The following is a 55479-nucleotide window of genomic DNA, read 5'->3' as shown; positions in this document are numbered from 1 at the left end:
CGCATCGACCACTTCATGTCCGTCGACTTCTCCGGCTTCAAGGGCATGGTCGACGCCCTGGACGGCATCGAGGTCTGCCCCGAGCAGGCCATCACGTCCGACAAGGCCCGACTGGACCTCGACGCCGGCTGCCAGACCGTCGACGGCGAGACCGCCCTCGGCTACGTCAGGGTCCGCTACGGCGTCGGCGACGGCTCCGACATCGGACGCATCGGCCGCCAGCAGGAGTTCATGAACGCCCTGGTGAAGAAGGCCAAGTCCAAGCTGACCAGCCCCAACGCGCTGTACGGCTTCCTCCGGTCCGCCACCAAGTCGCTGACGACCGACCCGGACCTGGCCGGCATCCAACCGATCTACGCCCTCGCCGACGCACTCAAGGGCATACCCACCGACCGGCTGTCCTTCCTCACCGTGCCCAACTACCCGCGGGAGGCGGACGTCCCGACGGACAAGGCCAACGTCGTCTGGCAGTACCCGCAGGCCGCCGACCTGTTCACCTCCCTGGCCAAGGACGAGGAGACGACGAAGACGCAGTTGCAGACGGCCGTGAAGGACCTCGTGTACGCCTCCGCCGTTCGCGTCCGGGTCCTCAACGGCACCGGGATCGGCGGACGCGCCGCCGCCGTCGCCGAGAAGCTGAGCGCGGCCGGCTTCACCGTCACCGGGACGGGCAACGCGCCCGAGTCGGCGAGCGAGACCACCGTCAGCCACCCGGCGGGCCTGGAGCGGCAGGCCGCCGTCCTCTCCTCGCGCCTGCCGGTCACGGGGGTGCCCTCGTCCGCGTCGGCGGAGGCGGACGAGGGCGTGGTCACGCTCGTCGTGGGTCCCGACCTGGACGTCGACGAACTCGGCTGACCCGTGCGGGGGCTGATGGGGTGACGGGTGGTGTGACCGGTGGTGCGGCGGTGGTTTGCGTGACGGACGGGATGCTGTAAAGTTGATCTCGAGCTGGTCGCCACAACAACGGCGAAACGGTTCTGCGTTGGTGGTCCAAGGAAAGACGTCCCGCTTCCTGCGGGGAGATGCAGGTGCAAGGCCTGCCCGGCGCTCCACTACGAGGCCCATTCCGTGTCACACGGAATGGGCCTCGTTCGTTGTGCGCCGGCTTCCGGCAGCCATCACGTCCGAACCGTCCGGGCCGTGCGGCCCGGACGGTGGAGCGGGTGGGGCGGGGACGGTCAGGTCGTGTTGGCGTTCGAGCGGCCGAAGAACTCGATCTCCGCGATGGCGACCTGCTTGTTCGCCGAGGCGGCATAGGCCGACTCGATGGTGAAGCGGACCTTGATCACCTCACCGACGCGGAAGGCGCGGCGCTGGCCGCCGGCGCTCTGGTCGAGCGTGAGCTCCCGCGTCGTGGTGGTGCCGTCCTTCAGGGTGATCGTCGCCTTGACGCGGTGCGGCAGGGCCGACTCGGTCAGCTGCTCGGCGCGAGTCGAGACGCCCGGGGTGATGATCAGGTCCAGCAGGCGGGTCGGCTCGGAGAAGCGGGCCTCGATCCACTGGCCCTCGCCGGACTGGGCGACACCGGGGCCCCACCAACTGTTGTTGATCTTGTCGAAGGCCAGCTCCGGCTTGTGGCCGGGGTAGGAGCGGGAGGCGGCGATCGTGTCCGGGGCGACCGGGGCCCGCTTGGCGAAGTGGTCGCGGGTGGCCTGGACCCAGTCCGGCGTGTTGACCCCGACCCAGATCAGCAGGCTGAGGACGGCCGCGGTCACCACCCACGTCACGATCCGGTCGAAGGTGCGGCGCAGCCGGGGGCGCTCGCCCGCCCACGGCGTCTCGCGGTTGCGCCAGTCCACCAGGCGGCGCCACCACGGCCGCCGCTCGAAGGAGTGGTCCTCCCGGGTCATCGGCATCGCGCAGCGGGTGCAGTAGTGCCGGTCGGGGCGGTTGGGCGTGGAGCACCAGGGGCACGGGAGCCCGTTCACGTCGCCCAGCTCGGGGCCCACGGCGCGCACCTGCGGCCGCTCCGCGACCGGCCGGCCCGGCAGCACCGGCACGACGGTCGGCGGCGGGGTGGGCCGCGCCTCCGGGTCCGCCACGGGGACGAGGAGGGAACGCGCCCGGGCCGTCATGGTGTCGTCCGGGGCGGACGCGGACGCGGACGCGGAGGAGGAGGTGGAGGCGGCGGCAGCGGCGGGGACCGGCTCGGTGGGGGCCGTGTCGTCGGCGGCCGGGGCCGACGGCCGGCCGGCCTCGCCGTGCGCCGGCGCCCGCTCGTCCGGCGGCAGGGCCGGGAGCGGGTTCTCCGCGGTGTCGTCGTCGTCCGTCGTCGCGGTGACGGCGCGCGCCGGGGAGGCAGCCGCCGTCGTGGGGGCGTCCGGCGTCCCCGCGGACGCGGCCGGTGCGCCGGTGGTGGCCACGGCGGCCGCCGGGCGCGCGGCGGCCGTCTCCGGCTCGGCCGCGGTACGGGCCGGGGAACGGTCCGTCCAGCCCAGTACGGCTCCGCAGCCGTCGCAGAAGGACTGGCCCGGCTCCGCCCGGGTGCCGCATTCGGCGCAGTTCTGGGTGGTCATCTCTCCGGGATCCTTTCGGCGGCGGTCAGGGCAGGGGTCACCTTGACCGTGTAGGGCATGTGGGCGGGCCGGGCGGCGGCCACGAGGGCGTCCAGCCGGTGCTCGTCCGCCGGGCCGGGGTCGGACAGACGGAGCGTGACGTGCAGATGGGGGCGGGGGTCGCCGGGGAACGGGCCCAGGGGGCGGGCACTCCAGGCGGCGCCGCCGCTCTCGGAGATCTCCGGCTCCACCCCGAAGGCCAGGCGGATCGCCTCCGCCAGACCGCGCCGGGTGCCCCGGACCCGGTGCAGGTGGGCGGCGGCCGCGACCGCGGCCCGCAGCCTCGGCTCCGGCTCGGTGCCGTCGGTCTCGGCGCCGACCCAGCCGGCCAGCCACCGGGTGAAGTCGACGGGGGCGAGCGCCGGGTCGAAGTAGGAGGGCAGGCAGTCGAGGACGTTGAGGATCGGCGCGATGACGTCGTCGAGGCCGCCGACGAACCGCTGCGCGAGGTCGTCGTCGGCGAAGACGGCCGGCAGCATCGCCCCGATCGGCGCGGACGAGCCGAGCCCGTCCACCGAGCCCCTCATGCGCCGTCCCCGATCACGCGGACCCGGTGGTCGTAGGAGAACACCAGGGCGGGCGCCGACAGGTCGATGCGGTCGGTGGCGTCGCCCCGCTTGCCGGTCAGCGGGTCGGCGGGGTGCAGGGTGACCTGGTCGACCAGTTCGACGCCGGGCACGCGCTGGAGGACCGCGAAGACCTCGCCGGACTGCACGGGACGGCCGAACGGCCAGCCCTTGCCGTCCGCACCGCCGGTCAGCGGGTCGAGGTGGCGGTAGAGGGCGTCGTGGGCCTGGCGCCGCACCCGGTCGGTGTCGACGCCGCGGAAGGCGTGCACGGTGGCGACGACGGTGACGCCCTGGTAGTAGGGCGGGCCGACCGCCAGCCGGGTCCCGATCAGACGGCGTTCGTCGAGGTGGCGGGTGATCCGGCCGAGCAGGGCGTCGCCGGGCACGAGCTGCTCGAAGCGGAGCCGGCCGCCGGGATCGGGGACGGCCTGCGGGACCACCAGGACCCGTACGGCGTAGGAGCCGTGCTCGTCCGGGCTGCCCTCCAGGCAGGTGATGCGCGCGGTCTCGGGGGCGGCGCGGCGGGCCAGCTCCTCGTAGTCGCGCAGGGTGACGGCCCGCTCCTGGGCGCGCAGCGTGATCGGGGCGCGGGCCTTGGCCTCCTCGACCGTCTCCCCGTCGACCCCGCCGCGCGCGGCCTCCCGGTTGACGACCTCGGAGACGTACGGGATGGAGGTGCGCAGCACCTGGACGGCGCCCCGGGCCACGTTGCCGGCGCGACCGCCGCCGGTGCGGTAGCGGCGGGCGCGCACGACGGCGCCCTTGGGGGCGACGGCGCCGTACTGGCGCAGGGTGCCGTCGGGTTCGCGGACGGACGGCCCGAAGGCTATCTCGCCGGTGGTGGCGTCCAGGGTGATGTGCCGGTCGCCGGGGCCGGAGGCGGCGAAGTGGGGGACGACCCGCCAGTCCACCCAGCCGTCGTGCTCGGCGGTCTGGAGCAGCAACGGCGGGTCGTCGCCGACGACGGGGGTGTGGGCGAGCCGCAGGCGCTGGCCGGGCAGGCCGGTGGACTCGCCGAGGGCCTCGTCGTGCACGGTGTCGGCGTGGACGGCGGGGGCGGTGCCGCCGAGGGTGAAGGCGTCGGCGGAGCGGACGGTCGGGGAGAGGGTGTAGAAGGGCTGGCCGGGCAGGGGCTCGGTGACGCGGCAGCGCAGCCAGCCGGCCTCCTGGCCGCCGGTGCGGGACAGGACGTGACCGCCGGGGACGTGCAGGACGACCTCGCCGGGGCGGTTGAGGCCGCCGGTGCCGTCCCGTTCGATGTCGCACTCCTGCCAGCCGTCCTCCGTCCACGCCTCCCAGACGAGGGGCGGCTGGCGGGGGTCGACACCGACGCCGTCGACGCGGCTGTCCAGTTCCAGCACCGCCGCGCAGTGCGGTACGGCCGCGCTGAGGCCGAGCAGCATGCAGTCCCCGGGTTCGGGGGACTCGGCGAAGCAGATGATGTCCTTGCCCTCGGCGAGGTCGGTGGTGCGGTCGGTGAACGCCTTCCCCTGGTGCTGCACCACGAGGTGGCGCAACGAGCAGGGAACGACCGTGAGTTCGCGCTCGGTGGCGAAGACGACGGCCTCGTCGCTCTCGGTGCGCACGGTGGCGACCTCGGTGCCCGGCGGCAGCACCACGGGCTCCTCCTGGGGGGCGGAGAGCCAGAAGGTGACGTCGGTGCGGGCGGCCGAGGGCGGGAACAGGGTGATGCCGACGAGGTCCAGGAAGGCCAGGTGGTTCTTGTCCGGCACGCGGTTGAGCCGGTAGACGATCTGGTCGGCCATGTGGGCCACGGTCTCGACGAGGGTGACACCGGGGTCGGAGACGTTGTGGTCGGTCCACTCCGGGGCGCGCTGCTGGATGTAGCGCTTGGCGTCGTCGACGAACTGCTGGAAGCGGCGGTCGTCGAGGTTGGGGGAGGGCAGGGCCATCAGTGGTCGCTTTCGGGGGAGGGGCCGGGGCCGGTGCTGTCGGGGACGCCCGGTTCCTCGTGGGAGGGGATGACGTAGAAGGGGAAGACGAGGCTGCGCGGGTTGTTGGTGCCGCGGATGGAGTAGCGGACGTCGATGAAGAGCACGCCCTGCTGGGTACCGGCGGTGACCTCGACGTCCTCGACCTCGATGCGCGGCTCCCAGCGGTCGAGGCTGACGTACACCTCGTGCTGGATGCGGCCGGCGGTGGCCTCGTTGACCGGCGCGAACACCAGGTCGTGGATGGCGCAGCCGAACTCCGGGCGCATCGGCCGCTCACCCGGCGCGGTGGACAGCACCAGCCGGATCGCCTCCTCGATCTCGCGTTCCCCGCTGACCAGGGCGATGCCTCCGGTGGGCCCGATCCGGAGCGGGAACGCCCACCCGGACCCGACGAACTGCTCGGCCATCAGAGGGCCACCTGCCTTCTCCTTCTGCTGACGGACCCGGTCATGCCGGGAGCGGGTACTTGACGTTGTTGACGAACACCAGTCCCTGGAGCCCGATCCTGATGCCGGTGAGGTTCACGTTGGCCACGGAGTTGATCGCCACGGCCCCGGTGGCGGTGAGCGACGCGACACCGGCCGCCTTCATGTCCAGGGCGCCGAGCGCGTTCACGCTGACCGCGCCGCCCAGCGACCTGAGGGTGACCAGGCCCTGCCCCTGGAGGGTGAGCGGTCCACCGCTCTTGATCGTCACCGACCGGCGTCCGTTCAGCGTGAGGTCCGTGCCCGCGTTCACCGACACCGACCGGCTGCCCTTGATGCTGACCGATCCCTTGCTGTCGACGGTGATCTCCGTCTGCACCCGGTCCAGGTTGATGACGAGTTTGCCGTCGCCGCTGGTCACCCGGACGCCCTGCTTGCCGCCGGTGCGCTGGCTGAGCAGGTCGACGCGGTTGCCGGTGCGGTCGGACAGGGTGTGCCGGGAGGCGCGGCCCCGCAGGCCGTCGTGCAGGGGCACGTCCTTGACCGGGGTCGGGCTGTCCTTGCCGTTGTAGAGGCCGGCGATGACGTACGGGTGGTCCAGGGCGCCCCGGTCGAAGGCGACGAGCACCTCGTCCCCGACGTCCATGGGGAAGATCGAGCCGCCGCCCTTGCCGCCCCACTGCGCCACGCGGGTCCAGTCGCTGATGTAGGTGTCGTCCAGCCACGGGAACTGGAGCTTGACCCTGCCCTTCTTGAGCGGGTCCTGTACGTCGGTGACGAGGGCGTTGACGACGCCGGGCAGCCGCAGGCCGTTGCCGCCTCCGTTGCCGCCGCCGGAGGCGAGGCCGTAGAGGGAGCGCCACTGGCGTCCGCTGACGGTGACCCAGGTCTCGTAGTGCTTGCCGTCGCCGAAGACGTGCCGCACGGACGTGGGCGTGTACTTGCCCTCGAAGGGGAAGCCGACGTCGGCCAGGGTGACGGGGATGCCGGGGCGCAGCTTGGGGCCGCCGTGGACGACGACCTCCATCTCGGTGAAGGAGGAGGTGACGTCGGCGGCGAGGGAGTCGGCGGAGAACTTCACCTCGGACTGGCGGTCGTAGGGGATCTGCGGGTCGACGAGTTTCGCGGTCTTGAACTTGCCGGCCGCGTCACCGGGCGTGGTGCCGATGGTGAAGCCGGTGTTGGTCGTCGCCTTCGCCGTGGCGGTCAGGGCCTTCTTGGTGGTGACGTCCCAGCCGCGGGTCTCGACGGTGCCGACCTGTTCGGCGGCGGAGACCGCGGTGCGCAGCCGCAGGATGTCGACGCCGGCCTTCAGCTCGAACGGGTTCTTCCCGGAGGCGCTGGCGGGCGGGGCGCCGGACGCCGGGTCGGGCTTGACGAACTGGAACTTGCCCTTGTTGTCGATGGACATCACCATCTCGTTCTCGTCGGCGAGGCGCGCGAGGAAGTCCCAGTCGGTGACGTTGGCCTGGCTGATGAACTCGTACACCGTCTTCGTCGCCTCCACCCGGCCGATGGGGACGCCGTCCTGGGCGGCCAGTTTGCGGGCGATGTCGGCGGCGGACTGGTTGCGGTAGGCGGCGATGCGACGCTGGCGCATCAGGCGGTGGCCGTGGTCGTAGCCGCGGATGATGGTGAAGGTGCCGGTGCCCTCGTAGTCGCTCTCCAGACCGCACACCTCGCCCGTCAGCAGGGGGTCGCCGGCCCCCTTGCCGTCGGCGATGGGCGTGATCACGACCGGGGTGGCGAACTTCACGTTGAGCTTGCCCAGGATCAGCCGGCCCGGGTCGCGGAAGGTGAGCCGGAACGCGGCCGGGACCCCGAGGCCCTGGTCGACCCAGCCGTCCACGAGCATCGGCTCGATGTCGGGGGGCAGCGGACTGCCGCCGATGGTGACCTTGATGACACTGGAGTAGGCGATCTGCACCATCAGGGACGCACCTCCTCTGCGGCGGGGAGGACGAGTTGGGTGCCGGTCGGCAGGTGGCCGGGGTCGTCGATGCCGTTGGTCTCGGCGATCGCCCGCCAGGCACCGACGTCGCCGTACTCGCGCCAGGCCAGGGACTGGAGGGAGTCACCGGCCACCACCCGGTGCACGCGCTGCGCGGTCAGGGCGCCCGACGTCGGGTTCTGCCCCTTAATCGTGCTGGGGATCTCGTGCAGGCTGACCTGGCAGGTGGCCCGGATGGGCATGCCCGTCGTCCCGAAGAGGGAGTAGCTCACCTCGACACTGCGCACGTAGGCGGTGAAGCGGGCGGTGGAGAAGGAGCCCCACTGGAAGATCACCCAGGGCGGGGAGGGCTGCTTGGCGGCGATGGACTTGGAGGTGACCTCGCAGCATGCGAGCAGCGACTCGACCTGCTTCATCACGTCGTTGCTGTCCGGGTCGTCCGAGCGGTCGAGGAAGATCTCCACGCTCATCTCGCGGGGCTCGGGGCCCATGAACTCCGGGACGACGCCGTCCCGGACCGCCGGTGTCGGCGTCGACTTCCACTGGGACTGGCGGGACAGCGTCAGCTGCGAGGGGTTGAACTCGAGCTCGAACTGTTTGATCAGCCCGCCCGGCGTGGTGCTGGTGCCCAGCGGCGGTTCGTGAATGGCGAGGGTGGCGTGGACCAGGCTCTTGCCGGCGCCGCCCCTGCTGGATTTGGCCATGCTGCTTCCGTCCTCTCCCGTGGTCCGCTGGGGGCCGTCAGTCCGTGAATCCGTGGTGGGTGATCTCCAGGACCTCCGTGGCGACGGCCGGGTTGGCCGGGTCCAGGGTCGGCCCCTGCCAGCTGACCGGCAGGACGTCGATCAGTCCCCACCGGGCGACCTCCGAGCCGTCCGCGCGCAGCGCGGCGATCTGGGCGGTGGGCCGGGTGACGCCCGTGGTGACCGAGGAGATCCACGCGGCGACCTTGCTGGTGTCCGGGGTGAGCGGGCGGGTCAGCCTGATGTTGGAGAAGGTGACGCGGGAGGGGAGCTGCCAGACGAAGCCGTTGTTGCCGCCTTCCTGGCGCTGCTCGATCTCCACCGAGGACGACAGTCCCTCGCACCCGTTGAAGTACCCGAGGCTCTCGCCGTCGATGGTCAGGGTGAAGTAGATGGCGGAGCCCGGATCGAGATCGGACATCGAAAGGGCCTTTCTGGGCGGCCGGTAGGGACGTGCGGAACGGTGGTCCGCGCGGGGCGTGGCTGCGGGTGCTCAGCCGCGGGGGTCGCGGAGTCTGCCGATCCGCTCCCGGTCGAGCCGTAGTTCGGTACGGAGCAGTCGGGTGATCCGGCCGGTCAGCCGGTGGGTCAGCTCGTCGAGCTGGAAGTCGGTGAGCGCCCGGGGATCGAAGGCCCCCTTGGGCACCTCGGTGTAGGCGGGCGGTGGCGCCGACGCGCCGCCGGTTCGCTGGTGGCCGGCGGGGGGTTGGTGGGGCGGCGGTGAACCGGTGGAGGTGGTCGTGGGCACGGTGTACCGCTGGACCGCGGGAGGCGCGGACGCCGGGGGCGGCGGCACGGCCGCGGACCGCTGGACGGCCGGGGGCGCCGCGACGGTGGGGAACGGCGGGGCGACGGGAACGGCGGGAGGCGTCAGCGCGGCGGGGAACGGCTGCGGCTCGGCGGTGACGGGGTGCGCCGTGGAGGGGAACGGCTGCGGGACGGCGGCGACGGGCGGCAGCGACCGGCGCTGCACGGCGGGCGGCAGCGCGCTGGCGGGCATGGGCCGGGCGACGGGCTGCGGCTCCGCGCCGGGCGTGGTACGGCGCAGCGGTACGGCGGCCGGAACCGCCCGGCGCTGCACCGGGGGCGCGGACGCCGGTCGGTACGCGGCCGGTTCCGCCGGCGCCGGCGCGGGGGCGACGGCGCGCTGAACGGGGGCGGCGGGCCGGGGCGGCAGGGCGGCGGTGTGCCGTACGGCGGGGGCCGGTCCGGGTGCCGGGCCGGCGCTGCCCGGCAGCGCGGGGGGCGGTGCGACCGGTGACGGCGCGACCGGTGACGGTGCGGGGGCGGCGACCTGCCGGCCGGGGGGAGTCGGCAGGGGTGCGTACGTGGTGGCCGGTGCGGCGGTGCGCTGAACGGCGGGCGCCAGGCCGGGGCTCGGGGCGGCGGGCGTCGGCGGGTGCGGCGGGGGCGCGCCGGTGGGGGCCGCGGCTTCGGCCGGCCGGGTCGGGTGCGGCGCGGTGGCCGGTGCCGGTCGGGTCGGGCTGGGCGGGGTGGCGCGCTGCACGACGGGGGCGCCGAGCGGCTTCGCATCGGCCGGGCGGGCGGTGAACGGGGCACCGAGCACGGGGCGTTGCCGCAGCGGCGAGGGGGCGGCGGTGTCCGTCCGGTCGGGGGCGGTCACGCCGCGGGACCGGGGGGCACCGAGCGCGGAGGCGCGCTGGACGGCGGGGCGCGGTCCGTCGGCCCGCGGGCCGGCCTGCGCGGGCGGTCGGCCGACGGACGCCGCGGGGGCCTCGGCGGCCGGGACGGCGGGAGGAACGGCTGGTCCGGGGCTGTGGTTCACGGGCGTCCCTGGGGTGGATGCCGGCGGTGGCACGGAGGCCGGTGCGGTGCGCTGTACGGCGGGCGTGCCGGGGCCGGCGGGCGGACGTACGGGAGCGGGAGCGGAGGCCGGGGCGGTGGAGGCGGCGGCGGGGCGCGCCGGTGTGCCCGGGGCGGGCGTGGCACGGGCGGGCGTGACGGCCGGAGCCGGTGCGGTGGCCGGGGTGGCGCGCTGTACGGGAGCCGGGCCCGTCGGGGCGGGGCTCGCCGGCGGTACGGCCGGGGTGGCGCGCTGTACGGGCGTGGCCGCCGGTGACGGCGCGGGCGCCGGACCCGGTCGCCGCACGGGGGCCGGCTCCGCGGTGGCCGGGCTCGCGGGCGGCGGCACCGTGACGGGAGCGTGAACCGGGGAGGACGGGGTGCGCTGTACGGGGGCCGCGGGCGGTGCGACGGGAGTCCCGACGGGAGTCCCGACGGGAGTCGCTACGGGCGTGACGGGGGCCGGAGCGGGGGTGGTGCGCCCGGTGCGCTGGACCGCGGCGGGGGGGCGTGCACCGGCGGAGCCCGCCGGAGAGGGCGTGGCAGGCGGGGTGGCCCGCTCGGCGCGCTGTGAGAGAGGGGCGGGTGTGGCCGGGGCGGTGTGCCGGGCCGGGGCCCCCGGGGTGGCCGCTGCCGGGGTGGCGCGTCGGACGGGAGCGGCGGTCGGCGTCGTGGCGCGCTGGAGGGGAGTCGCGGGGGATGCGGTGGCGCCCGGTGCGGGTGCGGGTGCGGGTGTGGCCGGGGTGGGGCGCTGGGCCGAGGCGCCCGGGGTGGGGGGCGGTGTCGTCGCGCGCTGGAGGGGGGCCGCGGGGGGTGTGGTCGCGCCGCCCGGTGCGGGTGCGGGTGCGGGTGCGGCCGGGGCCGGCTGCCGGTCCGGTCTGCCCGTGGCGGGCGGCACCGGACGCGGCGTGGACCGCTGGACGGGGGCCCGGTGCGGTGCGGCGGGGGCGGGCTCGGGTGCCGGGGTGCGCGAGGTGGGGGCACCCAGTCCGAGCCGGCGCGACGGAGTCGCCCCGGGCGAGACGGCCCGCTGGACGCCGGGCGCGGAACGGGGCGCCGAGGCCGGGGGCGTGATGCGCTGGGGGGTCGTCGGGGTTGCCGGGGCTGCGGCACCTGCCGGGGCAGGGGAGGCTGGCGGAGTGCCGGTGGCGGAGCGGTGGGGCGGGGTGCTGGACGGCGCGGGTGCGTTTACCGGGCCGCGGGGCGGCGTGCTGTCGCCGTCCAGCGCGGCGCGCTGGACGTTAGGCCGGGGGGCGGCCGACGGCGTGGTGCCGCCGGGTGCCGGAGCGGTGGGACGGCCGGGCGCAGCGGCACCGCCGACCGCTCCCGAGCCCGTGCGCGACTCGGTCGCCGAAGACGCCGAGGTCGCCGACGTCGCTGAAGACGCCGAGGTCGCCGACGTCGCTGAGGACGCCGACGTCACCGGAGCCGCCGAAGTCGCCGCAGGCCCCCCGCTGCTCCGGTTCTCCGGAGCGGGGGTGTCCCGTCGTGCCGCCGTCCGCTGGACCGGGGGCCGGTCGGGAACGCCGGGGCGTCGGGCGGGCTCAGCCGACTGGGTGGTGGCGTTCGGGGTCGTGGCGGCGGCCGGGGTCGGCCCGTCCTGCCGCGTCGCCGTCCGTTGCACCGGGGGCCGGTGCGGGGTGTCGCTCGGGACGGAAGCGCGGGCCGGACCGGACGGCGGGGTACGGGTGTCCCCCTGCTGCGGCCGTGTCGCCGGGCGCGGCGCGGGGCGTTCGCCCTCCGGTCGTGCCGGTCGTGTCACGGCGCGCTGCACCGAGGGCGCGGGACGCGCGTCCGGACGGGCCCCGCGCTCGGGTGCGGTCGGCCGCGTACCGGAGACGGCGGGCCGCGGGCTCACGGCCGGTCCCGGAACCGGCTCCTCACCGCTGTCGCTCCCCCCACCGCTGCCGCTCTCCACCGGGGCCGCGCCGGTACCCGAGCCGGTCGGGGCGGTCGCGGCGGTCGGGGCAGGGGGTATCCGGGCCGGCAGCGTACGACGTTGCACCGGTGCCGGCGCGGACTTCGTGAGAGATGCCGGTGCCGGCGTCGGGGGCGTGGGCGGCACCGGGTCGGCGCGGATGCCGTGCGCCGGGAACGACGGTGCGGCCGACCGCGGGGCGGGCTCCGCCGGGTGCTGGGATGTGGCCGCCGGCCGGGTGCGCGGGGGCTGTTCGACGGAGGCCGGGGCGGAGAGCACGCCGCCCCGGGTGCCGTCCAGCACCGCGTGCGAACGCGTGCCCGCGAAGGTGGGGTTCTGCCAGGTGGCCAGCCGGCCGCCGAACCCCGGGTCCGCGACCCCGGCCGCACCCGTGGCCGTGCGCTGGATGGGCGGCAGCGCGGGCCAGGCCGCCGGACGGGGACGCGCGGCGACGCCCGGCGCGGGCGTGCCGGCGCTCGACGCGCCCGCCGTACCCGCACCCGACGCGTTCGTACCCGCACCCGACGCGTTCGCGCCCGTCGCGCCGTCCGCGCCCGTCGCCGGAACTCCTCGTCCCGCCCGGAACCGGTCCAGGAACCCCATGTCTCAGCCCTCCGCCCCGCTCCGGGTGACCAGGGTCGTGATCTGGTCCGCGTAACGGCGCCGGTCGTGGTGTTCCAGGTCCAGGATGTCGTCCAGGGCCCAGTGGAAGTGGTAGGCGACGTACGCGATCTCCTCGTGCATGCGGTCGGTCGCGTACGTCACGATTCCCCCAGGCGGCTCCCGCCGAGTTCCACCTCGAAGGGCTCCGAGCAGTGCGGGCACTGCACCGAGGCGCGGGTGTGCCCCTCGGCGTTGACCTGGCGGTAGAAATCCTGGAGGAACGCCAGGTCGGAGGCGAACATGTTCTCCACGATCCCGTCGTGCACCAGGGGGAGCGTGCCCAGGCGGGTGATGACCCGGCCCAGGAGCACCACCGACAGGTACGCGGGGTTCTCCTGGACACGCATGTCCCGCAGGGGCACCAGTTCGTCGCGGGCCGTGGCCAGGCGCATTACACCGTCGCGGTGGACGGTGCCCGCCTCGTCGACGTAACCGCGCGGCAGTTCGAAGGGGAACTCCGTCTGCAGGCGGTACGCCTCCGGGGCCGGTGCGGCGGCGGGAGCGGGCGCGGCGGCGGGGGCGGGAGCGGGGGAATCCGGGCTGGTCCCCACTCCCGCGTCGGCCGCCCGGACAGCCGTACGGCGCATTACTCGATGACCAGTTCTTCGAACGTGATGGTCACGGTCTCGGTCAGGGCCGAGGCCTCGCCGGCCTTCACCGTGCTGGTGTCGATCTTGCTGCACCAGGCGTTGCGCATGTTGTACCGCTTGACCGGGCTGTTCTGGTAGTCCATCACCATGATCGTGGCGTTCTTGCGGGCGGTGCCCATGTCGCCGCGGATGGAGCTGCTGATCCACTCGTTGAACGCCGCGGACTGCGTCATACCGCGCACGACCGTACACGTGCCGGCCTTCTGCACACCGGGCATCTTCTTGGTGACCGGCTTGCCCTGCGCGGAGACCTGCTGGTACTCGATGACGTCCTGCTCCATGCTGAGGCCGCTGACCTCGGCGAGGTACTCGACCAGCACGCCGTCGATCTGGAGCCCGAAATTGTGTGATGTGAGGGCGTCACCCGGCTGGAGACTCATCTGGCTGTCCTTCTAGGGGGTTCTGGAGGTTGGCGAGGGCTGCGGAGGCGGAGGCGGTGCCTACTCCTCCAGCTCCCCGTTGCCGCTGGAGAACTGGGCCAGCCGGAAGATCACGAACTCGGCGGGCTTGACCGGCGCGATGCCGATCTCGCACACGACCCGGCCGACGTCGACCGACTCCGGCGGGTTGGTCTCCTCGTCGCACTTGACGTAGTACGCGTCCTCGGGCTTGGCGCCGAAGAGGGCGCCGGCCCGCCACTCGTTGACGAGGAACGCCGAGACGTTGCGCCGGATACGGGCCCACAGCGCGTGGTCGTTCGGCTCGAACACCACCCACTGGGTGCCGATCAGGATCGACTCCTCCAGGTAGTTGAAGTACCGGCGGACGTTCAGGTAGCGCCAGGCCGGGTCGGAGGAGAGGGTGCGGGCACCCCACACGCGGATGCCGCGGCCGGGGAACGCGCGGATGCAGTTCACGCCGATCGGGTTGAGCAGGTCCTGCTCGCCGCGGGTGATCTGGAGCTCCAGGTCGACCGCGCCGCGCACGACCTCGTTGGCGGGGGCCTTGTGCACGCCGCGCTCGGAGTCGTTGCGGGCCCAGATGCCGGCCACGTGACCGCTCGGCGGGACCAGGCGGGACTGGCCGGTCGCCGGGTCGAAGGACTTGATCCACGGGTAGTACAGCGCCGCGTACTTGGAGTCGTAGCCGGCGGTCTCCTGGCGCCAGACGCGGATCTGGCGGGCGTTCAGGCCCGGCGGCGGGTCGATGATCGCGACGCGGTCGCCCATCAGCTCGCAGTGCGCGATCAGGCCGAGCTGGACGGCCTTCACGGCCTCCAGGTCGATCGCGCCGCGCTGGTAGGCGGCCATCAGGTCGGGGACGGCGACCATGGAGATCTCGTCGACGGCCTCCAGGCCGCCGAAGCCGGTGCGGTCGGCGCTGTCGCCGAGGTACTGCGCGGGCCCGGCGGTCTGCGCGGGCTCCTCCCCGGCGGCCGGGGCGGGAGCACCGGACACGGCGGCCGGGGCGGCCAGGGCCACCGTCTGGTTCTCGGGGCGGACCAGCTGCGCCGACGGCGCGGCCTCCGCCACGGTGATGAGCTTGGAGCGCTCCTTGACCTGGGTGACGACGTAGGAGCGGTTGCCCTTCTTGGCGGTCACGTCGAACGCCTCGACCGGCTTGTCGCCGTCCTTGACGATCAGCTTGAACCGCTCGGCGGGGCCCTCGCCCTCCGCGTCGGCGACCTCCACGCTCAGCGGGCCGTTCTGCCCGGGCGCGGTGGCGGTGACGGTGAAGGTGCCGAGCTGCGCGGGCTCGGCCGCGGGCAGCGCCGCCCGGTCCGGCGCACCGGACACGGCGGCCTGGGAACCGGCGGACCCGGCGTCACCGGCGGCGCCCGCCGCGGAGCCGCCGACGCGGACGACGTACGCCGCCGAACCGCCGTTGTTGAAGAATCCGTAGACGGAGTGGGCGAGGTAGTACCCGTCGGTGAAGTCACCGAACGCCGCCACGTACTGGCTCCAGTTGGTCACCAGCGTCGGCTCGTTCAGCGGGCCGGTCGGGGCGAGCCCGACGAAGGCGGCCACCGAGGTGCCCACTCCCTCGATCGGGCGTGAGCCGCTGGCCACCTCCTCGACGTATACGCCGGGCGACAGGTAGGACGGCATGCTGTGCTCTCCTCGGGGTACGCGTCAGGTCGGTTCCCACCCTCACGCGCGAAGCGCGTCGTCTGAAACGTCCTCCGGTACCGGACCGGAGGCAGACTCGTTGCCCGGAAGGGCAGACTCCGGGCGATGCCCTCGTGCTTGCCCCTGAGTTCCTTCCGCCGCCCCACGGCGACCGGGCATGCTGAGGGATTGACGTCTACCGGCAGTCGAGGGGAGCGCCCGTGCGCGCGCAGGACAGGGACAGCGACCGCGGCAGCAACCAGGCCGCTACGGGCCGTCCCGTCGGGCGGAACACCGCCACCGGGCCTGCCGCCGCACTGCTCGCGCTCCAGCGGACGGCGGGCAACGCGGCGGTGGTGCAGGCCGTGGCGGAGGAACGCCACCAGCACGACGCGGACTGCGGTCACGCCCCGGCCGTGCAGCGCCGCTCCCTGGTGCACGAGGTGCTGCGCTCACCCGGCCGACCCATGGACGCCCCGCTGCGCACCGAGATGGAGTCGCGCTTCCAGGGCGCCGACTTCAGCGGGGTGCGCGTCCACTCCGACACCGTCGCCCAGCGGTCGGCGCTGGACATGGAGGCCAAGGGGTACACCTCCGGGTCGCACATCGTCGACGGCGGCAGCATGACCAAGGAGGACTGGGCGCACGAGCTGACCCACTACATGGATCAGCAGGCGGGCCCCGTCCCCGGCACGGACAACGGCTCGGGCGTGAAGGTCTCCGACCCCTCCGACTGGGGAGAGCGCCGGGCGGTGGAGAACGCGCGCAAGGTGATGAGCGGGCCGGTGCCGCCGGTGCAGCGGGCGGTGACGGAGGACACCCACGCCCACGCCCACACGCCGGCGCCCGCGGCCGTCGGGTCCGCGCCCGTCCAGCGCGTCGTCGAGGGCGAGGGCCAGGAGGAGAAGAAGGAGGAGACTCCCGCGGAGGCCGGGGCCAGGGCCCTCAAGGAGGCGAAGAACCCCCAGGAGATGATGGCCGCCCTGGAGATGTCGGGGCACTCCGGGGCCAACGCCTACGATCTGATGCAGTACATGACCTCCCAGCACTTCGCCCCCGGCGAGGGGCAGGCGCCGTTCGACATGCTCGCCCACATCAAGGACGCCGGCGCGGCAGTGGGCAAGGCCTCCGCGGTCAAGAAGAGGATGTCCCAGGGTCTGCTGGGCAAGAAGTGGACGATCCGGCACTACACCGGCAGGGACCCGAAGACCGAGCCGAGCTTCCACGAGATCGTGTCGACGTACGACAACGTGGCCGCCGGGCGGGCCTCGGCCAACACCAACGTGGCCGACTGGCGCTCGCTGGGCAACATCAAGTTCTCCTTCTACCTGGTCGCCGTCGACGGCCAGGTACCGCCGCGCAACTGGCTCAACAACACCCACTGGTACGCGGAGTGGGACCTGGACGACATCGCGAACTGCTGGATCTCCCCGGACCTGCTGGAGCGGATGAACAAGAACATGGACGCCGACGGCGCCCGGGAGGCGATGAAGGGCGTGAAGGCGTTCAGCGGTACGGGCCGGGAACTCAAGGAGCTGCTGGCGATCAGCGTGTTCGGCGCGGGCAACGACCCGGCCGCCGCCCTGGACAACGCGATCGGCGGCGCCTTCGAGCTGAAGGTGCCGGGCGGTCTGACGGTCACGAAGTGGCACAAGAAGTGAGCGCCCGGCGGCGGTGAGGGCAGCGCGCCGCGCCGTCACCGCCGCCGGTCCCTACCCGCCCGTCCCGGCCGCTGACCTGCGGGCCGTGCGGGGGAGTCCCTTCGGACACCGCCTTTCTGGCTCCTCCCTTGCCCCGTGGCCTCCTGACGCGCCGGCGTCGCCGCCTTAGCGTCGAACGGGTGACTCTGTGGACTTCTCTGGAGCCGGCTTCCACGACGGTGGACCCCGGCGGCAGTACTCGGGTGCGGCTGCGGGTGCGCAACACCGGTGACGTGGTGGACGAGTACCGCTTCGAGCCCGTCGGCGCGGTGGCGCCCTGGACGACCGTGGAGCCGCCGACGCTGCGGCTCTACCCGGGGACGACGGGCACGGTGGAGCTGACCTTCGCCCCGCCCCGCACCCCGGACGCCACGGCCGGCCCGAACCCGTACGCGGTGCGCATCACCCCGACCGAGCAGTCCGACGCGGTCACCGTGCCCGAGGGCACCCTCACCGTCACGCCCTTCAGCGAGCTGCGGGCCGAACTCGTCCCGCCGACGGTGAAGGGGCGGTTCCGGGGACGGCCGCGCCTCGCGATCGACAACCTCGGCAACACCCCGCTGACCGCGTCGGTCAGCGGCAGCGACACCGGCGACCACCTGTCGTACGACCTCACTCCGGGCTCGGTCCAGGTGCGGCCCGGCCGGGCCGTGTTCGTGGACGCCACGCTGCGGCCCCGGGAGACCATCTGGTTCGGGTCGAAGGAGCAGCGGCCGTACGCGCTGGCCGTGCACCGCTCCGGGGAGAGCCCCGTCAGCGTCGACGGGACGTTCGTGCAGCGCGGCGTCCTGCCCCGCTGGCTGGCCACGGCGCTCAGCATCGGCCTGGCGCTGGCGATCACGTTCGTGTCGCTGTGGCTCGGCTACACGCCGCGGGTGAACAGCGGGGCCGTGGAGCACGTGGAGGAGGTCGCCGCCGCCGAACTGCCCGCCGTGCCCACCTCCCAGGCGCCGCTGCCCTCGGCGCAGGCGCCGGAGGCGGCGGCCGGGCAGGACACCGGCGATGGCGACGGCGGCGACGGCGGTGGTGAGGAGGACTCCGGCGGGTCCGCCGCGCAGGAGACCGAGGAGGCGGAGCCCACCGGCCCGCTGCCGTTCCGCGCGGGCGACGGACCCAACCTCTTCGTGCAGTTCGCCCAGGCCAGGATGGCGACGTGGAAGACGTCGGACCCCTGCCGGCTGACCGCGGAGCACACCCTGGGCGTGATGGACGCGGCGACGGTCGAGGCGCTGAAGTGCGCCCAGCAGAGACTCGACGAGCACTACGGCGGGGTCATGGCGGAGACGGACGGCCTGGGCAACCTGGGCCGCGCCACCATGACGGGCCTGCTGATGGCCCATTTCGGCACGGACACCTCCAGCGTCCAGCCCGGCGACGACAACCCGGACGTGGTGTGGATCGACAGCGTGCTGCTGTGGGCCGGCCACGACACCTACACCGACGACGTCGTCGCCGCCCAGATCGTGTCCGTGGGGCACGACATCCACTACTTGCGCAACGTCGGCAATCGCGCCCACGCCGTCGCGGACGACGCCCTGCGCACCCGGGTGGTCCTCTACCAGCAGGCGATGGGCCTCTCCGCCACCGGCACCATCGACGGGGACACCTTCGCGCTGCTGCACGCCGGGAAGGTGGTGTCGCAGGACGACCCGGGGACGGTCACCGCCGATCCGTACCCGCCCGCCACGTCCTCGGGCGAGTAGCCGCGATGCGCCGACGGGGCGCCGGACCGTCCGGGGTCCCGTCGGCCCTCATAGGACGGGGGCGGAAGCCCTTCGGGCAGTGGTCGTGCCCCGTGGGCTCCTGACGGCGTCACCGCCACCGCCGTAGCGTCGAACGGGTGACTCTGTGGACTTCTCTGGAACCGGCTTCCACGACGGTGGACCCCGGCGGCAGTACTCGGGTGCGGCTGCGGGTGCGCAACACCGGTGACGTGGTGGACGAGTACCGCTTCGAGCCCGTCGGCGCGATCGCGCCCTGGACGACCGTGGAGCCGCCCACGCTGCGGCTCTACCCGGGGACCACGGGGACGGTGGAGCTGACGTTCGCCCCGCTGCGCACGCCGGACGCGGTGGCGGGGCCGAACGCGTATGCGGTGCGGATCACCCCGACCGAGCACCCGGACGCGGTGACGGTGCCCGAGGGGAATCTGACGGTCACGCCGTTCACGGAGGTGCGGGCCGAGCTGGTGCCGCCGGTGGTGAAGGGCCGGTTCCGGGGGCGTCCGCGGCTGGCGATCGACAACCTCGGCAACACGCGTCTGACCGCCTCGCTCAGCGGTTCCGACAACGGCGACCGGCTCGGGTACGAGCTCCAGCCGGCGAACGTGCAGATCGAGCCCGGCCGTGCCGTGTTCGTCGACACGACGGTGAAGCCCCGGGACATCATCTGGTTCGGGTCGAAGGAGGAGCATCCATACAGCCTGTCCCTCCGCCGGTCGGGGGCCCAGAACCTGGACGTGGACGGGACGTTCGTGCAGCGCGGGTTCCTGCCGCGCTGGCTGGCGACCGCGCTCAGCCTGACCGTCGCGCTGGCGATCGCGTTCGTGATGATCTGGCTCGCCTACAAGCCGCAGGTGCGCAGTACGGCGTCGGAGAAGCTGGAGGAGGCGGGGGTGAGCACCCTCGCGCCGCCCAGCCCGTCGGCCACGATCGAGGCGCCGAAGGCCGCCGAGGAGGCGCCCGCCGAGGCCGCCGCCCCGGCCACCAGCGCGCCCGCCGACGACGACGGCGGCAGCGGAGGCGGCGGCGGGTCGGGCGAGGAGGAGGAGACGGAGGAGGAGCCGGAGGTGACCGCCGCCACGGCCGTGCAGGAGCTCGCCGCCCGCAGCGACGGCCGGCACATCTGCTACCGCGCCTACGTCGCCGACCAGGGCTGGCAGGACCCGGTGTGCGACGGCGCCGAGGCCGGTACGACGGGCAAGAACCTGCCCGTCAAGGCCCTCAACATCGCCGTGGCCGGGACCGGTGGTGTGTCGGGCAACGGCGCCCACATGGTCGAGGGCTGGAAGACGGGCGACAAGTGGTCGTCGGCGGCCGACGGGATCGACATGTACATCGGGTCCACCAAGGAGGCGGATTCCGCGATGATGGGCTACACCATCAAGGTGACGGACGGCTCCGTCTGCCAGAACGCCCACGTCGCGGACAAGGGCTGGATGGGGCTGGGCTGCACCGAGGCCGGCAAGTGGGTCTACGGCGGCGCCCCGTTCGAGGACAGGAAGCAGCTGGAGGCGGTCCGCTTCACCGTGTGAGGCGGTCCGCTTCACCGTGGGAGAAGGGCAGGCCTGGTCGTCCCCTTCGGGCAGCGGTCGTGCCCCGGCGGCTCCTGACGCCGTCATCGCCGCGGCCGTAGCGTCGACGGGTGACTCTGTGGACTTCTCTGGAGCCGGCTTCCACGACCGTGGACCCGGGTGGCAGTGCGCGAGTGCGGCTCAGGGTGCGCAACACCGGTGACGTCGTCGACGAGTACCGCTTCGAGCCGGTGGGCGCGGTGGCGCCCTGGACGACGGTGGAGCCGCCGACGCTGCGGCTGTACCCGGGGACGACGGGGACGGTGGAGCTGACCTTCGCCCCGCCCCGCACCCCGGACGCGGTGGCGGGGCCGAACGCGTACGCGGTGCGGATCACGCCCACGGAACACCCCGACGCGGTCACCGTCCCCGAGGGCAACCTGACGGTCACGCCGTTCACGGAGGTGCGGGCCGAGCTGGTGCCGCCGGTGGTGAAGGGGCGCTTCCGGGGCCGTCCCCGGCTCGCGATCGACAACCTCGGCAACACGCGCCTGACCGCCTCCCTCACCGGTTCCGACAACGGCGACCGGCTCGGGTACGACCTCAAGCCGGCGAACGTGCAGATCGAGCCCGGCCGTGCCGTGTTCGTCGACACCACGCTGCGGCCCCGGCAGATCATCTGGTTCGGGTCCAAGGAGGAGCATCCGTACCACCTGGCCGTACGGCGGTCGGGGGCCCAGCCGCTGGACGTGGAGGGGACGTTCGTGCAGCGCGGGTTCCTGCCGCGCTGGCTGGCCACCGCGCTCAGCCTCACCCTCGCGCTCGCCATCGCGTTCATCATGATCTGGCTCACCTACAAGCCGCAGGTGCGCAGCCTCGCGGCGGAGAAGCTCGCCGAGGCCGGTGTGAGCACCCTCGCGCCGCCCAGCCCGTCGGCCACCATCGAGGCACCGTCGGTCGCCGAGGAGGCGCCCGTCGAGGCCGCCGCCCCGGCCGCCACCGAGGCACAGGACGACGAGAACGGCTCCGGCGGGGGCGGTGAGGCCTCCCCGTCCCCGTCGGCGACGAAGAAGGCCGAGAGCGTGCTGCCCGCCACGAAGATCCTGCTGCGCAACACCACCACCAAGAAGTGCGCCGACCTCCCCGGTGAGGGCAAGGGCAGCCTGGACGGCACGGTCCAGCAGTTCACCTGCGACGAGTCCGAGGCCGACAACATGCTGTGGAACCTGGAGGTGAAGTACCCGAAGCTCGGCCCGGGCGGCCGGCCGCTCTTCCAGATCCGCAACGTCAAGGACGAGCTGTGCATGGACCTGCCGAAATACGGGGCGCAGCCGATCAGGACCCCCATCACCGAGTTCACCTGTGACGGCACCACCGCCGACAACCAGCTGTGGTGGCTGGAGAAGCAGAAGAGCGGCGCCTACTGGATCCGCAACTACTCCTCCAACAACAAGTGCCTGGACGTGGCCGGCCTCAGCACCGGCGGCGACAACACCAACCTCACCCTGTACGACTGCTCCAACAGCGACGACCAGGAGTGGCTGATCGTCCGGCCCACCTCCGAGTAGGAGCGGGGCACCCGGGGAGCAAGGATCTGCACGGTCCGACGCGGTGTGAACGGGCAGGGCGGTACGTCCCTTTCGGGCACCGGTCCTGCCCCGCCGCTTCCTGACGGGGCACCGCCGCTCGCCTTAGCGTCGACAGGTGACTCTGTGGACTTCTCTGGAACCGGCTGCCGCGACGGTGGACCCGGGCGGCAGTACGACCGTGCGGCTGCGGGTGCGCAACACCGGTGACGTCGTCGACGAGTACCGCTTCGAACCGGTCGGCGCCGTCGCGCCCTGGACGACCGTGGAGCCGCCGACGCTGCGGCTCTACCCCGGTACGACGGGGACGGTGGAGCTGACCTTCGCCCCGCCCCGCACCCCGGACGCGACCGCGGGCCCGAACCCGTACGCGGTACGGATCACGCCGACGGAGAATCCCGACGCGGTCACCGTCCCCGAGGGCAACCTGACCATCACGCCGTTCGCGGAGGTGCGGGCCGAGCTGGTGCCGCCCGTGGTGAAGGGGCGGTTCCGGGGGCGGCCGCGCCTCGCGGTCGACAACCTCGGCAACACCCGGCTGACCGCCTCCGTCGCCGGCTCCGACACCGGGGACCACCTGTCGTACGAGATCCGGCCGGGCAGTGTGCAGATCGAGCCGGGGCGGGCGGTGTTCGTCGACACGACGTTGAAGCCCCGGCAGATCATCTGGTTCGGGTCCAAGGAGCAGCGGCCGTACGCGCTGACCGTGCAGCGGTCGGGCGAGCTGCCGCTGGCGGTGGACGGGACGTTCGTGCAGCGCGGGTTCCTGCCCCGCTGGCTGGCCACCGCGCTCAGCGTGAGCATGGCGCTGGCCATCGCGTTCGTCATGATCTGGATCGCGTACAAGCCGCAGGTCAACAGCCGTGCCACCGAGCAGCTCGCCGAGGCGGGCAGCACCTCGCTGCCCAGTCCCGCCGTCTCCTCGCCGTCCGCGCCGAAGACGGACTCCTCCGCCGAGGCGGTGCCGGAGGCCGCGGTGCCGTCCGAGGACGCGCAGGAGCAGGACACCGGCTCGGACACGAGCGGTTCCTCGTCGTCCTCCGGCGGCGGTTCGAGCAGCTCGGGCGGCGGCGGATCGGACACGGAGTCCACCGCGGAGGCCGTCCCCGGCACGCAGATCATCGGGCAGGCCTCCGACCGCTGCATCGACGTGACCGACTCCCAGGACGGCGTCGGCCGCGACGGCACCCCGCTCCAGATCTACGACTGCGCCGGCACCGCCAACCAGAAGTGGGACTTCCGGGGCGACGGCACCGTCCGCTCGCTGGGCATGTGCATGGACGTCGCCTGGGGGTCGAGCGAGGACGGGGCCGTCATCCAGCTCGCCCGGTGCAGCGGCAACCCCGCCCAGCAGTTCGTGCTGAGCCAGGCAGGCGACCTGGTCAACCCGCAGGCCGACAAGTGCGTCGACGTCAAGGACAACGGCACCGGCAACAACGCGAAGCTCCAGCTGTGGACGTGCGCGGGGACCGCCAACCAGAAGTGGCGCGTCGAGGACTGAGCCGGGCGGGGCCTACCAGTTGGCCTCTCCGGGGACCAGGCGGCCCGCCTTGCGGTACTCGCGGCGGGCGCCCTCCAGCAGGTCCCCGTCGCCGACCGGCTCGTCCCGCGCCGCGGCCAGGTAGGCGGCGGTGACCACCGCGCTGCGGATCGAGCCGCCGGCCAGCTCGAACTCCTTGGCCAGCGGGGACGGGTCGATGCCGGGCGCGCACGGCACGTGGGAGAGCCCGTGCCGCCACAGGGCCAGGCGCTGCTCGGGGTCCGGGAACGGGAAGTCGACCACCAGGTCCAGCCGGCGGGTGAACGCCTCGTCGATGTTGGCGCGCAGGTTGGTGGTGAGCAGCGCGATGCCGTCGAAGGACTCCAGCCGCTGGAGCAGGTAGGCGCTCTCCATGTTGGCGTACCGGTCGTGCGAGTCCTTGACCTCGGAGCGCTTGCCGAAGACCGCGTCGGCCTCGTCGAAGAGGAGGACGGCGTCGGTGCGGTCGGCCTCGGTGAAGATCCGCTCCAGGTTCTTCTCCGTCTCGCCGACGTACTTGTCGACGACCGAGGAGAGCTGGACGACGTACAGGTCCAGGCCGAGTTCGGCGGCCACGACCTCCGCGGACAGGGTCTTGCCGGTGCCGGACTCCCCGGCGAACAGGCCCAGCACGCCCCGGCCCCGCCCGCCGCCCGCGCTCAGCCGCCAGTCGCCCAGGACCCGGTCGCGGTGGCGGGCGCGCAGGGCGAGCTCGCGGAGCTGGGTGAGGGGGCGGTCGGGCAGGACGAGGTCGTCCCAGGTGACGTCGGGGCGGATGCGGCGGGCGTGCCGTTCCAGGCCGGACGCCGACTGCTGGCGGGCGGCCAGGCGGATGTGGGCCGCGGTGAGCGGCCCGCCTTCGAGGGCGGCGAGCCCGAGGGCGGCGAGCGCGGCCCGCGCCACCCGTTCCCCGCCGAGCCGGTACGGCGCCACGGCGCTCGCCAGGTCGAACGCGTCGGCGTCCGGGCCGAGCGCCGCGGCCCAGGCGGCCGTGGTGCCCGCGCGGCGGCGGGGGGCGTCCAGGACCAGCGGGTCGCGGACGCTCCAGTGCGGGTCGTAGGGGCGCGGGTCGGACAGCAGCACGGTCACGTCCGTCGCCGCCGTCAGCGCGGCGATCAGCGGGCCGGGCTGCTCGGGCAGACCGGACAGGACGACCGCGCGGCCGCCGAGCCGGGCCTCGCGCAGCAGCTCGGGGACGCGGTCCTCGGGGCCGGTGTAGCGCAGCGCGCCGAGACCGGCGGCGGCCAGGGCGGCGGCGACGCAGGCCAGGCCGTCGCCCTCGCGGTGCTCGCGCAGGTGGACGGTGAGGGGGCCGCGCCGCAGCCGGGCGGCGAGCCGGGCCACGAAGTCCTCGTCGTCGGCGGGGAGCAGCTCCGGCAGCGGCAGGAGGTGGCCGTGCAGGGCGGCGTCCGGGGTGTCGTCGCCGAGCAGGTGGGCCAGGACCCGGTCGGGGACGCGCAACGACCGGGACAGGAAGGGGCGTTCGGGCTCCTCCACGTCCAGCAGGCCGAGGGCGCGCAGCGGCGCCGAGGAGTGGAACCGGGCCCGGACCGCCGCGAGGTGCGCGGGCGCCCCGCACAGCTCCAGCGCGAGCCCGACGGTCGCCCGCCGGCGGCTCACGTCGTCGTTGAGGTAGCCGTAGAGCGGCTCGAAGCCGCGGTCGAGATCGGGGGCGAGCGCGATGAGCAGGATCGCCGTGTCGAGGGCGGTGAGGGGGAGGCGGGCGGCCAGCCGGTCGAGGGGGTCGTGGGGGGCGTGCGCGTCGTGGGCGTCGCCGGGGGCGTGGGGGTCGTCGAGGGTGTGGGGGTCGTCGAGGGTGTGGGGGTCGTCCCCCGCCCGCGCCTCCCCGGAGGGGTCGGCCGGCGCCGTGTTCAGCAGGTGGCGTACCGCCTCCTCGGACAGGTACAGGCCGCGCAGCGGGTCGTCGGCGGTGGGGTCGGTGGTGGTGCGGTGGTCGACCAGGGCGGCGACCCGGTCGCGCAGGCCGGCCAGGCGGGACAGCAGGGCGGGACCGGCCCCCGGGGGAACGTCCGTCATCGCCGCTCCCGCGCCTCACGGGCCGCCGCCACCTGGTGCGGGCGGTGGGCGCGTTCCCCGGAGAAGGGCGGGTCGCCGTCCAGGCCGCGGACGCGGACGGCCGCGCCCTCGGTGACCGGCGGTCCGGCGTCGTACTCGGGGTACGCCGGGAAGGGCGCGGTCACCACCAGGTCCAGGGAGGGCTTGAGCTCACCGCCGAGGGCGGACCAGATCTCGGCGAGGGAACGCGACTCGGTGTGCAGACCGGCCACGGTCATCGGCACGGCGAGCCCCAGGGCGCCGAGGGCGCCGGGGAGTTCGTCGGCGGGGAGCAGCTCGCGCGGCAGCAGCGTCGCCAGCACCGCGGACAGCAGCCGGTGTTCGTCCTGGGGGGTGCGGGTCCAGGCGGTCACCAGGTACGACAGGCGGAACCAGCGCGGCGGTTGGCGGCGGCGTACGACGATGTCCCGCTCGTCGCGCACCGAGATCTGGCCGCGCTGCCGGCGGGACACGTCCTCACGGATGTCGTACAAGTAGGTGTTGATGGTGGGGGCGTTGCGGCGGGCCGCCCAGTCGCGGGTCGGGGCCTCGAAGGAGACGTCGATGCCGGAGTTCGCCAGCGCGCCGCCGCCGAGGAGGCCTTTGAGGACCTCGTCCACCTCGTGGATCACCGTCGTGCGCTCCTCAACCGCCCTGCTCGCCGGGCCTTTTCACCCACCGTGCCGATCGTGCCGTCCGGACCGCGCCGACCGCAGGCGCGCCGGGGTCGGAGGGCGGGCAGGGGGTGTTGCCCGCGTGGCCCCCTTCGATTGCCCGTTCGGTCAGATGTAGCCTTCCCGGAGGGCATATGCCACTGCGTGCGCGCGGTTGCGCAGATGCAGTCGTGTCGTGAGCCCGTGCATCACGTTCTTGACGGTCCGTTCGGAGTAGGACAGCTTGCTGGCGATCTCTCCGGTGTCGAAGCCCTCGGCGACCAGCCGCAGGACGTCCACCTCTCGGGGCGCGAGGCCCAGGGAGGGCGCGCCCGGCCGGTTCGCCGCACCCCGGTGCAGGGTGCCCACCTGGCTGATGAGCCGGCCCAGCAGATCGGCCGGCAGGTCGCCGTCGCCGCGCGCGGCGGCCGTCACCGCCTGCACCAGCCGGTGCGCGGTGGCCTCGCGGCGCCAGACGATCGCGCCGACCCCGCACTCGATGACGTCCAGCAGTTCGGTCTCCCGGATCGTGCCCACGACCAGCACCGCCCGCGCGCCCTCGCTGCGCACGACCCGGCGCAGCCGGGCCAGCGCGGCCTCGTCGAGGGTGTCCTCGATCAGCAGGGCCACCGTGCCGGAGCCGTACTCCTCACGGAGCTCGATCTCCGGGCGGGACCGCAGCTGGCTGACGGCTCCCTCGCGGGAGATCGGGTCGGAGGCCTGTACGGCCACGGGCGTGCGGCGCGACGCGCCTTGGCCGGCACCTGTGCCGGTACCGATGCCGAGTCCGGTACCGATGCCGAGTTCGGTTCCGGTTCCGGTCTCTGGTGTCCGGGGTGCGCTGAGCAACCGTTTCCCCCCTGTTCACGAACCCGTCGACCGGCAGGGGCCGGTGACGGGAGGTCATGTTCCACCCTTCTGTGACCGCTGGGGCGGGCGCAATCGTGGAGCACCACGAGGCGGACCACGAGAGCAGCGCGGCAGCCACCACGACAAGCGCCGCCGATGGGAGTCATCGCAGGTGAACCGGGGTGCGACGGTAGCCGTGGTGCAGGTGGGGAACCGTCCGGAGTCCGCCGTGAGCATCGCCACAACGACCGTACGCCCCCGTCGGAACCCGCGCGCGGGATATTCCGTCCACCCCAGGAGGCAGGCATGACCGGACCGCTGCGGGAACGCGAGGACGCGTACGCGCTGTTCGCGGCCGAGACCGAGCGCGCCCGCGCCGGTGCCGGCCGGTTCGTCCTGCTGCGCGGAGCCACCGGGACCGGCCGCTCCGCACTGCTGGAGGCGGCGGTCGCCCACGCGGCCGATCGCGGCCTGCGCGTGCTGCGCGTCCGCTGCTCCCCCGAGGACACCGCCGTACCGTTCTCCTCCGTCCTCCATCTCCTCGGGCCTGTACCGGAGTTCGCCGACATGGCGCCCGGCCTCGACGACCGGGACAGCGCGGCCCGGCTGTGGCGGGTGCTGCGCGCGTACGCGGCCGAGTCGCCGCTGCTGGTCGCGGTGGACGACGTCCACCTCGCCGACGGGGCCTCCCGCCGCTGGCTCGCCGAGGCGGCCCGCCGTGTCGACCGATTAGCGGTGCTGGTGGTGGCCACCGAACGCAGCCAGTACGACGTCGACCCGCAGCCCGCGGGCCTCACCCATGCCCTCTCCCCGTCCCTCGTCCGCACCCACACCCTCGCCCCGCTCACCGACGCCACCGCCGCCCGACTGGTCCGGGACGCCTTCCCCACCGCCCCCGACGGGTGGACGGCGGACTGCGTCCGCGCGGGCGCCGGCAGCCCGCTGCTGCTGCGCGCCCTCCTGGAGGACCTGCACGGCACCCCGCCCCCGGCGGCCGTCCCGGAGACCTGCGCCGCCCTGTACCCCGGCGCCTACCCGGCGGCCGTCTCGTGGTGGCTGGACAGCGCGGGCCCGGCAACGGCGGAGGTGGCCCGCACACTGGCGGCACTGGAGGGTTCGTCGACGTCCGCCGCCGCGGCCCCCGCGCCGGGCGGCGGTCCGGCGTCCGCCGACGCACCGTTCGACGCCCCGGCCCCCGCCGACACGGCCGACGCCCCCGCCGGTCCTCCGGCCTCCGTCTACGGCGCGGACGCCTTTGTTGTTCCTCCGGCCTCCGCCTACGGCGCGGACGCCTCTGTTGTCGTTCCCCCAGCCTCCGGCTACGGCACCGATGCCTCCGCCGTCCCTCCGGCCCCCGCCGACGGGGCCGGCACCGTCGGCGGAGGACCTGCGGGCTTCCCCGGCGCGACGACCGCCGGTGACGGCGCGTCGGGTACCGCGCCCGGCGCCGTCCCGCCCCCCGCGCACGGCACCACCCCGCCCCCCGCGCACGGCACCACCGCCACCGCACCCGTCGCCCATGGCGCCACCGCCGTCCCGCCCCCCGCGTACGGCGCCACCGCCGCCCCGCCCCCCGCGTACGGCGCCACCGCCACCCCACCCCCCGCCCAAGGCAGCCCCCCGGCTCCCGCCCCCGCCCCCGCTCCCGCCCTGGCTGCTCTCCTCTCCGATGCGACCGGTGCCGACCCCGTCCGGGTGGCCGGTTGGCTGACCGCGATGACGCGGCTGGGGGTGTTGCGGCCGGACGCGGGCGGACGGCCGCGCTTCGCGCATCCCCTGCTGCGGGACGCGGTGCTCGCGGGCTGGCCGACCGCCCGTCGCCGGGCCGCTCGTCTCGCGGTGGCCGAGGCGATGCTGCGGCGCGGGGACCGGGCCGAGCCGGTGGCGCGGCAGTTGCTGGGCACCGGCACGGTCGGCCTGCCCTGGGTGCTGCGGGTGCTGCGGTACGCCACCGCCGTCGCCGTCCGCGAGGGCCGTCCCGGCGATGCCGTCGCCTACCTCCGCCGCGCCCTGGCCGAACCGCTCTCCGACGAGGTGCGGCAACGGCTGCTGACCGAGCTCGGTTCGCTGGAGTACGTCTCGGCGGGCGCCCCGGCCGGCATCCCGCGCCTCGCCGAGGCGTTGAGCCTGCCGGCGGAGCCCCGCGACCGGGTGCGGACGGCGATCGCGCTGGGCACCGCGCTCGCGGCCCGCGGCGAGGTCCGTACGGCGGTGGACGTGCTGAACCAGCTGGAGGACCGGCTGGCCGGCCACTCCGAGCTGGTGCGGACCGTGCGGACGGCGTCCGCGCTGCTGTCCGACCGGGACCAGACGGTCCGCCGCGAGGCCTACCGGTGGCTGGCCGACGCGGCCGAGCGTTCCCCGGAGCTCGTCGGCGCCACCGGCCAGGCCCTGCTCGTGCGGTACGCGGCGACCGCCGGAGCCTCTTCGGCCCGGTCGGCGATGGCCCGGCTGCGGACGCTGCTGACCGAGCCGGCGGACCCGCTGGCCGAGCCGTTCCTGCTGGGTACGGCCGCCGCGGTCGCCCAGTGGGCCGACGAGCTCGACGAGGCGGAGCGGCTCGCCGAACGCGGTATGGCCGGGCAGCTCCCCTCCCTGCTGCACCCGATGCAGCGGGCCCTGCACGACGTCCGCCTGGACGTCGCCGCCGCCCGCGGCCGGTACGACCTGCTCCTCGCCGGCCGTGCACCCGAGGACGCCGGTCCCACCAACGCCGACGCCCACGCCCTGCTCGCCCTCGTCGAGGCCGGCCGCGGCACGGAGGCACGGCGTCTCGCGGACGGGTTCGACCTGCGGGCGGCCCACGACTCCTGGGAGCTGAACCGTTTCCTGTACGCCCGGGGCGTCCTGCGCCTCACGGAGGGCGATGCCACCGGTGCCCTGCACGACTTCCTGGAGTGCGGCCGCCGCCAGTCCGGCCGGGGCGTGCTCAGCCCGGTCGTCACCCCGTGGCGTTCGGCCGCCGCGGAGTGCCGGATCGCCCTGGGCACCGTGCCGGAGGCGCGGGCGCTCGCGGAGGAGGAGCTGCGGCTGGCCCGGGTCTGGGGCACCCCCCGTACGGTCGGCCGGGCGCTGCGTGTCCTGGCCCGCGCGACCGGCGGGCGGCACGGACTGGAGCTCGCCGAGGAGGCGGTCGCCCTGCTGCGGACGTCACCGGCCGACGGCGAACTGATCGCCGCCCTGCTCACCCGGGGCCGGCTGCTGACCACGGCGGGGGAACGCGCCCTGGGCCGGGAGTGCCTGCGCGAGGCCGCCGAGCGCGCCGAACGCCTCGGCTCGGTCCGCCTGCTGACCCGGGCCGAGCACGCCCTGCGCGCGGGCGGCGCCCGCCGCAGCGGCACCGCCCGCACCGGCTCCGCGGCCCTCACCACCAGCGAGCGCCGGATCGCCGAACTCGCCGCGGAGGGCCGTACGAACACGGAGATCGCCGACTCCCTGCACGTGGCCCGCCGCACCGTCGAGACGCACCTGACCAGCACCTACCGCAAGTTGGGGATACGACGGCGGGGAGAGCTGCGGGAGGCCCTGGCCAGGCCCTGAGGGCCGTCCCGTAGGCGCAGGGGCCGTCCCGTGGACGCAGGGGTCGTCACGATCCCGAACCGGACGCATTCCAAAGGGCGACGGTGTCTCCTCCCAGGGCTTCGGCGTAGTCGCATGACGTCCGGTTTGTGATCACCGAGACCGAGGAGTGCGAGGGGGCGGCTAGGGTCGCGGGTGTTGCGGCGGAGGCTGGCCGCGATGTTCTTCACTTCGGCTGTGCGGAGGGCGCCGATGGCGAGGTTGCGCCAGGTGGCCATCGCGCGGGGTGCGTTGCCGGTCCGCAGCTGGGAGGCGTCCTCGGCGAAGGTGGTGTCGCGGACGTGGTGCAGGGCTTCGAGCTTTCAGTGATCGCGGACGAGTTCGGCGAGCTGGGCAGCGGTGGCCTGCTCGGCGGTCAGGCTGGTGACGGCGTAGACCGTCTTGACGGCGGTCTTGCCAGTCTTGCGGTCGGTGCGCCGACGCTTGATCTGGACAGCCTGGCGGACCCCGGGGAAGAGGAGGCCGTTCATGGTAGCGACCTTGATCCGGCGGATCTCCGAGCGGCCGTGGCGGACGCTTCGGGTGCGTCCCTGAAGCGGGATGTCCTTCCAGGGAAGCGACTTGAGCTGCCGGCGCAGCTTCTTCTGATTGCCCTTGGCAATCACGATGTAGTGGCCGCCCCGGCCGAGGAGGTAGTCGGCGTGCTCGCGCTGGGTGTGCATCGCGTCGCTGGTGACGACGGACATCTGATGGTGGGTGGGAGCCGGGCGCCTCGGCCGCTTGACCTTTGTGAGAGTGAGAGCGGTCGGGGCGTCATCCCGCGTACTGCGGGTAGTAGGTGAACTTCGATTCGATCTGCTCGGCGGTGAGGTCCGGCACCGTGAGGTTGCCGGTGACCAATACGTCCTGGTTGCACCAGGAGCCGTCGAGCTCCACGAACCAACCACCAGGCTCCATCTCCCAGTCTGAGTCGGGGAGCTTCACGACAACGTCACTGCCGCAGATGAATGCGCGGGACGCCTGCGAGATGATCCACTGGGCCTTTCTGATTTCCGAGGCGCCGTCGTTGTGGCACCTCTCTGCCATCTGCCAGAGCTTTCGCCAGTTGACGCCCGGCGTCAGCGGACCGATGTAGGCGACCTGTTGGTCCTCCACGATCGTGCTCGCGTAGCCGAAGACGGGCCCGAACATGCTGTAGACGGTGACCCTGTCCCGGCCCTTGGATGCTTCGGCAGTTGCCATGAAAACTCCCTATTCATACAGAGTCCCGGACCGTGAGGGCCGGACTCTAGTGGCTGCCACTGACAGCGGCCGGAATCAGCAGCACGGGCCGTCGCCGCAGCACGGGCCGTCGCCGCAGCACGTGGGCTCGTTGCAGTCGGCCTTGGTGCCCCACAGCCGTTCGTCGACCTCGTAGCCGTGGGCCCGGATCTTGGTCACCACGTCGACCATGACGGAGCGGTCGCGGTAGCGACTGTTCGGGGCGTGGTGGAGGTAGCGGTCGTACCGCGTCATGCACCATTCGGTGTACTCCGGGCTGTGGAGCATGAACGTGTGCCAGCCGGGGTCCACGACCTGAGAGGGCGACATGCCCTCACCGGTCTGGCCCATCACGTCCAGGAACGCGAGGGCCTCGTTCATGATCTGCTCGGCCATGGAGCGCTCGTGCCCGTACTCCTCGGCGCAGAAGTCCACCAGGCGCTCGAACAGCTCGGGCGACACGAGGTCGCGACCCTGCCGCAGAGCGACCGGCCTTTCGGGTGCCACAGTCATTCGGAAGTCCTCTCTTCCTCAGGTCTGATGTGCACTTGCTGACCCACCCCCGGCCCGACTTGTGACGTCCAAAGCCGGGGGTGGGTGCTCGGGCCTCGCCCGTCCGTACGGGGGAACGACGGACGAGCGAGGAGCTATGAGGCGCGACGTGCGTCCAACTGTTCGATGGAGGCTCGGATGTACCTGCGAGACCAGTCACAGCACCCTTCGCAGGCGAAGCCTGGAGCCGTGACGCCGTTTACCGTCACAGGGCCTATGAAGATCACGGACTGGTCCGGCTTCCGGCAGAGCCAGCAGAGGCCCACCAGCCGTCCCTTGGCGGTCATCCCTCTTTGGCTCCGTTGGCCTTCTGGTAGACCGACAGCAACGTACTGGCGAAGATGGCCGAGTCGCGCATGTAGGCGTAGGCGTCGTGGGCAGGGGCGAGCTTTGTCGGCCGGTTACTTGCGGCCACGTGGCGTTCCACCATGCGGAGGAGCCGCACGGTGTCCTGGCTGTCCTCCTCGCCGAGGGGCTGTCCCACGAGAACGTTCAGGTGCCCGATCAGCTCGCCGGTTCTGTCGTCAATGTCCGTGCGCGTCGACGTGCTGAGCTTCATGCCCCAAGCCAGGTCGACAGTCGCAGAGATCGACTCCACGTGGACGGTCAAGCTGTTGGCCTCGGCCTCCGTGATTGCGCGTTCCTCGGTCACACTCGCCACCACGCTTCTCCCCTCGATGCCGCCTGGGCGGGTTGGGTCCGTGGTCGAACGTAGAGCGGTTGGTTTCCAAGCCCCAAGGAGATTGCGCGAGTTTGCAGCAAGTCGATTGACGGCCTCGAACTGCCTCGCGAACATCGTCTTGTCGCGCAATCCGGCGCAAGACAGCGGACGGGAGAGCAGCCATGCGGCTAACGTTCCTCGGTAAGAACTCCACTCCCGGAGACAGCCCCACGCTCAAGCCCTGAGCCAGATGCGCATGCCCGACTATGAGACCTGCATCGAGGTCCCCAAGTCCTCGATCACGGCCCTACTGGAGGAAGACAGTGGACCTGATCACTCCCGCGCAGCGTGACGAGCTGTTCAAACAGTTCGAACGGGACGCCTTCCACCTGGAGCTGAGGGACGACTACGGCTCGCCGATCGAAGACACGCCGTATGCCCGCTGGAAGAGGGGCGAGCCCGACGACTACGCCTGGCTCGACGACTGGAAGGCGCTGATCAAGGGCGCGACGAGCGAAGGTAAGACCGTGCGCCGCGTTCGTGTGGTCACGGAGCCGCACAGCCAGTACGTCACCTGGGAACACTCGCTCACAGACCTCAACATCGAGACCGGCGAGGACATCCGTTGGCTGCCGCGACACCTCCTGCCTGAAGGCGTCACGTTCCCCGTGCAAGGGAACGACTGGTGGCTGTACGACGATCGCCTTCTCGCCGTGGGCCACTTCGACCCCGAGGGGAGAGTGCTCGGGTCTGAGATCGTCGAAGACCCCGACCTCGTGGCCGAGTGCATCCGCTTGCGCGACCTGCTCTGGGCCGTCGCCATTCCCCACGCCGAGTACAAGCCCTGACCCTTCAGTGAGCAACCAAGCACAAGAAGCACGAGAGGCGCTGGGTGCCCGGCTTCGCGGCTTCCGCAAGGATGCGGGGTTCGCGAGCGGCCGGGCATTCGCGCTGGCTATTGGGTGGCAGGAGTCCAAGGTTTCCCGCATCGAGAACGGGAAGCAGAACGCAAGCGAGCAAGACATTCGAGCCTGGTGCCGGAAGACCGATCGCGAAGATCGGGTGGATGACCTGATCGCCACAGTTCGTCACATCGACGAGCTTTGGCTTGAGTGGCGCCGGCAATTGGCGACCGGGGCAGAGAAGAGGCAGAGCAAAGCCCTACCCGTCTACTCGAAGACCAAGGTCTTCCGGATCTGGCACCCCACGCTCGTCTGGGGGACGCTCCAGACCGCTGAGTACGCGGCTGAGACCTTCAAGCAAGTCCGCGACTTCTATGAGATCCCTGACGACACGGAAGCCGCGACGGCCAAACGGCTTGAGCGTCAGCAGTACCTCTATCGGGGTGACCGGATCTTCAATGTGCTACTCGCCGAGCAGGCGCTGTACACCAACTTCGGCGGACCGGACGTGATGAAGGGGCAACTCGATCGACTGTTGACGGTGATGCGGCTCCCTCGGCTGAGCCTGGGCATCGTCCCCCGATCCGCCCCTGTGCACATATGGCCTGGCAATTCCTTCTCGATGTTCGATGACAAGCTCGTTCTCGTCGAGACGTACTCGGCCGAGTTCTCGGTCACGCAACCGAGAGAGATCGAGCTGTACACCAAAGCGTTCGCCCTCTTGAAACAGTCAGCTGTCTACGGGACAGCCGTTCGAGACCTCATATTCGCCGCCGTTCAGCACTTTGACGGGATACCGACCGACTAGGAGACGATGACCATGACACCCAACTGGCGCACGAGTTCGTACACGGGAACCGAGACCTGCGTCGAGGTGGCTGACAATGACCCGAAGAGGGTCATGGTCCGAGACACGAAGGATCGCGACCTCGGCACCATGACCGTTTGGCCTTCGTCCTGGGCGGCGTTCGTAGAGTTCGCCAGGCAGGCTTAGCGTCAGGCGGCCGGGGTGAGGACGACGAGGAGAGGTCCCGCGCCCTTGTTCCAGCCTCGGCCGGTCTCGACTGCGGTCCTGCCGGCGTCGGCGATGCCGTCCCGGGACAGGGGCGAGGAACGTCTCGCGGAAGTGGTCCTGCGCATCAGGGTTCATGCCGCTTGCGGAGACGACCGCGCCGACCTCCTAGTGAAGGACCGCAGCCGCTTCGTTGAAGTTGTCACCGGTCCACTCGTCTGCATGCTCGGCCAGGGCTTCGGCGTAGTCGCATGACGTCCGGTGTGTGATCACCGAGACCGAGGAGTGCGAGGGGGCGGCTAGGGTCGCGGGCGTTGCGGCGGAGGCTGGCCGCGATGTTCTTCACTCCGGCTGTGCGGAGGGCGCCGATGGCGAGGTTGCGCCAGGTGGCCATCGCGCGGGGTGCGTTGCCGGTCCGCAGCTGGGAGGCGTCCTCGGCGAAGGTGGTGTCGCGGACGTGGTGCAGGGTTTCGAGCTTTCAGTGATCGCGGACGAGTTCGGCGAGCTGGGCAGCGGTGGCCTGCTCGGCGGTCAGGCTGGTGACGGCGTAGACCGTCTTGACGGCGCAGGCAGGAACCGCTTCGGGGACAGTGGGGCGAGACGTATGCCGAGGCGTTCCAGGATGTGCGGCGGGGCGTCGGCGATCCACTCGCTGACTGCCAGCACAGAGGTCGCCCCCGCCAGAACCACGCACGCGGTCAACGCGAGCACGGCAACCAGAGCGTGCCGTACGCCGCGTGGGTCTCGCGGGTCGGGCGCCTCTGCCAGCCGCTTCAGCAGGCGCGGGACCTCGTCGGATATGACCTCGGGATGCTTGCGGAGCTGGTCGAGGGCAGGCGGGATCAGCGATGATGCGTCGACAGGCACGGTCTTCCACTCGGATCACGGGGTGTAGAGAACTCCATGATCTTGGAAGCCGTGCCTGTCACGTTCCGCGCGCCACCGAACTGGCAGATCATCACGGACCGGGCGTCAGGTGACTACGCCGAAACCCTGTGTCTCCTCCGTCGGGCCGGCATGCCGTGAATTGGCGCGGTGAACGCGGTTTTCGGGATGCGCAACGGTAGGACCAGGAGCAGGATCGGTGGTAGGGGAATCAGTTCGGCGGGATTCCGCGGCAGCCGACGGTAATCACCCGTTGAACGTTTCGATATCGCACGACAGGCCGGGCCGGGCCGGGCCCTTCAAAGGTCGATCAGTTTCGCTGCGGAAGGGTTCGGGATACCCGCGCCAGGGGAAAGCGACGGGGTGTTTCGACATGTCCAACAATCAACCGACCGGATTCCCGGCTCCGCTCCAGAATTTCGAGCCGGGTGTCGAACTGCTTCAGGAGGCGCCCGAGGAGGACGCCCGGGGCGGGCTCGACTCGACGGTCCACGACGAGGCACCGGCCGCCGGCGCCGACGAGGCCACGGCGGTGCGGCGACCTCCCGTCGTGGCGGTGGAGGACGTGCCGCGGACCACGCTCGCCCAGCGCTGGCGCGAGCACGTGGAAGCCTCCCGGCAGCAAGGAGCATGATCATGCCGTACTTCCGCAACAGCCATTCCTCGACGATCCAGGTCGTCGGGATGTACTGGGACTCGCAGGCCTGCGGGGCCTACGGCAACTACCGGACCGTGGGCTGGTGGCGCATCAAGCCCTACGAGCGGATCCTCATCGCGCCCAACAACAACCAGTTCTTCTACTGGTACGCCGAATCCGACGACGGGAACAAGTGGGAGGGCCGCTACGGGCCTGTCTACACCTACCTCTACCCGTTCGACTCCTGCCTGGGTATCGGTTCGACCGCCGCGTGGAAGACGGTGACGATGCGTGAGCACGACACGTACGCCTTTCCCGGCGGCGTGAACGTCGATCTGTGAGCCCCGACCACGAGCAGGACCCAGGAGCAATCGTCATGGTCGCTCAGAACGACAACGAAACTCCGCAGTATTGCGCCCAGCCCCCGCAGAGAATTCCCGCGCTCCGCCCGGATCTCAGCCTTCCGCGGACCAGAGCGATACTGCAGAACCACTCGAAATGGGTGAACGGTACACCGCTGCGGTACTGCTTCCTCGACGGCGCCGACAACGGTGTGGAGAAGGAGTGGCTGGCCGAGGTCCACGACGGTTTCCAGGAGTGGGAGGACCTCGGGATCGGATTGCGGTTCCGCCCCGAGGACAATCCCGCGGAATCGGAGATCCGGATCACCTTCGCCGATGACGGATCCTGGTCGTACGTCGGCACGGACTGTCTCGGCATCGGTGTCGACGACGCCACGATGAACTTCGGCTGGGATCCGACCTCGCCCTACGGCAAGACCACGGTCAGGCACGAGATAGGGCACGCGATCGGCTTCAACCACGAACACCAGAACCCGTTCGCGGGGATCGAGTGGGACGAGCCGAAGCTGTACGCGTACATGGGCGGCCCGCCCAACAACTGGCCACCGGAGACGACCTTCCACAACATCGTCCGGAAACTCTCCACGGACCAGGTGAGCGGTTCGGACTGGGACCCGAAGTCGATCATGCACTACGGGTTCGGGCCGGGTCTGATCAAGCGGCCGGAGGCGTACCGGAACGGTGTCCCCTCCCCGAAGGGGCTGTCCGACCGGGACAAGGAGTACGTACGCACGTGGTATCCGCCGCTGGCCCCGCACATGGACGCGCTCCAGCCGTTCCGGTCGGCGGTCCTCGGCCTCGGCAGCGGGGAGCAGGCCGATTTCGAGATCGTCCCGGAGAAGAGCCAGAAGTACCGGTTCGGCACCTTCGGCGACGCCGATGTGCGGATGGTCCTCTTCGAGGGCACGGACGAGGACCTGCGCTTCGTCACCGGTGAGGACGACAGCGGTGAGGACCGCAACGGCCGCTTCGAGGTCAAGCTCTTCGCGGGCCGCCGGTACGTCCTCCGCCTCCGGATGTACGCCACGTGGGGTGGGGGGAACGCGTCGGTCATGTACTGGTGACCGACGCCGGCCGGCCCGGAACCGCCGGGCCGGCCTTCCCTGACCGATACCCCTAGGACCCCTCGGGCGGTGCCGCCGCGCGCAGCCCCAGCCGGTCGTCCGGGTCGCTCAGCCGTCCCGCGTTCGTCGGGTCGGTGAGCAGCCGGCGGACCGCCGGGTCCGGCATGCGGATCACCACGGGGGCCGGGAGGGTGACCTCCTGCACGGCCACCGACGGGCGGCCGCCGCGCACCCGGTTCGTCACCCGCGCCACCACCCGTACGTCCAGCGTGAACTGCACCAGTACGGACGCGAACTTCGGCTTGTGCATCGGCATCGAGCCGGCCGCGTTCGCGGCGGTCGACGTGCCGCTGCCGGAGCCGTCGACCGTGGCGTAGAGCTGGTTCATACGGAACTCGTCCGCGTTGAGCACGCCCGCGCCGAACAGGCCGCGCGCCGACGAGCCGTGCTCGTTGGCCTGCTGCCCGTCCGCGCCCGTCGGACGCGGCGCGTCCAGGCCGCTCTGCGCGACCGTCTCGAAGGTCATGTTGTCGCCGACGCCCAGCACCCGGCCCTCGCGCAGCCGCGCGTGCAGCGAGGCGCGCAGGTCCTGGCCGGACACGCCGGTCGCGTGCACCGGCGGCAGGTCCACGCCCGCGGAGGTCAGCAGCGGCAGCGCCGAGATCAGCCACTCGGTGGAGACCGCCTCGCGCAGCAGGTGGAAGGCCGCCTCGCCGCCGGTACGGAAGCGGTCGCCGCCGCCGGCCCGCTGGACGGCCTCGTCGACCGCCTGCTGCACCCTGGGCGTGCCCTGGAAGCCGTTGACCTGCGCCTCCATCGGCAGGCGCACGCCGTCGGCCCGCCAGGACCCGATCCGGTCGGCGCGGGCGTCGGAGGCTGCGGCGGCCCGCCGCCCGACCTGCCGGGGCGGCACGGGCGTGACCCGGGACAGGGCGTGGAGGTCGGCGTCGAGGACACGGTGGGTCAGGGTCAGCCCGGTCAGCCCGGTGAGGGCGATCCGGCGGTTGCCGTTCCACAGTTCCAGGGTGGCGTCGATCGGCACGCTCATCCGGGACGAGGACGCGGAGGACGCCTCGGCGACGGTCTTGACGCCGAGCTGGGCCCGTCCGGTGGACGCGGTGCGCCGCGAGTCGCTCCACCCGAGTCCCAGGCCGCCCGTCCCGCCGACGCTCTTGAGCTGCCCGACGCCGCCGTCGGGTTTCCCGGCGCCCGCGAGGACGGCCTCGACGCCCCGGGAGTCGCTCTCGTCGTGCGCGGAGGCCTTCTGCGCGGCGGCGGAGGTGATGTACTCCATGTCCCGCCCGTCGGACGCGGTCTCCGCGTACTTGCCCCGCCCGGTCCGCCGGACGTGGAACACCGCCCGGTAGGGCCGTTTGCGCCCGTCGAACAGCTCGACGCCCACGCCGCCGTCCATCGCGCTCGACAGCAGGCCCGCCGAGCCGTCCCGGTCGAGGACCCGCAGCAGCCGCTGCACGTTGTCGTTGCGGTCCGTCGACAGGGTGCGCGGCAGCAGGTCCTCGGCGAGGGAGCGGTCCATCCGGCCGCGCAGCCGCTCCAGCAGCGGCACGAAGTCGGGCAGGTCCTCGATCATCCCGAAACCCAGCGGCAGCCCCTGGGCGAGGTCGGGGACGGGGGCGGGGGGCACGAGGGAGGTCGACGTCGAGGCGCCCCCGGCCGCCGAATCCCGCGCGGTGCCGTCGTCCCGGGCGGTCTCCTTGCCCTTGGCGGACGTGCCGTCCTTCCCGGCGGGCGCGGCGTCCTTGCCCTTACCCTTGCCCTTGCCGCCGTCCTTGTCCGCGGAGGTCTCCCCCGGCAGCCGCAGCCCCGCCGCCCGCACCTGCGCCTCCGTCATCCACACCGACACCGCGCCCGGCGCCGTACGCCCGCCCCGGGCGACGTACGGGCCGCCGCCGGTGACCGCCACCTCGGCGACCATGCGCAGCACGAGGTCGCACTGGACGAGGTACAGCGGGCTCTTGCGGGGGGTGTGGGCGTTGCGTTCGACCGTGCCGGAGAGGGTGAGCGCGGAGGTGTCGCCCGACCCCAGGCTGCGGCCGGCGGACACCCCCTCGCCGAGGCGCCATTCGGGGCCGTTCTCCGAGCCCATCAGGCCGCCCTGCACGGACGTGCCGTGGCTCTTGCCCTCCTGGCCGGTGACCTGGTGGCCGCCCAGCACGAACGTCTCGGTGCCGGGGCCGGTGCCCTGGTGCACGATCCGCGGGCCGGTGAGCGCGAACCGGGTGCCGACCGCGCCGGACAGCCCGTTCAGGCGGCGCGGGTGGCGCAGGTTCTTCACCACCCATCCGGCGGAGACGCCCTGCCGCAGCGCGGCGTTGAGGGCCTGCGGGCTGAAGCGGTCCTCCAGGGTGGCGCGGGGCGCCAGTCCCTCCGTCTGGAGGGCGCGGTCCTCGCGGGCCTCCTTGTTGCGGGCGGCGGCCTTCGCCAGCAGCTCGAACGCCAGGTCCCGCACGGGCTGCCCGTCGCCGACGGTCTCCACCAGCGTCCAGTCCCGCACCCCCTTGCCGCCCAGCTGGCGGGGCGCGAGCCCGGCGAGGTCGCCGATGCCGGCCGCCGCGAAGTCCGTGCGGACGTCCCGGTGGGCGGCGGTGCGCGCGGCGGTCGCGTCGTCCAGCCGCTGCTTGCCCTCGTCGTCGAGGGTGAACGCGGTCGGGGTGAGCAGCCGTACGTCCTGCTCGTCCAGCCGCAGTCCGGCGAGGGTCTTGGCCTCGGGCACGTCATGGCCGGGGGCGCCGGGGGTGAGGGCGCGGGCCGCCTTGCGCTGCCGGCTGGTCATGGTGACGTCGACGTTCAGCCCGAGCGCGGCGCCGAACGCGCTCGCGTCCTCGGAGCCGTTGGTGAGGATGTCGGTGCGGGTGGTCGGCCCGGCCTGTCCGCGCCGGGTCGTGGTACGGGTCTTGTCGGCGCGGACGGAGGCGGTGAGGGCGCCGGGGATCAGCCGGAACTGGCCGAGGGCCATGCCGCCGATGGTGCGGGAGCTGGCCCGCCCGCTCTGCGCGCTGGTGGTGACGCCGGTGTGGCTGCGCACGAGCCAGTCCTTGGCGTCGCCGAGGTAGCCGGTCTCCCGGAGCGAGCCGGTGACCCGCAGCTGCACGTCGTGCGCGTGGAAGGTGCTCTTGCGGCGCAGCCGCACCCGTACGCCGGTGGACAGCAGCTGGTCCTTGTGGACGCGGAGGTTGGTCTCCGACAGGACGGTCACCAGCTCGCGGTAGTTGCGCCGCTGGACCTCCGCCTCCTCCGCGCTGACCTTCCCCGCCTGCCGCTCCGCGCCGAAGGCGGGCAGGTAGCCGGCGAGGCGCGGGTCGGTGGCGAAGAGGCCCAGCACCGCCTTCATCATCGGCGCGGTGTCCAGCTGGCTGATCGCCACGCTCGACCCCATGGCGCCGAAGGGCAGGTGCCGCACGAGGTGCTCGGGCACCTCCTCCGCGGCGTCCACGGTGTCGACCGCCTCCTCGGTCTCCTGCCCGGCGAGGGTGCCCGGCCCGGTGGAGCTCCCGGCCTCGTCCTGACGGAGGGTGACCGGCGCTCGGCCCTTGCCCTTCTTGGCCTTGGCCTTCCCCTTGCCCTTGGGGTCGTCGGCGGGCCGTTCCGGCCGGGTGAGGAAGTCCCCGGCGGTGATCCCGTCCGGCAGCGGCAGCCCCAGTTCCTGCGCCTCGTCGGCGCGCAGGGTGATCCACACCTTCATGGCGTGGTGGGCCGTACGGTCGCCCTTGACCAGGGGCGACTCGGGGCCGCTGCCCTCGACGGTGAAGCGGACGGTGCCCAGGTAGAGGACCTTGTCGCCGCGGACCTCCGCGCCCTGCCGGCTGGAGACGGTCTGGTCGGCGACCGTGAACCGGGCCTTGCGGGCGCCGGTGATCGGCATGACGGTGCCGCGCACGGCGGCGGCGCTGCCGAGGACGCCCACGCCCATCGCGGGACCGGCGCCGAAGGTACCGCCCCGGCCCTTCCCGGCGGTGTCCGTCACCGACTGCTGGGTCTGCTGGTGGGTGCGCAGCTGGGTCTTGCCGGTGCCCCAGCCGGGGGCCAGCGCGGTGATCGCGGCGCGCATCCGGTAGGTGCCGGTGGTCTGGCCGTCCCGGCTGGTGAGGTCCTCGCCGACGACGCCGTCGCGCAGCAGCCGGGGCATGTCCTCCAGCACGGTCGAGGCGGCCGTCGCCTCGTACAGCCGGGCCCGGCCGGGGGCGCCCGGCGAGGTCAGGGAGGGGTTCAGCACGGAGGCGACCGCGTCGAACAGCCCGCCGCCGCCCCCGTGCGGCGCGGCCCGGTCGGCGACGGCGAGCGGGGCCACGGAGTCGGCCAGCGACACCCGCCGGGAGGTCGCGGCGCTCACCCGGCGCGGCCGGGCCGGGGCGCCCATGGACACCGGCACCAGGTGCTCGGTCGGCACCCGCATGGTGAGCCCGCCGGTCGCGGCGAAGTTCTGGGCCCCCGGGGTGCCGTCTTTGGCGATCCGTACGCCGTAGCGCACCTTCCGCGGCACCTCCACCGAGCCCTTGTCGCTGCGCAGGACGCGGGGTTCGGCGACGTTGCGCTGGCTGCGGGAGTCGCGGGACGACTGCCAGGGCTGCGCGGACGCGGTGACCGCCCCGCCCGCCCACACGGCCGGGGCGACGGGCGCCAGCCCGAACGCGGTGAAGGTGGCGCCCTTGGCGGCGGAGGAGCCGGTGGACTGGGCGACGGTGGCGCCCGTGTTGTGATGCATGTCGATCTTGGTCGCCGCGCCCTCGGGGTCCGCGTGCGCGAGGGAGAAGGTCGGCGGGCGGTCGTCGTCGGCGGGCGTCACGGTGACCGTGACGTCGTAGCGGTCCCGGCCCTTCGGCCCGGTGACGGCGAAGGCGCGGCCCTGCCCGTAGAAGCTCTCGGGGCGGCCGGCGAGTTCGGCGGCGATGTCGTCGATGGTCTCGTCGCGGTGGCCGACGACGGTGACGAGGGTGGTGGCGACGAACTCGTGCCCGGTGAGCCCGTACGCGGAGGACAGCCCGGGGGCGTCCATGTCCTTGAGGTACGGGGGGAGTTCGAGGGAGTCGTCGGCGACCTCGGTGATGGCGTCGAGGGGTGCCCTGTCCTGGGCGGTGGAGGGTCCGCCGGTGCTCAGGGCACGGGCGGTCGCCGCGTTGCCCGCCGTCTGCTGGAGACCGAGCAGGGGGGGCGCCTGGCGCGGCGCCCGGGGAGCCCGGAGAGCCCTGGGTGACCGCTCGGGAATGCTGCCGAGCCGCTCGTCGGTCGCCTGCCGCTGTCCTCGCACCGCGTCAGCGTAGGAACGGCCGGCCGCCTGCGGGGGCTGAGCGACGAGTGTTCAACTCGTGTACGACAAATGGTCATCGTCGCCGGTCAGCGGGGGTCCGGGTACAGCGGCAGGCCCTCCGTGGAGATCGTCCACTCGGCGACGGTGACGTCCTCGCCGTAGACGAAGTCCTTGCGGGTGGCGTAACGGGGGCCGTCGGGGGTGGGGTGGATGTCGGAGAGGACGGCGCCGGTGCCGGTGCGCGGGTCGAAGACCGCGTAGACGGGGACGCCCATCAGCGGGTAGTCGCGCATCTTGGCGACCCAGTCGTTGTCCGGGTTGGAGCGGGAGACGACCTCGACGGCGGCGATGAGTGTGCGGGCACTGAAACTGCCCGGGACCTCCATGTCGGCCATGGCGATCACCATGACGTCGGGGCGGCGCATGATGCCCTCGGGTTCGTCTTCGACGTCCGGTTCGCCCGTGTGGGCCACGATCTCGTCAGGCATCACCTTTTCGAGACGTTTGCGCAGGTGCAGGGTGGTCAGCTCGTGCGGACCGACGGGCGCCATCATGTCGTGGACGATTCCTTCCTTGGTGACCTCGAACTTCCCGGGGAGGGTGTCGTCCATGGACTGAACGAAGTCCCGCATGGCCCGGTACCGGTGGGAGGCGTCCTGCCGCGCGTCGTCCGGGGCGATGGTCATGGCGCTCGCTCCTCGTCGTCTGTGCCCAGGGGCAAGGATCGTCGCTCTCATGCTAGGTGGCCTTTGGGGGTGATGGCCCAGGTCACTCGCGTACCGCCTCCATCGCGTCGTCCAGTACGGCGCTCAGCTCCTTGAGGGCGTCCTGCGCGATGACGGCGTCCTCGTGCTCCAGGTCGCTCCTGGCCTGGGCGTAGCGGCTGGAGAGGTCGGGACGGCGGGCGATCTCCGTATCCCTGGCCCAGGTCAGGACCCAGCTCCGCACAGGACTGAGGGACTGCCATTCGACCGCTTTGGCGAACGCCTCGTCCTGCGTGGCCTGCATCTCTCCCAAACGGCCGGGCGCGACGACGGCGAGGGCGGCGCGAAGGGCGTCGGGGGTCTGCGCGGGACGCGGGATCAGGTCGTGCCCCTGGTCGGCCTGAGTGCTCATGGTGTCCTCCAGGGGGCAGTCAGACATCCGTGTGGACGTGATCGCGGCAGTCGCGGCAGCGGCCCGGCTCCGGGGCGCGGAAGGGGCGGTCGCAGCCGGGGCAGGTCTGGAAGGGGTGCCGGGCGGGCGGGGGCGGGCCGGGCGGCCGGACGGGTGGGGGCGGCGGGAGCAGGGCGGTGAGGCGGTGGGCCAGGAGGGCCGCCGGGCGGTGCAGCGGCTCCTCGGGGAGGCCGGAGGTGAGCGCGTGGCGTACGGCCGTGGGGGTGACCTCGCGTTCCAGCCAGGCGGCGACACCCGGCGCCAGGTGGGCCGTGTCGGCCGCCGAGAGGAGGAGGCGGGAGTCGAGCCGGCGGAGGGAGGCGAGGAGGTCCGTCGCCGTCTGGTGCAGGGCAGCGGCGGCGGGTGCGGAGGGACGGGGGACGTCCGGCAGGGCGGCCTTGCGGGGTGCGGCCGGGCGCTGCCGCGCGGGCGCGGGGCGGCGGTCGTCGGCCACCGTCATCGTCGTCGCCTCACGGGGGTGGCCGGGCCGGTTGCAGGAGATCGTGCGGGTGACGATCCGGCCGCCGGGCACGCGGGTGCGCTCGCGCCGCAAGTAGCCGTGCGCCTCCAGCTCCCGCAGGGCGGCGGCGATCCGCGTCGCGCCCTCGGGGAAGCGGGCGGCGAGGGACTTGATGTCCACGCGGGCGCCCTTCGGCAGCGACTGGATGTGCACGCCCAGCCCGATCGCCAGCAGCGAGAGCTCGGGGTGCTGGGCCAGGTGGTTGCCGACCACCGTGAAGTGGGTGGTGTGGCGGGCGTTCTCGTGCAGCAAGCCGCCTGGACACCGCCGGTTCGGGTGGTGGTTGGCGCCAAGCCGGGACTGGGAGCGCGCAGGCGCGCTAGGGTTTTCGTTACCCATCTGGGAAGTGTTTGCCTTCCTCGGTGGTCAGGCCCTCGCACTGGGATGGCAGTCCCGGCGGGGGCCGACGCATGTCTGCTGTCGTCGCGCTGAGCGTAGGGCAGGCAATGCCCACCAAACCCCGCCGAGTTGGCATTTTCACCCACCCGGGTGAGTTTGCCGTGCGGGCGGGAGGGGTGGGGCTTGGTGGGGTTCTTTCACCCTGGTGGTTCTTAAAAGAGACCGCCCGTGTCACCGGAGCACGGGGACGCGAGTTCCGGTGCCAGAGACACCTCGGCCCAGACGGTCTTGCGCGACGCCGGTCCCTCGCAGACTCCCCACCGCGCCGCCAGCGCGTCCACGAGAACCAGCCCCCGCCCGGACTCGCTGTCCGGGGACACCCGCTCGACGCACGGCGTACGGTCACCGCGCGTGTCCGAGACCTCGATGCGCAGGGTGTCGCCGACGACGTACAGCAGCAGCCGGAAGTCGCGGCCGTCGGCCCGGCCGTGCGTGACGGCGTTGGCCGCCAGCTCGGCGACGATCAGCGCGGCAGGGTCGGCCGGGAGCCCCCAGGTGCGGAGTTGCTCGGTGGCGAGCAGTCGGGCGAGCCGGGCTCCGCGAGGCGTGGGGGACAGCTGCGCGTGGAAGTTGCGCAGGGGCGAGTCGAGTTGGTGTGTTTCGTGGATCACGTCACCCAGAGTGGCCGGGCTCGCCTACCGTGAACAGTGACGACATCGATACGTAGGGTCACTGTCGGTCGCTTGTCCGGTCGTGTCCGGGCATGTCGGCGGGGCGGAGAGGCGGCACGGAATGCTGGTCGACGGAGAGGCGGCACGCCTCAAGGGGGAAGCGGACGAGCCGGGGTGGGAGGTCGACCCCGACGACGAGTGGGGCGTCGCGGTCGTCGCCACGGTCGGACGCCAACTGCGTCTGCGGCGCGAGGCGGTGGGCATGCGGGCCACCGAGTTCGCGACGGCGGTCGGGTACGGCGAGGACCTCGTCTACAAGATCGAGGGCGGGAAGCGGATTCCCCGACCGGAGTACCTGGACAAGGCGGACGAGGTGCTGGGGGCGGGTGGGTTGCTCTCGGCGATGAAGGCGGATGTGGAGAGGGTCAGCTATCCCAAGAAGGTCCGGGAAATCACCGAGTTGGAGACGAAGGCGATCGAGCTCGGCGTGTATGTCGGGTTGAGTCTCCATGGTTTGTTGCAGACCCCGGCGCACGCGCGGGCGCTGCTCGACGTCTGGCAGCCGACGTACTCACCGGAGGACGCGGAGCGGCGGGTGGCCGCGCGCATGGCGAGGAAAGCAATCTTCGAGAGGTCGCCTGCGCCTGCGCTCAGCTTCGTCCAGGAAGAGGCGACACTGCGTCGGCCGGTCGGAGGCACAATGGTGTGGCGTCAGCAACTCGAACATCTGCTGGAAGTCGCAGAGTTGCGTAACGTCACGTTCCAGGTCATGCCGACCAACTCGGACGCCCATCCCGGACTGAGCGGAAGGATCGAGGTGCTGAAGTTCCCGGACGGCACGGCGCTCGGCCGTTCCGACGGTGCCTACAACGGTCGGCCCATCTCGGACCCGAAGCAGCTGCGGATCCTTGAGCTGCGGTATGGCACCATCCGGGCGCAGGCTCTCACACCCAGGGAGTCGCTGGCCTTCATCGAGCAATTGCTGGGAGAGACATGACCCGCGAAGACCTGGTGTGGTTCAAGAGCAGCTACAGCGACGGCCCGGACGGCGACTCCTGCGTAGAAGTCGCCCTGGCCTGGTTCAAGAGCAGCTACAGCAGCAGCAGCGAGGGCGATTCCTGCCTCGAAGTAGCCCCCACCCCCTCCACCATCCACATCCGCGACTCCAAGGTCACCGACGGCCCCCGCCTCGCCCTCGCACCCCAGCCCTGGGCGCGCTTCGTCCGGTACGCCGCCGTCCGGGACTGAGGCGCTCACAGGCTTCGCATCACCCGCAGGGTGTAGGGGCGGAAGGCGGCGACCGATCGGTGGCCCACCAGAAGGCCCCGGCAAATGCTGACCAGGGAAAACACGCGTGAGCGACGATCAGCAGTTCACCACCGAAGGTCAGCGGCGCCAGGCGGAGCTGATCTGGGACTACCACCGGATGCACCATGAGCTGGGGCCCGTCGATGTGGCGATCGGGCTGGGAAGCCACGACCTCGGCGTCGCGGCCCACACCGCCGAGCTGTATCGCGCAGGGCTCTTCCCCCACCTGGTGTTCACCGGCGGCAGCAGCCCCACCACCGCCAAGGTCTTCCCGCGTGGCGAGGCCGTCCACTTCCGCGAGCACGCCCTCGACCTCGGTGTCCCCGCCGACGCGATCCTGCTGGAGCCCAACGCGGGTAACACGGGACAGAACATCACCCTGTCCCGTGAGGTCCTCGCGGCGGCCGGCATTCACCCGACCAGGGTGCTGCTGGTCTCGAAGCCCTATATGGAGAGGCGGTCGTTCGCGACCGCCCGCAAGCTGTGGCCCGACGTCGAGATCATCTGCGCGTCGGAGCCGCTGGAGTTCGACGACTACGTGAAGTCCATCGGCGACGAGAAGCTGGTCCTGGACATGCTCATCGGCGATCTTCAGCGGATCATCGAGTATCCGAAGCTCGGATTCGCCATCGAGCAGGAGGTCCCGGAGGACGTGCATGCAGCGTACGAATCCCTCATCCGCGAAGGCTTCACCCGTCGCCTCCTTCGCTGATCCTCCTGCCGCTGCCGGGCTGTACGCGATCCACCAGGCGGACTACGGGCTGACCGTTCGCGTTGGCCTCGGACAGTTCCCGGGTGCGGCGCAGCAGGGCTTCCCGGACGGCGTCCGGTGACAGGACCCGCAGTGGTGTGGCCAGGCTGAGGAGGTACCTGGCGAGCCCGTCCGCGTCGGGGCCGCCGATGTCGACGATCGTGGCGTCGGGGCCTTCCGGGCGGTGGGTGCCGACCGTCCGCGGGATCAGTCGCAGCGCCTGGTCCATGGGCAGCGGGAGGCGGATCGTCACGTGGAGCGGGTAGGCGCCGGTCGCGATGGAGCGGGAGACGAGCAGAGCCGGGTCAGGTGGGTCGATGAGTTCCACCGGGCGCCCGGTCGGCTCTATCCGGCCGACCCTGTCGGCCCGGAAGGTACGCCACTCGTCCCGCGTCACGTCCAGGGCGACGAAGTACCAACGGCGTCCCGTGTGCACCAGGCGGTACGGGTCGACGTCCCGGACCGTGGCTGTCCCCTCCCGGTCGCGGTACGACAGGCGGCAACGCTCCGCCCGGCGACACGCGCCGGCCAGTTCCAGCAGCATGCCGGGCGCGATCTGCGGCGCGTCGGGCCGTGGGGTGTGGACGAAGGCGGCGTCCATCTCGCCCAGCCGGTCCGCGATCCGGCCCGGCAGGACCTGACGGAGCTTCAGCAGGGCGGAGAGCGCGGCCTGGTCTCCGCCGAGGACGCCGCTGAGCGCGGCTTCGCGCAGCCCGATGGCCACGGCGAGTGCCTCTTCGTCGTCGAGGAGCAACGGCGGCACGCGGGATCCGGCGCGGAGGCGGTAACCGCCCCATGGCCCGGGGTCGGACTCGACGCCGTAGCCGAGTTCCCGGAGCCTCGCGATGTCCCGCCGCACCGTGCGCTCGGTGACCGCCATCCGGTCGGCCAGCTCGCCGCACGTCCACGACGGCCGCGCGGACAGCAAGGAGACCAGTCGCAGCAGGCGGGCGGATGTGCTGATCACGCCGTGAAGTGTCCCGCATGACCAGGACCGGAACTGTCCTGGTCCCGGCATAGCGTCTTCCCCATGAGCACTGGAAGCACGTCCGCGCCCGCGATCCGCTACGCGGCCGTCACGTTCGACTGCCCGGACCCCGCCCAACTGGCCCGCTTCTACGGCGAGGCCCTCGGTCTGCCCGTCGCCTACTCCAGCGACGACTTCGTCCTGCTCGGCCAGGAGGGCTCGGCCGGACTGGGGTTCAACCGCCTGGCCGACTACAGGCGTCCCACCTGGCCGGACCCTTTCCAGGAGAAGCAGGCCCACATCGAACTGGGCGTCGACGACCTGGAGGCCGCGCGTGTCCACCTGCTGGCCCTGGGCGCTGTCGAGCCCCCGACCCAGCCCCAGCCCGACCGATGGAGGGTCCTGCTGGACCCCGCCGGCCACCCGTTCTGCATCACCACCCTGGTCTGAACATGATCGGCAGACTGATGACCATGACCGCGCACCCAGGCAAGGGCGGCGAACTCGCCGCCGTTCTGGTGAGCGTCGCGGAGAGGCTGCACGGCTTCCCCGGGTGCGAGATTTACCTGATCAGCCAGGACGCAGCAAACCCGGACACGGTGCACGTCACCGAGGTCTGGCGGGACGAGGCCAGTGCGCAGGCGGCCCTCGCCTCTCCGGCGCGCGCCGACGGGCCCGACCCCGCGGACGTCCTCGCGCTGCTGTCGTCCCCACCGCACCGCACCGACCTCACAGTCCTGGGCGGAGTGGGCCTGCCCTCTCCCGGCGGTCGGCCCTGACACCCGCCGCCGGCCGGAAGGGTGGCCTGCTCGGAGGTCGTTCCTGCGGCCGGGAGTGCGCACACCCGTAGGGTGGCGGGATGTCCGCCCCCACCCCTGCCGCGCTCGTCCGCGGCTACTTCACGGCGCTGCTGGTGAACCTGGCCATCGGCGTACCGACGGTCGTGCTCGTCTGGTGCGCCCGCTGGTACGCCGCCCACGGGCACTGTGACAACGGCGATCTGGCGCGGCGCGACCTGGACGGGTGCACCTACGACCAGATCGAGAACAGCGGGTTCGTGCTGGCCGGGCTGGTCGGGGCCGGGCTTCTCGTCGCGGTGCTGGTGCTGGTCTTCGACGTGCTGCGTCCCCGGGCGAGGAAGCAGCCGCTCGGGCCGCGCCTGCTGACGCTCCCCGCGGTCCTCCTGCCGTACGGGCTGCTGGCCACGGCGGCGGCCGGATGAGCGGCGTACCGGCAGCGCCTGGTACAACCGAGCGATGATCTACCACGTCGTACCGAAGGACGAGTGGGAGGCGAACGCAGGTGAGCCCTACGCGCCCGCGTCGCTCGCGGAGGACGGCTTCGTCCACTGTTCGCCCGACGAGGAGACGACCCTCGCCGTCGTGAACCTCTTCTACCGGGCCGCGCCCCGGCCGCTGCTGGCCGTGCTGCTGGACGAGGACCGGCTGACCGCGCGCTGCGCGTGGGAGGCGCCGGACCCCGTCCCGCCGCCCGGGGTCGCCGAGGGCGTCCTGTTCCCGCACGTCTTCGGGCCCCTCGACCGGGAGGCGGTCACCCGTGTACGGGAGGTGCGGTGGGACGGCGAGGGGTATGCGACGGGACTGGTGGATCCGGCGGACCCGGCGGACTGACCGCTCAGCACCAGGGGGAGCCCTCCCGGTCGGCGACGATCTGTACGTGGTAGCTGCCGCCGCCGGGGTTCTCCAATTCCAGGTAGGCGGTGGTGCGGCCGACCCGCTTGGTGAGGCAGCCGGCGACGGAGGCGGCCTGCCAGCCGTCCGTCAGGGCGGCCCGCCGGTAGTGGCCGACGACGTCACCGGAGCCGGCCGCGGCGGTCTCGTACCGCGCCCCTACGGCCACGAAGAGATCGTCGTCGTCGCAGGAACGGTAGGACTCCTCCCGTTCGGCTCCCGCCGGCGGTTCCGTCGCCAGGATCTCCTCGTCGGCCAGGGCCTCGGAGAGCCGGTCCTCGGCGTCGCCACAGCCGTACTCGGTGAGGAAGTACAGCGCGGGTCGTCCGAGGTACAGCGCCCCCGCCGCCAGCACGCCCACCGCCGACGCCCCCGCCACCACCACCGCAAGTCCCCTCATGCGGCGGGACGTTAGCGCACCCCCCTGTCGGGTCCGGTCGGTCAGCGGTCGTCGGGATCGTCCCGTGGCACCAGCGTCACCCGGTGCAGGTTGCAGGAGCCGGCGGCCGGACCGGCCCCCGGAGCGGCGGCCAGGTGTGCTTTGAGCGCCATGCTGACCAGGCTCATCAGCAGGTCGACGTCGGCGTCGCAGTCGAGGTGGACGGTGACCCAGCGGGAGCCCGGCACCACCCGGACGGCCGTCGACGCCCGCAGGTCGTCACGTATGCGGTGGATCGCCGGGACGGTGAGGTGGAGGTCCACGTCATGCCCGGAGTGGAAGTGGAGTATCTCGCTGTGAACGGAGCGCATCGCCCGCCCTGCGCCGCAACTGGCGGCGACCGCGGTGAGATCGGGCCAGACTTGAAGTCGTTCCAGGGCACGCTCGGCCAGAGTCATGCGCCCATGGTCGCCCGATCACCGCGCCGCAACCAGGGGTTGAGGGAAACGTAACCGGGGCGTGAGGCGGACGGGTGGGTTCCGGGTCCGTCTCCCGCCCCGGCGTGACGGTATGTCAGGACCGCGTCAGTCCTGCTTCGGTGCCGCCTGCTGGACCACTTCGAAGGACCACAGCGTCGCGTCCGTCGCGGCGGGCTTCGGCCGCTCGCCGCCCTCCGCGGAGCCGGAGCCGCCGCCGTGCGCCGCCTGGGCACGCCCGGACATCCAGTTCTGGAAGTCCTCCTCGCTGCGCCAGCGCGTGTAGACGAGGTAGGTGTCGGTGCCCTCCACCGGCCGCAGCAGCTCGAACCACTCGAAGCCGTCGGAGCCCTCCACCGCGCCGGCCCGCGCGGCGAACCGCTTCTCCAGCGTCTCGCGCTGCTCCGCGGGGACCGTGAGTACGTTGATCTTGACGATGCTCATGGGGTCATTCTCCAGCAGCGTGTGCCGAACGGTCCGCTCCTACGCTCGCGGGTCGTCTCCCCGAACGGCCCGGACGAGGAGCGTGCCCATGGTCCGCCGGTCATGTGACGGGGCGGGGAGGACGGTCGCCGTGGACTCCGCGAATCCGTGTGCTTCGAGGAGCGAGCACCAGACCTCGGGCTCGTAGTCCCACCGCTTCACGACGGCGGGGTCTTTCTCGGCCCCTCGCGGGATGTACGACGCCTGGCAGCCGTAGCAGCCTTCGACCGGGGGGCGCTGCGAGAGGGCGAACACTCCGCCTGGCTTGAGGCTGGTGCGGACGAGCGGGAGCAAGAGGGCGGGATCGGTGAACCATGCCGCGCCGAACACGCTGAAGACCGCGTCGAAGAGCGTGAACGTCTCTGCGAGGTAGGCCACGGCGTCGCCCTGGTGCAGTTCCGTGCCGTCCGCGTCCGGCCAGCGCTCACGGGCCTTGGCGAGCTGTGCGGGGGACAGGTCGACACCCACTGCCTTCGTGCCGAGAGTGGCGAGGTGGGCGAGGTTCCCGCCGGACCCGCATCCAAGGTCGAGAACGGTGTCCCCGGACTTGAGCGCGAGCACTTCATGCCCGGGACCGTGGTCGGCGTACTGGGTCCAGTTGAACCACGTGGTCTCGCCTTTGGCATTGGTCTGCCTCCGCTGGGGCTTGCTCTGTGAGTAGGTGTCCCAGGCGGCGCTACGAGTGTCAGTCATTGCGTGTCCGTTCTCGTTCACGGCGACAGCCGCCCGGCACGATACCGGGCGGCTGCTGCTCCGGGGTCGCTGTTTGCCCCGCGCGGGAGTTACTTGGCTACGGGGCTGTCGGAGCATCCCGCGTAGCTCTGGGTGCAGTCGGCCGCGCCGTCAGCCGGCCAGAACTCCGGGTCGGTGTCGAAACCGGCCTCACGCATCAGATGGGCCGTGCGGCGCATCGCGGCCCGGCCCTCCTCCGGGTTGGGTCCGCTGTTGCGGTCCGGGACGTGGTGGATGAACCCGCAGCCGAGCGCCTCGCAGAAGTCGGCGTACGACTTGGTGTGGAGCACGAACGCGTGCCAGAAGACGTCCACGCGGAGGCTGGGGGTCGCCTTCTCCGTGGTGCCTGCGGCGGTGGCGAGGAAGGATGCCATCTGGGTCACGCCGCGCTCGCCCTGCTCGTCGGTCATCTCCGGCCAGGAGTCCTCGCGGACCATGGTGATGAGACCGGCCCGGAGTTCCGGGGAAATGAGGTCGTACGCCGTCTTCGTCGTGTCGGTGGTCGTCATGCGTGGGCCCTCCTGGTCGTAGGACTCGGACAGCTCGATGGTGCTCTTAGGCAGGGGCCGTAACGACGACACTCGGGGCGTCCGGTCGGCGTTGCTCAGGACGGCGTCAAGAGCGCCTGCCAAGGCGTCAAACCGGTGTCATTGAACCGTGGTTCGGTTAGCTTTGACGTCATGACGACGACTGCCGTGGTGCCTAATGATGTGCTGCGCGCCGTGCGTATCGGCCTGCGCTTGAGCCAGGACGATTTCGCCAAGGCTCTCCGCCGGGCTGGAGCGGAGCTGGGGGAGCCGAACGAGGCGTCCAAGCGTCTCGTGCAGCGCTGGGAGTCCGGCACGAGCAGAACGCCTCGAGGCGTGTACGCCAGGGCTTTGGAACGGGTCACCGGCCGTCCGGTCGAGGCCCTCGGGTTCAGTCTGCCGGTGCTGATGGCACGGGTCCATGCGGACGGGAAGGGAGGGCATGACATGGAGGCCGGTGCGGAGGGTGCCACCACCGCCGTTGTGGGTGGGCAGTTCGCAGCGCAGTCGACCGAGGAGACGTTTTCGGGGGTGTGGCTCAGCCGCTACGAATTCTTCTCTTCGAGTCGGGGCGACTCGTACGAAGGCAAGCACTACGTAGTGATCGTCCAGCACGGAAACCGGCTGACCGCTCAGAGCCTGCCCGGGGCGAGCGGCAATCCTGACAGCCCGCTCGCGCTGGACCTGACCGTTGATCGCAACGTGGTCACCGGCACGTGGGTCGAGCAGACAGCCACAGACGGCTACTACAACGGAGCTCGCTACCACGGCGCCCTTCAGCTCCTGGTCGAGCCGACCGGTCGGCGCATGGCCGGGAAGTGGGTGGGCTTCGGCAAGGACTTCGACGTGAACACCGGACCGTGGGAGCTGAGGCTCGTGGACCGGTCGACGAGCAAGGCGGTGCTGGAAGGGTACAGCCGACCGCCGGAGTAACGGATCACTCACGCCGCGAGGCGATCGGAGTAAGCGCCCCGTCCTCCTGCCCTTGCAGGTCGGCGGGGCTCCTCGTTCTGAGCCTGGCGGAGTCAGAGTCCGGCCTGTGCTCGACTGCTGGTCCGGCCCGTATTGACCAGTCGAGGGTCAGGGCTTGTTCGTGCTTGCGGCGGTGCCGGGTGCCGGCCGTGGCGGCCCCTGGCGCCGGGTGCGGTGGTGTCAGGGGCCACACGGGGTGGTGCCAGGCGTCCGTCGGCGGCCTCGGTCACCCGCCGGTGAGGCGTGCGGTCAGGCGGGACAGCAGGGCGACGCAGTCGTGCAGTTGTCCCTGCTCTTCAGGGGTGAAGGTGTCCTGGAGGGCGGTGGTGAGGGCGCGGGAGCGTCGGGCGCGTTCGAGTCGCAGGCGGGTGCGGCCGGTGTCGGTGAGGTGCAGCAGCTGCTTGCGGCCGTCGGTGGGGTGGGGTTCGGGGCGTACCAGGCCGGCGTCGACGAGTTCCCTGACGGACTTGGCGGCCGATTGGTGCGTCACCCGGCGCCGGTGGGCGAGGTCGGACGTGGTCAGCGGGCCGTCCCGGTCGAGGAAGCCGAGGGCGGCCGCCTCCCCGGCGGGCATGGTGTCCACGACCCGCACGGCACGGACCAGCTCCCCGATCGACTGCCGCAGCTCCTCGGCCAGCTCGGCCAGTGCTTCTTCATCCATGTCCATGCGTCCACCCTAACCGGAGCAATGGAACTTGGTTGTACAGTCTGGCTGTACAGTTACTCCAGTGAGGGAGAGGACGCCGGCCATGCGGCTCACCAAGTTCGGCCATGCCTGTGTGCGAGTGGAGAAGGACGGTCACCGGCTGGTGATCGATCCCGGTGGCCTGACCGGGCCCGAGGCGCTGGACGGCGCCGACGCGGTCCTGGTCACGCACGAGCACTTCGACCACTTCTCGGAGGAGACGCTGCGCCGGGCGGCCGAGGCCCACCCGCGCCTGCGGATCTGGACCAACTCCTCGGTCGCCGGGCGACTGGAGGGCCTCGGCGCCCGGGTCACCGCCGTCGGGGAAGGCGACGCGTTCACCGCGGCCGGCTTCGACGTGACGGTCCACGGCGCCTGGCACGCGGTCATCCACCCCGACATCCCGCGCGTCGCCAACGTCGGCTTCCTCGTCGACGACGAGCTCTTCCACCCCGGAGACGCCCTGACCGTCCCCGACGCGGCCGTCGGCACGCTGCTGCTGCCGGTCCACGCCCCGTGGTCCACCGTCGGCCACCTGATCGACTACGTCCGCGAGGTCGCCCCGCGCGACGCCTACGCCATCCACGACGGCGCCCTCAACGACATCGGCACCGCCATGGTCGGCGGTTTCCTCGGCGACCAGGGCCCCGGAACCGCCGCGCGCTACCACCGCCTGGTCCCGGGCGCGACCGCCCGGATCGGCTGACGCCCCGGCGCCCCAGCGCTCCAGCGCTCCGGCGCCCCGGCACCCCAGCGCCCCGGCGCTCCTGTGCCCCGGTCCCCGAAGCCGCCGTACGCGTTCGGCCGGTGGAGCCTGCGGTGCTGGTGG

At 72.5% G+C, this 55479-nt stretch carries 54 protein-coding genes and 1 pseudogene (1 of these 55 running past the window's edge); 22 read left to right on the top strand and 33 right to left on the bottom strand.

The window, feature by feature from the left end; genetic code table 11:
• Positions 1-855: the 3' portion of an LCP family protein gene (locus ACIP67_RS05920; protein ID WP_401688142.1), read on the top strand. 462 nt of this gene lie to the left of the window's left edge; only the last 855 of its 1317 coding nucleotides appear in the window; its start codon lies beyond the left edge, outside the window; it ends in the stop codon at positions 853-855.
• 323 nt (positions 856-1178) lie between these two features.
• On the opposite strand, the gene ACIP67_RS05915 is transcribed toward ACIP67_RS05920, so the two are convergent.
• The 12 genes from ACIP67_RS05915 to ACIP67_RS05860 all read right to left on the bottom strand — a co-directional run bounded on the left by ACIP67_RS05915 (position 1179) and on the right by ACIP67_RS05860 (position 15280).
• The gene (locus ACIP67_RS05915; RefSeq protein WP_401687944.1) at positions 1179-2516 is read right to left on the bottom strand and encodes an NADase-type glycan-binding domain-containing protein; all 1338 of its coding nucleotides are present in this window, start codon (positions 2514-2516) and stop codon (positions 1179-1181) included.
• Positions 2513-3082 carry a phage tail protein gene (locus tag ACIP67_RS05910; RefSeq protein ID WP_401687941.1) on the bottom strand — a complete coding sequence of 190 codons (570 nt, stop codon included), beginning with the start codon at positions 3080-3082 and terminating at the stop codon, positions 2513-2515. Before ACIP67_RS05910 ends, ACIP67_RS05915 begins: the two co-directional genes overlap by 4 nt.
• Entirely contained in the window at positions 3079-5037 is a 1959-nt protein-coding gene (locus ACIP67_RS05905) for a putative baseplate assembly protein (RefSeq protein ID WP_401687938.1), read from the bottom strand. The genes ACIP67_RS05910 and ACIP67_RS05905 overlap by 4 nt, the downstream gene beginning before the upstream one ends.
• On the bottom strand, positions 5037-5486 hold the full coding sequence (locus tag ACIP67_RS05900; RefSeq protein WP_401687936.1) for a GPW/gp25 family protein: 450 nt from the start codon (positions 5484-5486) through the stop codon (positions 5037-5039). The genes ACIP67_RS05905 and ACIP67_RS05900 overlap by 1 nt, the downstream gene beginning before the upstream one ends.
• Positions 5487-5526: 40 nt before the next feature.
• On the bottom strand, positions 5527-7434 hold the full coding sequence (locus ACIP67_RS05895) for a VgrG-related protein (protein ID WP_401687934.1): 1908 nt from the start codon (positions 7432-7434) through the stop codon (positions 5527-5529).
• Entirely contained in the window at positions 7434-8159 is a 726-nt protein-coding gene (locus ACIP67_RS05890) for a LysM peptidoglycan-binding domain-containing protein (RefSeq protein WP_401687931.1), read from the bottom strand. The genes ACIP67_RS05895 and ACIP67_RS05890 overlap by 1 nt, the downstream gene beginning before the upstream one ends.
• A 37-nt stretch (positions 8160-8196) precedes the next feature.
• The gene (locus ACIP67_RS05885) at positions 8197-8619 is read right to left on the bottom strand and encodes a phage tail protein (protein WP_401687928.1); all 423 of its coding nucleotides are present in this window, start codon (positions 8617-8619) and stop codon (positions 8197-8199) included.
• Between the two features lie 72 nt (positions 8620-8691).
• Positions 8692-9984 (bottom strand): hypothetical protein, encoded by a 1293-nt coding sequence (locus tag ACIP67_RS05880; RefSeq protein ID WP_401687925.1) that lies wholly within the window; start codon positions 9982-9984, stop codon positions 8692-8694.
• Positions 9985-12525: 2541 nt separating this feature from the next.
• Positions 12526-12684, bottom strand: a complete 159-nt coding sequence (locus tag ACIP67_RS05875; protein ID WP_389519142.1) for a DUF6760 family protein — start codon at positions 12682-12684, stop codon at positions 12526-12528.
• Positions 12681-13169 carry a hypothetical protein gene (locus tag ACIP67_RS05870; protein ID WP_401687923.1) on the bottom strand — a complete coding sequence of 163 codons (489 nt, stop codon included), beginning with the start codon at positions 13167-13169 and terminating at the stop codon, positions 12681-12683. Before ACIP67_RS05870 ends, ACIP67_RS05875 begins: the two co-directional genes overlap by 4 nt.
• Positions 13169-13612: a phage tail protein gene (locus ACIP67_RS05865; RefSeq protein ID WP_401687920.1), complete on the bottom strand. Its 444-nt coding sequence runs from the start codon at positions 13610-13612 to the stop codon at positions 13169-13171. The genes ACIP67_RS05870 and ACIP67_RS05865 overlap by 1 nt, the downstream gene beginning before the upstream one ends.
• 60 nt (positions 13613-13672) lie before the next feature.
• Positions 13673-15280 (bottom strand): phage tail sheath subtilisin-like domain-containing protein, encoded by a 1608-nt coding sequence (locus ACIP67_RS05860; RefSeq protein WP_401687917.1) that lies wholly within the window; start codon positions 15278-15280, stop codon positions 13673-13675.
• Positions 15281-15501: 221 nt separating this feature from the next.
• Between ACIP67_RS05860 and ACIP67_RS05855 the strand changes: the two genes are divergently transcribed.
• From ACIP67_RS05855 to ACIP67_RS05835, 5 genes are all read left to right on the top strand, one after another.
• Positions 15502-16941, top strand: a complete 1440-nt coding sequence (locus ACIP67_RS05855; protein ID WP_401687914.1) for a DUF4157 domain-containing protein — start codon at positions 15502-15504, stop codon at positions 16939-16941.
• Positions 16942-17120: 179 nt separating this feature from the next.
• Positions 17121-18683 carry a peptidoglycan-binding protein gene (locus ACIP67_RS05850; protein ID WP_401687911.1) on the top strand — a complete coding sequence of 521 codons (1563 nt, stop codon included), beginning with the start codon at positions 17121-17123 and terminating at the stop codon, positions 18681-18683.
• A 137-nt stretch (positions 18684-18820) separates the two neighbouring features.
• The gene (locus ACIP67_RS05845; protein WP_401687908.1) at positions 18821-20233 is read left to right on the top strand and encodes a hydrolase; all 1413 of its coding nucleotides are present in this window, start codon (positions 18821-18823) and stop codon (positions 20231-20233) included.
• A gap of 110 nt (positions 20234-20343) precedes the next feature.
• The gene (locus ACIP67_RS05840; RefSeq protein WP_401687906.1) at positions 20344-21780 is read left to right on the top strand and encodes an RICIN domain-containing protein; all 1437 of its coding nucleotides are present in this window, start codon (positions 20344-20346) and stop codon (positions 21778-21780) included.
• A 136-nt stretch (positions 21781-21916) separates the two neighbouring features.
• Complete coding sequence (locus ACIP67_RS05835) at positions 21917-23299, top strand: ricin-type beta-trefoil lectin domain protein (protein WP_401687903.1); 1383 nt, start codon at positions 21917-21919, stop codon at positions 23297-23299.
• 12 nt (positions 23300-23311) lie between these two features.
• Here the strand turns inward: ACIP67_RS05835 and ACIP67_RS05830 are convergent, their stop codons facing one another.
• From ACIP67_RS05830 to ACIP67_RS05820, 3 genes are all read right to left on the bottom strand, one after another.
• Positions 23312-25354 carry an ATP-binding protein gene (locus tag ACIP67_RS05830; RefSeq protein WP_401687900.1) on the bottom strand — a complete coding sequence of 681 codons (2043 nt, stop codon included), beginning with the start codon at positions 25352-25354 and terminating at the stop codon, positions 23312-23314.
• Positions 25351-26004: a DUF4255 domain-containing protein gene (locus ACIP67_RS05825; protein WP_401687897.1), complete on the bottom strand. Its 654-nt coding sequence runs from the start codon at positions 26002-26004 to the stop codon at positions 25351-25353. The genes ACIP67_RS05830 and ACIP67_RS05825 overlap by 4 nt, the downstream gene beginning before the upstream one ends.
• 150 nt (positions 26005-26154) lie before the next feature.
• On the bottom strand, positions 26155-26805 hold the full coding sequence (locus ACIP67_RS05820) for a response regulator transcription factor (RefSeq protein WP_401688139.1): 651 nt from the start codon (positions 26803-26805) through the stop codon (positions 26155-26157).
• A gap of 375 nt (positions 26806-27180) precedes the next feature.
• Here ACIP67_RS05820 and ACIP67_RS05815 point away from each other — a divergent pair, with 375 nt between their 5' ends.
• Positions 27181-30414: an AAA family ATPase gene (locus ACIP67_RS05815; RefSeq protein ID WP_401687894.1), complete on the top strand. Its 3234-nt coding sequence runs from the start codon at positions 27181-27183 to the stop codon at positions 30412-30414.
• Positions 30415-30755: 341 nt separating this feature from the next.
• Here ACIP67_RS05815 and ACIP67_RS05810 read toward each other — a convergent pair.
• From ACIP67_RS05810 to ACIP67_RS05795, 4 genes and pseudogenes are all read right to left on the bottom strand, one after another.
• Positions 30756-31145: pseudogene (locus ACIP67_RS05810) on the bottom strand (transposase); the annotation flags it as partial.
• A 61-nt stretch (positions 31146-31206) separates the two neighbouring features.
• Entirely contained in the window at positions 31207-31635 is a 429-nt protein-coding gene (locus ACIP67_RS05805) for a hypothetical protein (RefSeq protein WP_401687891.1), read from the bottom strand.
• Positions 31636-31710: 75 nt separating this feature from the next.
• A complete protein-coding gene (locus ACIP67_RS05800) occupies positions 31711-32166 on the bottom strand; it encodes a hypothetical protein (RefSeq protein WP_401687889.1) in 456 nt (151 codons plus the stop codon).
• A gap of 322 nt (positions 32167-32488) precedes the next feature.
• Entirely contained in the window at positions 32489-32857 is a 369-nt protein-coding gene (locus ACIP67_RS05795) for a hypothetical protein (protein ID WP_401687886.1), read from the bottom strand.
• A gap of 332 nt (positions 32858-33189) precedes the next feature.
• Between ACIP67_RS05795 and ACIP67_RS05790 the strand changes: the two genes are divergently transcribed.
• From ACIP67_RS05790 to ACIP67_RS05780, 3 genes are all read left to right on the top strand, one after another.
• Positions 33190-33714, top strand: a complete 525-nt coding sequence (locus ACIP67_RS05790; protein ID WP_401687883.1) for a DUF6879 family protein — start codon at positions 33190-33192, stop codon at positions 33712-33714.
• 7 nt (positions 33715-33721) lie between these two features.
• On the top strand, positions 33722-34576 hold the full coding sequence (locus tag ACIP67_RS05785) for a helix-turn-helix domain-containing protein (protein WP_401687880.1): 855 nt from the start codon (positions 33722-33724) through the stop codon (positions 34574-34576).
• Positions 34577-34642: 66 nt separating this feature from the next.
• A complete protein-coding gene (locus ACIP67_RS05780) occupies positions 34643-34762 on the top strand; it encodes a DUF397 domain-containing protein (RefSeq protein WP_401688136.1) in 120 nt (39 codons plus the stop codon).
• 2 nt (positions 34763-34764) lie between these two features.
• Here ACIP67_RS05780 and ACIP67_RS05775 read toward each other — a convergent pair whose 3' ends face one another.
• Both ACIP67_RS05775 and ACIP67_RS05770 read right to left on the bottom strand, forming a co-directional pair.
• Positions 34765-34908 (bottom strand): hypothetical protein, encoded by a 144-nt coding sequence (locus ACIP67_RS05775; RefSeq protein ID WP_401687876.1) that lies wholly within the window; start codon positions 34906-34908, stop codon positions 34765-34767.
• Positions 34909-35311: 403 nt separating this feature from the next.
• Positions 35312-35647 (bottom strand): transposase family protein, encoded by a 336-nt coding sequence (locus ACIP67_RS05770; protein ID WP_401687873.1) that lies wholly within the window; start codon positions 35645-35647, stop codon positions 35312-35314.
• Positions 35648-36038: 391 nt separating this feature from the next.
• Between ACIP67_RS05770 and ACIP67_RS05765 the strand changes: the two genes are divergently transcribed.
• From ACIP67_RS05765 to ACIP67_RS05755, 3 genes are all read left to right on the top strand, one after another.
• Complete coding sequence (locus ACIP67_RS05765) at positions 36039-36299, top strand: hypothetical protein (protein ID WP_401687870.1); 261 nt, start codon at positions 36039-36041, stop codon at positions 36297-36299.
• Between the two features lie 2 nt (positions 36300-36301).
• Positions 36302-36643, top strand: a complete 342-nt coding sequence (locus ACIP67_RS05760; RefSeq protein WP_401687868.1) for a hypothetical protein — start codon at positions 36302-36304, stop codon at positions 36641-36643.
• 161 nt (positions 36644-36804) lie between these two features.
• Positions 36805-37728 carry a M12 family metallopeptidase gene (locus ACIP67_RS05755; RefSeq protein WP_401687865.1) on the top strand — a complete coding sequence of 308 codons (924 nt, stop codon included), beginning with the start codon at positions 36805-36807 and terminating at the stop codon, positions 37726-37728.
• A 52-nt stretch (positions 37729-37780) separates the two neighbouring features.
• Here the strand turns inward: ACIP67_RS05755 and ACIP67_RS05750 are convergent, their stop codons facing one another.
• The 5 genes from ACIP67_RS05750 to ACIP67_RS05730 form a co-directional block, all read right to left on the bottom strand.
• Positions 37781-42994: a hypothetical protein gene (locus ACIP67_RS05750; protein WP_401687862.1), complete on the bottom strand. Its 5214-nt coding sequence runs from the start codon at positions 42992-42994 to the stop codon at positions 37781-37783.
• Between the two features lie 86 nt (positions 42995-43080).
• Positions 43081-43680 carry a Uma2 family endonuclease gene (locus ACIP67_RS05745; protein WP_401687859.1) on the bottom strand — a complete coding sequence of 200 codons (600 nt, stop codon included), beginning with the start codon at positions 43678-43680 and terminating at the stop codon, positions 43081-43083.
• Positions 43681-43762: 82 nt separating this feature from the next.
• On the bottom strand, positions 43763-44110 hold the full coding sequence (locus ACIP67_RS05740; RefSeq protein WP_401687856.1) for a hypothetical protein: 348 nt from the start codon (positions 44108-44110) through the stop codon (positions 43763-43765).
• A 19-nt stretch (positions 44111-44129) separates the two neighbouring features.
• Complete coding sequence (locus tag ACIP67_RS05735) at positions 44130-45008, bottom strand: helix-turn-helix domain-containing protein (RefSeq protein WP_401687853.1); 879 nt, start codon at positions 45006-45008, stop codon at positions 44130-44132.
• A 212-nt stretch (positions 45009-45220) separates the two neighbouring features.
• Positions 45221-45679, bottom strand: coding sequence for an ATP-binding protein (locus tag ACIP67_RS05730; protein WP_401687850.1), 459 nt, complete (start codon positions 45677-45679; stop codon positions 45221-45223).
• A 121-nt stretch (positions 45680-45800) separates the two neighbouring features.
• Between ACIP67_RS05730 and ACIP67_RS05725 the strand changes: the two genes are divergently transcribed.
• From ACIP67_RS05725 to ACIP67_RS05715, 3 genes are all read left to right on the top strand, one after another.
• On the top strand, positions 45801-46676 hold the full coding sequence (locus ACIP67_RS05725; protein ID WP_401687847.1) for a helix-turn-helix domain-containing protein: 876 nt from the start codon (positions 45801-45803) through the stop codon (positions 46674-46676).
• The gene (locus ACIP67_RS05720; protein ID WP_401687845.1) at positions 46673-46927 is read left to right on the top strand and encodes a DUF397 domain-containing protein; all 255 of its coding nucleotides are present in this window, start codon (positions 46673-46675) and stop codon (positions 46925-46927) included. The genes ACIP67_RS05725 and ACIP67_RS05720 overlap by 4 nt, the downstream gene beginning before the upstream one ends.
• A 106-nt stretch (positions 46928-47033) precedes the next feature.
• The gene (locus ACIP67_RS05715) at positions 47034-47699 is read left to right on the top strand and encodes a YdcF family protein (protein ID WP_401687842.1); all 666 of its coding nucleotides are present in this window, start codon (positions 47034-47036) and stop codon (positions 47697-47699) included.
• Here ACIP67_RS05715 and ACIP67_RS05710 read toward each other — a convergent pair.
• On the bottom strand, positions 47677-48705 hold the full coding sequence (locus ACIP67_RS05710) for a helix-turn-helix transcriptional regulator (RefSeq protein WP_401687840.1): 1029 nt from the start codon (positions 48703-48705) through the stop codon (positions 47677-47679). The two genes, ACIP67_RS05715 and ACIP67_RS05710, sit on opposite strands and share 23 nt — an antisense overlap.
• 63 nt (positions 48706-48768) lie before the next feature.
• On the opposite strand from ACIP67_RS05710, the gene ACIP67_RS05705 reads away from it, so the two are divergent.
• The 4 genes from ACIP67_RS05705 to ACIP67_RS05690 all read left to right on the top strand — a co-directional run bounded on the left by ACIP67_RS05705 (position 48769) and on the right by ACIP67_RS05690 (position 50336).
• Entirely contained in the window at positions 48769-49155 is a 387-nt protein-coding gene (locus tag ACIP67_RS05705) for a VOC family protein (protein ID WP_401687837.1), read from the top strand.
• Complete coding sequence (locus tag ACIP67_RS05700; RefSeq protein ID WP_401687834.1) at positions 49098-49484, top strand: putative quinol monooxygenase; 387 nt, start codon at positions 49098-49100, stop codon at positions 49482-49484. The genes ACIP67_RS05705 and ACIP67_RS05700 overlap by 58 nt, the downstream gene beginning before the upstream one ends.
• An 80-nt stretch (positions 49485-49564) precedes the next feature.
• Positions 49565-49927, top strand: coding sequence for a hypothetical protein (locus tag ACIP67_RS05695; protein ID WP_401687831.1), 363 nt, complete (start codon positions 49565-49567; stop codon positions 49925-49927).
• A 34-nt stretch (positions 49928-49961) separates the two neighbouring features.
• Complete coding sequence (locus ACIP67_RS05690; protein WP_401687828.1) at positions 49962-50336, top strand: DUF952 domain-containing protein; 375 nt, start codon at positions 49962-49964, stop codon at positions 50334-50336.
• Between the two features lie 4 nt (positions 50337-50340).
• Here ACIP67_RS05690 and ACIP67_RS05685 read toward each other — a convergent pair whose 3' ends face one another.
• The 5 genes from ACIP67_RS05685 to ACIP67_RS05665 all read right to left on the bottom strand — a co-directional run bounded on the left by ACIP67_RS05685 (position 50341) and on the right by ACIP67_RS05665 (position 52975).
• Positions 50341-50796, bottom strand: coding sequence for a hypothetical protein (locus ACIP67_RS05685; protein WP_401687825.1), 456 nt, complete (start codon positions 50794-50796; stop codon positions 50341-50343).
• A gap of 41 nt (positions 50797-50837) precedes the next feature.
• A complete protein-coding gene (locus tag ACIP67_RS05680) occupies positions 50838-51233 on the bottom strand; it encodes a luciferase family protein (RefSeq protein ID WP_401687822.1) in 396 nt (131 codons plus the stop codon).
• A 126-nt stretch (positions 51234-51359) separates the two neighbouring features.
• A complete protein-coding gene (locus ACIP67_RS05675; RefSeq protein WP_401687819.1) occupies positions 51360-51695 on the bottom strand; it encodes an antibiotic biosynthesis monooxygenase family protein in 336 nt (111 codons plus the stop codon).
• A gap of 39 nt (positions 51696-51734) precedes the next feature.
• Positions 51735-52427: a class I SAM-dependent methyltransferase gene (locus ACIP67_RS05670; protein WP_401687817.1), complete on the bottom strand. Its 693-nt coding sequence runs from the start codon at positions 52425-52427 to the stop codon at positions 51735-51737.
• An 89-nt stretch (positions 52428-52516) separates the two neighbouring features.
• Positions 52517-52975, bottom strand: a complete 459-nt coding sequence (locus ACIP67_RS05665) for a glycine-rich domain-containing protein (protein WP_401687814.1) — start codon at positions 52973-52975, stop codon at positions 52517-52519.
• Between the two features lie 171 nt (positions 52976-53146).
• Here ACIP67_RS05665 and ACIP67_RS05660 point away from each other — a divergent pair, with 171 nt between their 5' ends.
• Positions 53147-53926, top strand: a complete 780-nt coding sequence (locus tag ACIP67_RS05660; protein WP_401687811.1) for a helix-turn-helix domain-containing protein — start codon at positions 53147-53149, stop codon at positions 53924-53926.
• Between the two features lie 265 nt (positions 53927-54191).
• Here ACIP67_RS05660 and ACIP67_RS05655 read toward each other — a convergent pair whose 3' ends face one another.
• Positions 54192-54626, bottom strand: coding sequence for a MarR family winged helix-turn-helix transcriptional regulator (locus ACIP67_RS05655; protein ID WP_401688133.1), 435 nt, complete (start codon positions 54624-54626; stop codon positions 54192-54194).
• An 88-nt stretch (positions 54627-54714) separates the two neighbouring features.
• Between ACIP67_RS05655 and ACIP67_RS05650 the strand changes: the two genes are divergently transcribed.
• Positions 54715-55356: an MBL fold metallo-hydrolase gene (locus tag ACIP67_RS05650; protein WP_401688130.1), complete on the top strand. Its 642-nt coding sequence runs from the start codon at positions 54715-54717 to the stop codon at positions 55354-55356.
• The last annotated feature ends 123 nt before the right edge of the window (positions 55357-55479 follow it).

Source organism: Streptomyces sp. NPDC088812 (assembly GCF_044750285.1).
Taxonomy (GTDB): Bacteria; Actinomycetota; Actinomycetes; order Streptomycetales; family Streptomycetaceae; genus Streptomyces.
This window is presented reverse-complemented; position numbering and strand designations above follow the sequence as displayed.

What these genes read in the sequence shown, in the direction of transcription:
- ACIP67_RS05915 (WP_401687944.1), bottom strand. Translation starts at nt 2,516, where the DNA reads ATGACCACCCAGAACTGCGCCGAATGCGGCACCCGGGCGGAGCCGGGC.
- ACIP67_RS05910 (WP_401687941.1), bottom strand. Translation starts at nt 3,082, where the DNA reads ATGAGGGGCTCGGTGGACGGGCTCGGCTCGTCCGCGCCGATCGGGGCG.
- ACIP67_RS05905 (WP_401687938.1), bottom strand. Translation starts at nt 5,037, where the DNA reads ATGGCCCTGCCCTCCCCCAACCTCGACGACCGCCGCTTCCAGCAGTTC.
- ACIP67_RS05900 (WP_401687936.1), bottom strand. Translation starts at nt 5,486, where the DNA reads ATGGCCGAGCAGTTCGTCGGGTCCGGGTGGGCGTTCCCGCTCCGGATC.
- ACIP67_RS05895 (WP_401687934.1), bottom strand. Translation starts at nt 7,434, where the DNA reads ATGGTGCAGATCGCCTACTCCAGTGTCATCAAGGTCACCATCGGCGGC.
- ACIP67_RS05890 (WP_401687931.1), bottom strand. Translation starts at nt 8,159, where the DNA reads ATGGCCAAATCCAGCAGGGGCGGCGCCGGCAAGAGCCTGGTCCACGCC.
- ACIP67_RS05885 (WP_401687928.1), bottom strand. Translation starts at nt 8,619, where the DNA reads ATGTCCGATCTCGATCCGGGCTCCGCCATCTACTTCACCCTGACCATC.
- ACIP67_RS05870 (WP_401687923.1), bottom strand. Translation starts at nt 13,169, where the DNA reads ATGCGCCGTACGGCTGTCCGGGCGGCCGACGCGGGAGTGGGGACCAGC.
- ACIP67_RS05865 (WP_401687920.1), bottom strand. Translation starts at nt 13,612, where the DNA reads ATGAGTCTCCAGCCGGGTGACGCCCTCACATCACACAATTTCGGGCTC.
- ACIP67_RS05860 (WP_401687917.1), bottom strand. Translation starts at nt 15,280, where the DNA reads ATGCCGTCCTACCTGTCGCCCGGCGTATACGTCGAGGAGGTGGCCAGC.
- ACIP67_RS05830 (WP_401687900.1), bottom strand. Translation starts at nt 25,354, where the DNA reads ATGACGGACGTTCCCCCGGGGGCCGGTCCCGCCCTGCTGTCCCGCCTG.
- ACIP67_RS05815 (WP_401687894.1), top strand. Translation starts at nt 27,181, where the DNA reads ATGACCGGACCGCTGCGGGAACGCGAGGACGCGTACGCGCTGTTCGCG.
- ACIP67_RS05805 (WP_401687891.1), bottom strand. Translation starts at nt 31,635, where the DNA reads ATGGCAACTGCCGAAGCATCCAAGGGCCGGGACAGGGTCACCGTCTAC.
- ACIP67_RS05800 (WP_401687889.1), bottom strand. Translation starts at nt 32,166, where the DNA reads ATGACTGTGGCACCCGAAAGGCCGGTCGCTCTGCGGCAGGGTCGCGAC.
- ACIP67_RS05775 (WP_401687876.1), bottom strand. Translation starts at nt 34,908, where the DNA reads ATGCGCAGGACCACTTCCGCGAGACGTTCCTCGCCCCTGTCCCGGGAC.
- ACIP67_RS05765 (WP_401687870.1), top strand. Translation starts at nt 36,039, where the DNA reads ATGTCCAACAATCAACCGACCGGATTCCCGGCTCCGCTCCAGAATTTC.
- ACIP67_RS05760 (WP_401687868.1), top strand. Translation starts at nt 36,302, where the DNA reads ATGCCGTACTTCCGCAACAGCCATTCCTCGACGATCCAGGTCGTCGGG.
- ACIP67_RS05745 (WP_401687859.1), bottom strand. Translation starts at nt 43,680, where the DNA reads ATGACCATCGCCCCGGACGACGCGCGGCAGGACGCCTCCCACCGGTAC.
- ACIP67_RS05740 (WP_401687856.1), bottom strand. Translation starts at nt 44,110, where the DNA reads ATGAGCACTCAGGCCGACCAGGGGCACGACCTGATCCCGCGTCCCGCG.
- ACIP67_RS05735 (WP_401687853.1), bottom strand. Translation starts at nt 45,008, where the DNA reads ATGGGTAACGAAAACCCTAGCGCGCCTGCGCGCTCCCAGTCCCGGCTT.
- ACIP67_RS05725 (WP_401687847.1), top strand. Translation starts at nt 45,801, where the DNA reads ATGCTGGTCGACGGAGAGGCGGCACGCCTCAAGGGGGAAGCGGACGAG.
- ACIP67_RS05720 (WP_401687845.1), top strand. Translation starts at nt 46,673, where the DNA reads ATGACCCGCGAAGACCTGGTGTGGTTCAAGAGCAGCTACAGCGACGGC.
- ACIP67_RS05705 (WP_401687837.1), top strand. Translation starts at nt 48,769, where the DNA reads ATGAGCACTGGAAGCACGTCCGCGCCCGCGATCCGCTACGCGGCCGTC.
- ACIP67_RS05700 (WP_401687834.1), top strand. Translation starts at nt 49,098, where the DNA reads ATGGAGGGTCCTGCTGGACCCCGCCGGCCACCCGTTCTGCATCACCAC.
- ACIP67_RS05695 (WP_401687831.1), top strand. Translation starts at nt 49,565, where the DNA reads ATGTCCGCCCCCACCCCTGCCGCGCTCGTCCGCGGCTACTTCACGGCG.
- ACIP67_RS05690 (WP_401687828.1), top strand. Translation starts at nt 49,962, where the DNA reads ATGATCTACCACGTCGTACCGAAGGACGAGTGGGAGGCGAACGCAGGT.
- ACIP67_RS05685 (WP_401687825.1), bottom strand. Translation starts at nt 50,796, where the DNA reads ATGAGGGGACTTGCGGTGGTGGTGGCGGGGGCGTCGGCGGTGGGCGTG.
- ACIP67_RS05680 (WP_401687822.1), bottom strand. Translation starts at nt 51,233, where the DNA reads ATGACTCTGGCCGAGCGTGCCCTGGAACGACTTCAAGTCTGGCCCGAT.
- ACIP67_RS05675 (WP_401687819.1), bottom strand. Translation starts at nt 51,695, where the DNA reads ATGAGCATCGTCAAGATCAACGTACTCACGGTCCCCGCGGAGCAGCGC.
- ACIP67_RS05670 (WP_401687817.1), bottom strand. Translation starts at nt 52,427, where the DNA reads ATGACTGACACTCGTAGCGCCGCCTGGGACACCTACTCACAGAGCAAG.
- ACIP67_RS05665 (WP_401687814.1), bottom strand. Translation starts at nt 52,975, where the DNA reads ATGACGACCACCGACACGACGAAGACGGCGTACGACCTCATTTCCCCG.
- ACIP67_RS05660 (WP_401687811.1), top strand. Translation starts at nt 53,147, where the DNA reads ATGACGACGACTGCCGTGGTGCCTAATGATGTGCTGCGCGCCGTGCGT.
- ACIP67_RS05655 (WP_401688133.1), bottom strand. Translation starts at nt 54,626, where the DNA reads ATGGATGAAGAAGCACTGGCCGAGCTGGCCGAGGAGCTGCGGCAGTCG.
- ACIP67_RS05650 (WP_401688130.1), top strand. Translation starts at nt 54,715, where the DNA reads ATGCGGCTCACCAAGTTCGGCCATGCCTGTGTGCGAGTGGAGAAGGAC.